This window comes from Hoeflea ulvae (genome assembly GCF_026619435.1).
In the GTDB taxonomy this organism is placed as follows: domain Bacteria; phylum Pseudomonadota; class Alphaproteobacteria; order Rhizobiales; family Rhizobiaceae; genus Hoeflea; species Hoeflea ulvae.
The window spans coordinates 800252-856572 of sequence record NZ_JAOVZQ010000001.1; the positions used below are offsets into that span (position 1 = coordinate 800252).

Here is a 56321-nt window from a genome sequence, read left to right on the forward strand (position 1 = left end):
CTTTGCGCGGTGCGAAAGCGCTGTCGCCTGGCCGGGCTTCCAGCCGTGCTTTTCCTCAGCCGGCATTTCGCCGAATGTCCTCGTATGGCCATCAGGACGGAACACCGGATCATAGCCGAAACCGAGACTGCCGCGCGGCGGCCAGACCAGAACGCCCGGCGCTTCGCCGCGATAGAAGCTGACCTCGCCCTCGGGCGTGGCCAGGCACAGCACGCTGACAAACCGACCGGTGCGTTTGGCATCGGTGTCGGCGCCGCGGGCTCTGAGCGCATCCTCGACCTTGCCCATGGCCACCGCGAAATCCCGGCTGCCGTCTTCCAGCGTCGCCCAGTCAGCGGTGTAGACCCCGGGCGCGCCGTCGAGCGCATCGACCACCAGGCCGGAATCGTCCGACAGCGCGATCAGGCCGGAGGCCCGTGCCGAGGCCAGCGCCTTGGTTGCCGCATTGGCCTCGAAGGTGTCGCCGGTTTCCTCGGGCTCGGGCAGTCCCAGCTCGGCCGCCGAGGTGACCTCGATGCCGAGCGGGCCGCACAGGTCGCGGATTTCGGAGATCTTGCCGGCATTGTGGCTGGCGACCAGGATCTTGCTGAGCTTCGGGTTCGACATCGTGCGTTACAGCGGTCCGGAGACCGTCACCTTCTGCAGGGCCACCAGATCGGCAATGCCGTTCTTGGCCAGTTCCATCAGTTCCAGAAGCTGCGCCTGCGAGAACGGCACGCCTTCCGCAGTGCCCTGGATTTCGACGATGCCGCCGGTGCCGGTCATGACGAAATTGGCATCCGTTTCGGCGGCCGAATCCTCGAGATAGTCGAGATCGATCACGGGCTGCGCGGCAAAGATGCCGCAGGACACGGCCGCGACATTGTCCTTGAGCACCCGCTCAACCTTGACCATCGAACGCTCTTCCATCCATTTCAGGCAATCATGCAGGGCGATCCAGGCGCCGGTGATCGCTGCCGTCCGGGTGCCGCCATCGGCCTGGATGACATCGCAATCGACCGTGATCTGGCGTTCGCCGAGTGCTTCGAGATCGACCACGGCGCGCAGCGACCGGCCGATCAGACGCTGGATTTCCAGTGTCCGTCCGCCCTGCTTGCCCGATGTGGCCTCGCGGCGCATGCGGCCGCCGGTCGACCGCGGCAGCATGCCGTATTCCGCCGTGACCCAGCCCTTGCCGCCATTGCGCAACCATGGCGGAACCCGCTCTTCAAGGCTCGCCGTGCACAGCACATGGGTGTCGCCGAACTTGACCAGGCAGGAACCCTCGGCATGTTTGGATACGTTGCGGTCGAGGCTGACTGCCCGCATCACATTTGTCTTCCGGCCCGATGGACGCATCGTCTTTCTCCTGATTCCAGTGTTGCCGCCTTCTATCGGCGCGCGTCCCATCATGCAAAGAAAAACCGCCCGCGGGATCCGCCGCGGCCGGACATGGCTGTGCTTTGCCCCTTCCGTGCCGGTGCGCAAGCCCCTATATTCCTCCTAAAGGCAACGCCAGAGGCGGCCTCGAGGATACGGTCATGACCATGAATACGCCATCCATCCCGACGGATCTTTCCGGTGCGCTTGATGAACGCTCGCGGGAGATTTTTCGCGCGCTCGTGGAAAGCTATATGGAATCGGGTGACCCGCTCGGCTCGCGCAGCCTGTCGCGGATGCTGCCGATGTCGCTGTCACCGGCCTCGATCCGCAATGTGATGAGCGATCTGGAGGAGCTTGGCCTGATCTATGCGCCGCATGTCAGCGCCGGACGCCTGCCGACGCAGAAGGGGCTGCGGTTTTTTGTCGATGCCTTCATGCAGGTCGGCGACCTGCAGCCGGACATGCGCGAGACCATCGAGCGCCAGGTGCGCTCGGAGGATGCCAGCCGTCCGGTGGAGAACCTGCTGACCGAAGCCAGCCAGATGCTGTCGGGCATGACCCGCGGCGCCGGCTTGGTGATTGCCGCAAAGCAGGACGCCACCATCCGCCACATCGAGTTCATCAGGCTTGATCCGAAACGGGCGCTGGTTGTGCTGGTCGGCGGCAATGACCAGGTGGAAAACCGGGTGATGGAGCTGCCCGACGGGGTCACCGCCGGGCAATTGACCGAAGCTGCCAATTTCCTCAACGCCCATCTTGTCGGCCGCACCATCGGCGAGGTGCGCAGCGAGCTGGAGCGGATCACCGACGAGGTGCGCTCCGAACTCGATGTGCTGTCGCGCGATCTGGTCGAACGCGGTCTCGCCGTATGGGCCGGAAGCCGCGAAGGCGCCGGCGCAGCCCGGCTGATCGTGCGCGGCCGCGGCAATCTGCTCGAGGGGCTTTCCGCCGGCGAGGAGCTCGACCGGCTCCGGCTGCTGTTTGACGAGCTCGAACGCAAGGAGAGCCTGATCGAGCTGATGACGCTCGCCGAGGAAGGCTCCGGCGTCCGCATCTTCATCGGCTCGGAGAACAAGCTGTTCTCGCTGTCGGGATCGTCGCTGATCGTTGCGCCCTGGCGCGATGGCGACGACAAGGTCGTCGGCGCGGTCGGCATCATCGGACCGACCCGGCTCAACTATGCCCGGATCGTCCCGATGGTCGACTACACCGCGCAACTGGTGTCACGGCTCACCCGCAAATAGCACCGGCAAAATGCGCCGAAATTACCGCGCCATTGTGGGTTTGATCGCCTGTGCGGCGGCGCAGGCCTTGATTTTTGCCGCCCGAACGTCGATATGCGGTGCAACTTCTCAATGGATAAAGAACAGTCAGGACACGCACACCATGAGCGATGAAAGCCAGGGCCACGAATACAACAAGCCACAGGCAGACGCCGCCCCCAAGGCCGAAGAGGCCGTCGATACGGCGCAGCCACAGGAGCCTGATCCGGTCGAGGTGCTCAAGGCCGAAATCCTGGAACTCCGGGACCAGCGGCTGCGCATGGCCGCCGAGATGGAAAACCTTCGCCGCCGCACCGCCCGTGACGTCAGGGATGCCAAGAGCTATGCCATTTCCGGGTTTGCCCGCGACATGCTGCAGGTTTCCGACAATCTTCAGCGCGCGCTGGAAGCCGTGCCCGAGCAGGCCGAAGGCGCTGCCGACAATGGCCTCAAGACCCTGGTCGAGGGTGTCGAGCTGACCGAGCGCGCCATGCTGGCAGCGCTTGAGCGCCACGGCGTCAGCAAGCTTGAGCCGAAGGGCCAGAAGTTCGATCCGAACTATCATCAGGCGATGTACGAGGTTCCTGATCCCAATGTGGCCAACAACACGGTCGTTGAAGTGGTGCAGCCGGGCTATGTGATCGGCGAGCGCATGCTGCGTCCGGCCATGGTCGGTGTCGCCAAGGGCGGCCCGAAAGAGCTTGCACCCGAGCCGGGCGCCCCCGCCCAGGCTGAAAAGGACGCCTGAGATCAATCCTGCCGGGCTGTTGGGCTCTGTGGCGGACCGGAGAAACGCCGATGACCCCGCTTGAAGGTCTTGATTATGCCGGTGTCGCGGTCTTCGCCGCCACCGGCGCGCTGGCCGCCTCGCGCAAGCAGCTCGACATGATCGGCTTTGTCTTTCTGGCGGCGGTGACCGGCATCGGCGGCGGCACCTTCCGCGACCTGGTGCTGGGCGCAACCCCGGTGTTCTGGGTGGATAAACCTGCCTATCTGCTGGTCTGCGCCGGGGTGGCGGTGATTGTCTATTTCACAGCCCATCTGGTCGAGTCACGCTACCGGCTGTTGCTGTGGTTCGATGCCGTCGGCATGTCGGCCTATTCGGTGATGGGTGCTGCCAAGGGGCTGGCTGTGTCCGGCTCGCCGGTGGTGGCACTTGTCACCGGCATGATGACCGCCACCATGGGCGGCATCCTGCGCGATCTGCTGGCCGGTGAACCCTCAGTGCTGATGCGTCCGGAAATCTATGTCTCGGCCGCCCTTGTCGGCGCCGGCGGCTTTGTTGTTGCCAGCCTGCTCGGCGCGCCGCTGGTTGCAGCCTCCGCGGCTGGCGTCATCATGGCCTTTGCCGTGCGTGGCGGCGCGATTCGCTACAACTGGGCATTCTCGCCCTACCGCTCGCGTGCCGGCCGTCCGCCCGAAGACGTGATGTAGCACCGGTTCCAGTGGCCGCGTTCAGATGAGCCCGGCCTTGCGTCCTGCCTCAGCCAGCGACAATTGCAGTCTCGGGCCGATCTGCTGGATCACCAGGCCTGCGGCGAGACTGCCGAGCTTGCCGCATGTTTCCAGCGGTTTGCCATTGGCATAGCCATGCAGGAAGCCTGCGGCATAGAGATCGCCGGCACCGGTGGTGTCGACCACCTCGTCAATATCAATTGCATCGATGTCCACGCGCTCGTCGCCCCGCACGATCACCGAGCCGTGCTCGGAACGGGTGATGGCCGCAAGCTTGCAATCCTTGCGCAGCTGCGAGACGGCATGCTCGAAATTGTCGGTCTCGTAGAGCGATTTGGCCTCATCGGAATTGGCAAACACGATGTCGATGGTGCCCGAGCGCATCAGCTCGAGAAACTCTTCGCGGTAGCGCCCGACGCAAAACGGATCCGACAGCGTCATCGACATTTCGCGGCCGTGCTTGTGGCCGATGTCGGCGCAGAGCCGGATGGCGTCCTTGGCGCGGGGCGGGTCCCACAGATAGCCCTCGAAATAGGTCACCTTCGCCCCGGCCACCACATCGGCTTCGATATCGTCGGGGCCAAGCTCGACGCAGGCACCGAGATAGGTGTTCATCGAGCGCTCGCCATCGGGGGTCACGAAGATCATCGAGCGTGCGGTCGGCGGGGTGCTTTCCAGCGGCCGGGTGGCGAAATGAACGCCCTGGGCGCGAATGTCATGGCTGAAGATCTTGCCGAGCTGGTCTTCGGCGACCTTGCCGAAATAGGCCGAGCGGCTGCCGAAACCGGCAATGCCCGCAGCCGTGTTGCCGGCGCTGCCGCCCGAGCTCTCGATCGCCGGACCCATCCGCGAATACAGCAGTTCGGCGCGTTCGGCGTCGATCAGGTTCATCGCGCCCTTGATGATCTCGTTGTCGGCGAGAAACGCCTCGTCGCAGCGGGCGATGATGTCGACAATGGCATTGCCGATGCAAAGAACGTCAAACTGGCTCATGAGGACTCTTGTCGGTTGGCGCTGAAAGGTTCTGGCCTTTCTTAACGTTTTTCCGACGGATTGGAAGGCTGCGGGCCGGACAAATCGCAAAGCCGCTCAGCGATGAGGCCCACCCTTTCGGCCACCGGAACGCGGGGAAGCTCGACCAGCGTGTAGCCGGCCGCCTGGTAGATCGCCACATTGGCCGCATGGTCGCGCAGCGCGAAGTCGAACCCGTGCCGTCTTTCGTCATCGGTTGTGAAGATGTCCTGCCATGGCGGGCAGACGAAGACCGGCGTGTCAAATCTCCGCGCGGCCGCAGCCGCAGCCATCGTCTGTGGCACCGGGCGCCCGATCACCGCGCCATAGGCCAGCGCTTCGTAAAAGCTGCGGTCAAAGAACACGATCTCGCCGGCAGCATCGCCGGCCTCGTCGAAGGCCTCAATCGACCGCGCAAACAGCAGATCCATGAAGGCCGCCTGGTCCAGCCAGGGCAGCGCCGTGCCGTGTGTCGCCACCTGCTCGGCAACGATCCGGCGTCCGACCTCGGGCACGGTGGCGTAGCCTTTGGCGGCAAGGGCCGAGATCAGCGTCGACTTGCCGCCGCCGGACGCGCCGGTGATGACGAATTTCGGCATCCGAATTCCCCGGTTTGAAAAGCATGCGCAATTGCCGGACCGGCTCGCAGCGTCGGGTCGCGCCCGCGCCGGTCGCTCAGCTCCGGCCGGTTTCCGACACCCGCCGCTTCAGTTCGTACAGCGCTTCCAGCGCGTCGCGCGGGGTCATCTCGTCGGGATTGAGGCCGCTCAGGAAAGCATCCGATTCCGAGGGGCCCCGGGCCGGTTTGGCGGGCTCCCGGTGCACCGGCACCGCAAACAACGGCAGGTCATCGACCAGACGCGCCGCCGGGTTTTCCCGCTCGCTGGTCTCCAGCAGCTGCAGCACCTCGCGGGCGCGCGCCACCACCGCGTCGGGCAAGCCGGCAAGCCGCGCCACCTGGATGCCGTAGGAGCGGTCGGCCGCACCCGGTCCGACCTCGTGCAGGAACACCACTTCGCCCTGCCATTCCTTGACCTTCATGGTGGCATTGGACAGCCGCGGCAGTTTCTCCGACAGCGCGGTGAGTTCGTGAAAATGGGTGGCGAACAGGCCGCGGCTGCGGTTTTCGGCATGCAGATGCTCGACCGCCGCCCAGGCGATCGACAAGCCGTCGAAGGTCGCCGTGCCGCGGCCGATCTCGTCAAGGATCACCAGCGAGCGTGGGCTGGCCTGATTGAGAATCGCCGCCGTCTCCACCATCTCGACCATGAAGGTCGAGCGGCCGCGGGCCAGGTCGTCCGAGGCGCCGACGCGGGAGAACAGCCGGTCGACAGCACCGATATGGGCGCTGCCTGCCGGCACGAAGGAGCCCATCTGCGCAAGAATCGCAATCAGCGCATTCTGCCGCAGGAATGTTGATTTACCGCCCATATTGGGGCCGGTGAGCAGCCAGATCGAGCCGCCCTCGTCGCTGTCTCCGGGGGCGAGAGGTCGCAATCATTGGCGACAAAGGGTTGCGCTGCCTGGCGCCGCAAGGCCTGCTCGACCACCGGATGCCGCCCGGCGACGATCTCGAAGGCGAGGCTGTCATCGACCCCGGGCCTTGCATAGCCCTGCTCGCTGGCAAGCTCGGCCAGCGCGGCCGCCACATCGATCACCGCCAACGCGTCGGCGGCCGCCTTGATCGCATCGGCATGGGTGACGACCAGAGCCACCAGCTCCTCGAAGGCTGCCAGCTCTATGCTCAGCGCTTCGCCCGCCGCATTGGCGATCCGGGTTTCCAGATCAGCCAGTTCCGTGGTGGTGAACCGCATCGCATTGGCCATGGTCTGGCGATGGATGAACCGCGACTTGGCTTCGGCGCTGTCGGTCAGCGGCCCGGCATTGAGCGCGGTGACCTCGATGAAATAGCCGAGCATGTTGTTGTGCTTGATCTTCAGTGAGCGCACGCCGGTGTCTTCGGCATAGGACAGTTGCAGGCCGGCAATCACCCGTCGCGACTGGTCGCGCAAGGCTCTGAGCTCATCGAGCTCCTGCGAGAACCCGGCCCGGACAAAGCCGCCATCGCGCTTGAGCAGCGGCAATTCGTCATGCAGCGTCTGCGACAGCCGCTCGCCGACCTCGCCGGGAAGCGCGCGCAGCGTGTCGAGCGCCCGGCCAAGCAGCTCCGGCGCCTCCTCGGTGGCAAACAGCGTTGCAATATCCCCTGCGGCGCGCACGCCGGTCAGGATCGCGCCGAGATCCCGCGGGCCGCCCCGGTTGAGCGCCAGCCGCGACAATGCGCGCGGCATGTCTGACACACCCTTGAGCGCGCGGCGCAGCGTGTCTGTCAGCGACTGGTTGGCAATCAGGTGGGAGACCCCGTCGAGCCGGGTGTTGATCGCGCCGGGATCGGTCAGTGGCGCCATCAGCCATTCGCCAAGCTTGCGCCCGCCGCCGCCGGTGACGGTCCGGTCTATGGATTTGATCAGGCTGCCCTGCCGGTCGCCCGACAGGGTCCGCACCAGTTCGAGATTGGCCCGCGTCGCCGGGTCGATGAACATCCGCGCGCCGTCGCGCTCGCGCTCGGGACGGCCCAGTGGCGGCCGCTCGGAAATCTGGGTCTTTTCGACATAGGCGATGACGGCGGCGGCGGCAGCAAGTTCGGAACGGCTGTAGCTGCCAAAACCGTCAAGCGAACCGACCTCGAAAAACCGGCAGATCCGGCCTTCCGCCGTGGCGCTGTCAAACAGCACTGCCGGTTGCGGCACGGCCACCCGGCCGATCTGGTCAATCAGCGGCCGGATTTCCGGATCGTGAAACACGTTTTCCGCCAGGATCAGCTCGCTGGGCTCGACCCGGGCGATATCGGCCAGAAGCCGCGCCGCCCGGCTTTCGCCGACATGGAACGCGCCGGTGGAGATGTCGATCCAGGCCAGTCCATATTGCGCCTCGGCCGATCCCTTGACCCGCGCCAGCGCCATTAAAAAATTCGATTGCGACGGATCGAGCAACCGGTCCTCGGTCAGTGTGCCGGGCGTCACCAGCCGGGTGACGTCGCGCCGGACCACCGATTTGGCGCCGCGTTTCTTGGCCTCCGCCGGGTCCTCGGTCTGCTCGCAGACAGCCACCCGGAAGCCGAGCGAAATCAGCTTCTGCAGATAGTCGTCGGCTGCATGCACCGGCACGCCGCACATCGGAATTTCCTGGCCCAGATGCTGGCCGCGCTTGGTCAGCGTGATGCCCAGCGCGCGCGAGGCATCCACCGCGTCCTCGAAAAACAGCTCGTAGAAATCGCCCATCCGGTAAAACAGCAGCGAATCCGGATTGTTCGCCTTGATCTCGATGAACTGCTCCATCATCGGCGTCGCCGTGGCGCGGCTTTCGGCGGTGGCAAGCTGGGCTGTCGTCAGCGTGGCGGGGTGGAGAGGGGTTTCGGCGTTCAAGAGGAGATGCCTGTCTTGGTTTTTCAATCGTCTGCGATGTAAGCTTGACCGGGTGCTCGGCTTTACAGGCCGTGCCAACCACCCTAACGGTGGGGGTGCACCAAAGACAACAGCTACGAGGCGCCGTACACAAGGTCGCCCACAACGGGATGGAAAAATATGCCAGGGATGGACAAATCAGATCGCTCGATTTCCGCTGTGACCGACCAGGAGGCGCTGGATTTCCACGCCCGCGGACGGCCCGGCAAGCTTGAAATCAACCCGACGAAACCGATGGCGACGCAGCGGGACCTGTCGCTGGCCTATTCGCCCGGCGTCGCCGTTCCGGTCAAGGCGATTGCCGAGGATCCCTCGCGCGCCTTCGACTACACCGCCAAGGGCAATCTGGTTGCCGTCATTTCCAATGGCACTGCCATTCTGGGACTGGGCAATCTCGGCGCACTCGCCTCCAAGCCGGTGATGGAAGGCAAGGCGGTGCTGTTCAAGCGCTTTGCCGATGTCGATTCCATCGATCTGGAAGTCGATACCGAGAATGTTGATGAATTCATCAACAGCGTGCGCTATCTCGGCCCCAGCTTCGGCGGCATCAATCTCGAGGACATCAAGGCGCCCGACTGCTTCATCATCGAGCAGCGGTTGCGCGAGCTCATGGACATTCCGGTGTTCCACGACGACCAGCACGGCACCGCCATCATCGCTGTGGCCGGCCTGATCAATGCGCTGCATCTGACGGGGCGCGATCTCAAGAGCACGAGACTGGTCTGCAACGGCGCGGGTGCGGCGGCCATTGCCTGTGTCGAACTGGTCAAGGCGATGGGGTTCTCGCCCGAAAACATCATTCTGTGCGACACTAAGGGCGTGATCTACAAGGGCCGCACCGAAGGCATGAACCAGTGGAAGTCCGGTCACGCGGTGGAGACAAAGGCGCGCTCGCTGGCCGACGCCATGGATGGCGCCGATGTCGTGTTCGGCCTGTCCGCCAAGGGCGCACTGACGCCCGAGATGGTTGCTTCGATGTCGAAGAACCCGATCATCTTCGCCATGGCCAATCCGGATCCGGAGATCACCCCGGAGGAAGTGGCCGCGATCCGCAATGACGCCATCATGGCCACCGGCCGGTCCGACTACCCCAACCAGGTCAACAATGTTCTGGGCTTTCCCTATATTTTTCGCGGTGCGCTCGATGTCCGCGCCACCACCATCAACGAGGACATGAAGATTGCCGCGGCCAATGCGCTGGCCGAGCTTGCCCGTGAGGATGTGCCCGACGATGTCGCCGCCGCCTATCAGGGCGTGCGCCCGCGCTTCGGCCCGCAATACATCATTCCGGTGCCGTTCGATCCGCGGCTGATTTCGGCCATTCCGGTTGCTGTGGCCAAGGCGGCGATGGATTCGGGCGTGGCGCAGAAACCGATCCTCAACATGGAAGCCTATGCGCAGGAACTCTCCGCCCGGCGCGATCCGATCGCCTCCACCCTGCAAAGGCTGTATGAGCGGGTCCGCCGTCACCCCAAGCGGGTGGTCTTTGCCGAGGGCGAGGAGGAACAGGTGATGCGCGCCGCCGTCTCCTATGTGAACCAGAAGCTCGGCACCGCCTGTCTTCTCGGCCGCGAGGAGCAGATGCGCGAGACCGCAAAACTCGCCGGCATCGATCTCGACCGCACCGGCATCGAACTGGTCAATGCCCGCGTCTCGCGCCGGGTCGAGGCCTATACCGACTATCTCTACGCAAGGCTGCAGCGCAAAGGCTATCTCTACCGGGACTGCCAGCGGCTGATCAACACCGACCGCAACCATTTCGGCGCCTGCATGGTCGCCCTTGGCGATGCCGACGCGATGGTCACCGGCACCACCCGCAATTACTCCACTGCGCTCGAAGACATCCGCCGCTGCGTCGACGTCAAGCCGGGTCACCGGATGATCGGCGTGTCGCTGGCGCTGTGCCGCGGCCGCACCGTCTTTGTTGCCGACACCGCCGTCATCGACATGCCCAATTCCGAGGAACTGGCCGACATTGCCGAGGAAGCCGCCGGCATGGCGCGGCGTCTGGGCTATGAGCCGCGTGTGGCGATGCTGGCCTATTCCACCTTCGGCCACCCCACCGGCGAACGCTCCGAGCGGGTCCGCGACGCGGTCAAGATCCTCAACAAGCGCCGGGTCGATTTCGAATATGATGGCGAGATGGCAGCCGATGTGGCGCTCAACGCCAAGGTGCTCGAACAATATCCGTTCTGCAAGCTCTCGGGCACGGCCAATGTGCTGGTGATGCCGGCATTCCACTCGGCCTCGATCTCGACCAAGATGCTGCAGGAACTGGGCGGCTCCACCGTCATCGGCCCGCTTCTGGTCGGCCTCGACAAGTCGATCCAGATCGTCTCGATGGGCGCCAAGGATTCCGACATCGTCAACATGGCGGCGATTGCCGCCTACAACGCGGCGAGCTGAAGCGGCAACCCGTCACTGTGAAAGCAGGACCGGGGTTCGGCTGTCCTGAACCCCGGTCAGGCGTTCAGTGTCAGGCGGCAAAGCGCGAGGCGTCGGCGCCGTAGTGGTTGAGATAGCGGCCATTGATCTGCTTGACCGGCAGCATCACCAGCACATCGGTGGTCCTGAAGGCGGTGTCGACCACCGCTTCGCGGGAAACCACTGCGCCGACCCGGAGATAGCCCTTGACCAGCGGCGGCATGGCCGCAATGGCGGCGCGCGGGTTGATGGCCTCGGCCGGCATCATGTCCATCGACAATCCGCGTCCGGCAATGGCGCGCACGTTCCATTCGTCATTGGCCGCGGCGGTCTGGTTGAGGAAGGACAGCGCCAGCGCATGCGCATAGGGCCGGGCGCCGGGAAACGAGGCGCAGCCGAACATCACGTCAATGCCGTGGCCCAGCGCATAGGCCCAGGTGCCCTGCCACAGCGCTTCCAGCGTGCGGCGGATGCGATAGGTGCTCAGCACGCAGGAGCGGCCCAGTTCCAGAAACCGCTTGTCCGGCGAGCGGCCGACCAGATCCATCACGTCGAATTCGTTCTGCGAATAAAAACCGTCATGGCGCGCCGCCACCTCCTGCCGGAGCAGCCGGTAGGTGCCGACGATCTGGTCTTCGGTGGAGCCGGTCAGCGCCGTGTCGAGCACCAGCAGGTGATCGCAATAGCGGTCGACCCGGTCGAAATCGCGTTTCTGCAGCATGGCGTCGGCCGGCAGCTGTGCGCCCATTTCCTCGACGAAGACACGGTAGCGCAACGCCTGCGCCGCCTCGATCTCGCTGTGCGTCGCGGCAAGCCGGACTTCGAGCGAGCCGATGCGACCGAGGATCCGGTCCTCGGGCTGGAACTTGGCGATCGGTGCAAGGAAGGGTCTGGTCATCGGCTGTTGTACTTGCGTGTGCATGGAAGCTCTCCCGCTGGATGATGACCGGGTTCAACCATGATTCTGCGACATCCCGGTGACATTTGCCATCCGCCATGTGCCCATTTCAAGGTATTTATGTGTCTCCACCCCGTGCAACGCAACCGCGCGGACGTGAATTCCGGCCCGCAAGTGTTTGAAAGTGGTCGGCTATCATGCCGCTCGCAGGGCCGTTTGCGGGTGGGGACGGCGTCGCGCCTATCCGGCGGCGCTCTGCCGTTTGCGGGCCGTCACCGTCGCCAGCTGCAACAGCCATTGCGGATCGACCGGCTTTTCGGCGTGTCCGTCGGCGCCGGCGGCGAGCAGGTCTTCGCTGGTCGAAGCCTGACCATCGGCCGAGAGCACGATGATCGGCAGCCGCGAGAGCTGGCTTGCGGCTTCCTCGGCGCGGATCTGCTGGATGGCGCTGCGGCCGTCGAGTTCGGGCATCGACAGATCGGTGATGACCAGATCATAGGCGGCAACGCCGGCCGGGCGTTCCATCGCCTCGTTGACCAGCTTGCGGCCATTGTCGACCACCGTGACCCGGTGTCCCTGGCGGGCGAGGATCGAGCGCACCACAAGGGCGTTGACCGGATCATCCTCGGCCAGAAGAATGTCCAGCGTCGGATTGTCCGACGCCCGTTCGAGCACCACCGGCCGCAGCTTGCAGCTCAACCGGTCGCGGTCGTCGCGGTCATCGCGCCGGGTCAGCACATTGATCAGCGATTCCCGGCGCACCGGCCGCACCAGCCAGGCGTCGGCGCCATGGCCCGAATGGCTGTCGAGATCGCGGCTGTCTTCGGGTGCGATCACCAGCGTGCGCTCGATGCTGGCGGGCAGTTCCACAGGTGCTGCGGCCAGCAGGCTGTCGGCACGGTCGGCGATGCGGCGGTCGACGACAATGTCGCTCAGCGTTGCGCCGGAGCGGTAGAGCCGGGTCAGCGCCGTCATCATGGACTCGGCGTCATCGGCGGTTTCGGCAATGCCGCCGAGATCGCGAATGGTCCACAGCAGCGCCGTCGAGACCGGACCCCGCGGCGCAATCACCAGCACGGAGCGGCCCTCGAGCGTCCCCAGCACTGGCCTGTGGGCTTCCGGCTCCGCAAGTTCCCTGACAGGCACGGTGAACTTGAACATGCTGCCCTGGCCGGGCGTGGAGGTGACGCCGATCTCGCCGCCCAGCGCCTCGACGATGCGCGCCGAAATCGACAATCCGAGCCCGGCGCCGCCCTGGGTGCGGGTCGGGCCATTGTCGGCGCGTTCGAACTCGTTGAAGATCCGCACCTTGTCCTCGTCCTTCAGGCCCGGGCCGGTGTCGGAGACGATGAAGGCGAGCTGGCTGTCTTCGCGCACCACCTCGACCAGAACGCCGCCCTTTTCGGTGAACTTGATGGCGTTGCCGACGAGATTGAACAGCACCTGCCGCAGCCGGCCGATGTCGGACGTGATCAGCAGCGGCGCTTCAGCGGCAATATGCACCGCGATCTCGATGCCTTTTTCATGGGCGCGCGAGGCCATCAACTCGCTGACGCCGTTGACCAGGTCTTCGAGATTGCCCTGCTCCTGGCGCAGATGCAGCCGGCCGGCCTCGATCGAGGTCACATCGAGAAGGTCCTCGATCAGCGACAGCAGCGAATGGCCGGATTCGCGCGCGGTCTTGAGGTAGCTTGCCTGTTCCGGTGTCGTCTCGGTCTGTTCCAGCAAATGGGTCATGCCCAATATGCCGTTGAGCGGCGTGCGGATTTCATGGCTGACAGTCGCCAGAAAGCGGGATTTGGCGTGGTTGGCGGCTTCCGCCTTTTCGCGTGCCTCCACCAGCTCGGCCTCGGCCCGGCGGGTGGCGGTGACATTGCGGCCGATGCAGTTGATGAACAGGTTGCGCGAAGACGGGTCGCGCGAGGCGGTTTCGTGCCAGGTCCAGATGGTCTGCTGGTCGCCGCTGCCCAGCACCAGCTCGCGGCCGCCGGTGTCGCTGGTCGGGGTGAGCGCGATGCCGGCCATGTCGAGCGTCAGCCCGACCGGATTGTCGCAGCCGGTCGCGGTCCGGAAGGTCTGGTTTGCATAGACGATGCGGCCGTCGAGATTGCAGGCCGTCACCATGTCGCCGAGCGCATCGAAGACCGTGGCCAGATGGCCGGAAAACTCGCCCAGTTCCCAATTGCGATCGATGTCCTGCTCGGCAAGCGCGGCCTTTTCGGCCATGGCGCGTGCCGGATGGCTGGCCCCGGCATCTGCCCGCGACCGCCGCAGCAGGGCCACGGCCGCAAAGGCGGCAATGCCTGCGAGGGTGACAAACAGCACCGCGGGCGCGCTGAAGATCATGGAAACCGCAGCCGCTGCCATCACGGCGGAGGCGGCAAACAGCGCCTGCGACGACGATCCCGCAGCTGCTTTGCGGGCGGATCCGTCCGCTTCCGGGGACTCCGTCGCCGGATAATGCACCACCGGAATGACCGGCACCGTGTCAGCCTGCCCGGCGCCAGGCCGGTTGCCGGCCTGGTCCAGGAGAGAGTGGGATCGTTTGGTTTCAGTGCTCATGGATCCGTCAATACCACGGACCCGGTGAGCAAAGCCTTCAGCCAAAGCTTCAAATTTTAGCGATCAGTGGTCCGGCTGTTTCATATTGACCACGACGCGGCCGCGGACCTTGCCGTCAATGATGGAATGCGCCGCATCGACGATGCCGTCAAAGCCGATTTCGGTCGACAGCGCCTCGAGCTTGGCCATGTCGAGATCGTGCACCAGTCGCGACCAGGCTTCCTGTCGCAGCGCCAGCGGCGCCATCACCGAATCGATGCCGAGCAGCGACACGCCGCGCAGAATGAACGGCGCCACCGATGTCGGCAGATCCATGCCCTGCGCCAGACCGCAGGCTGTCACCGCGCCGCCATAGGAGGTCATCGACAGCACATTGGCCAGCGTGTGGCTGCCCACCGCGTCGACCGCACCGGCCCAGCGTTCCTTGGCCAGCGGCTTGGCCGGGCCCGAGAGTTCATCGCGATGAATGACTTCCGAAGCGCCGAGGCTCTTGAGGAAGTCGGCCTCCTCGGTGCGTCCGGTCGAGGCGATGACCTCGTAACCGAGCTTGCCCAGCACCGCGATCGCCACGGTGCCGACGCCGCCATTGGCGCCGGTGACCACCACGGGCCCGCGTCCGGGCGTGATGCCGTGGCGCTCGAGCGCCATCACCGACAGCATCGCCGTGTAGCCGGCAGTGCCGATCGCCATCGCCGAGCGGCCATCCATGCCTTCGGGCATCGGGATCAGCCAGTCGCCCTTCAGCCGCGCATAGGCCGCATAGGCGCCGGTATGGACCTCGCCGACGCCGAAGCCGTTGAGGATCACCTTGTCGCCGGGATTGAAGCGTTCGTTTTCGGAACTCACCACCGTGCCGGCGCAGTCGATGCCCGGGATCATCGGCCAGCGCCGCACCACCGGACCCTTGCCGGTGATGGCAAGGCCGTCCTTGTAGTTGACGGTGGACCATTCGACCTCGACGATCACGTCGCCGTCCATCAGATCATCAAGACCGAGGTCAGCCACATCGACCGACAGGACCTTGTTTTCGTCGCGCGTGAGCAAAATGCCCTTGAAACGGTCTTGCATGGAAACTCCTCATCCTGTGTTGGTTCAGACTGGCCCGCCCGCCCTGTAAGATCAAGGGTGACGCGGACCCGGCAGTCGTTTCATTTGCGGGCCTTGCGGTCTCTCATCGTGGCGATCAGTTCATCGAGCACGATCAGGCCTGCGCCGATGCTGATGAAGCTGTCGGCGAGATTGAAAATGGCAAAGGACCAGGTCGCGGTGTGAAACTGGATATAGTCGACAACATGGCCGTAGATCGCCCGGTCGATCAAATTGCCCAGAGCGCCGCCGATGATCAGCGCATAGCCGAGATGGGCGATGGCCCGGGCAGGCGGGGTGTTGCGCCACAGATAGACGACAAAGACGATCACCAGTGCGGTGAGCGCGATCAGCGCGGTGTCGGGCAGTCCGCGCAGGAAGGAGAAGGCAATGCCCTCGTTCCAGGTTCGGTAGAGCGCGAACATCGGCACCACGGGAATGGATTCGTGCATCGGAAGCCGGGTTTCCACCAGCCATTTGATCACCTGGTCGAGCCCGACGGTGACAGCGACCAGCACCAGCATCGGTCCGACCCGGCTCAGCGGAGAAATCGTCACGATTTTGACTCTCCCAGATCGAGAAGATGCCGGCGCGCCTCGAACAGCATCACCCCGGTGGCGATTGCCAGATTGAGCGAGATCCGCCCGGCCGCTCTGCGGGATCCGGGCCAGTTTGCCACAGGCCCCGGCCAGCGTGTCGGGCAGGCCTTGCTGCTCATTGCCCATCAGCAGCACCACCGGCCGGTCCTGATAGCCGATGGTGCGGTAATCGACGCTGCCCTTGAGATGGCTGCCCACCACCAATGGCTTCGTCTTGGCCGACCAGGCCAGAAAGTCCTTTTCCGAAATGCGCACCAGCGGCACGGCGAAGATCGATCCCATGGTGGCGCGCACGGTCTCGGTCGAAAACGGATCGACCGTGTCGCCGATCAGCATGACGCCAGCGGCGCCTGCGGCGTCGGCGGTGCGGATGATGGTGCCGAGATTGCCGGGGTCGCGGACCCGGTCGAGCGCCACCCAGGTGTCGTCAGGCTTCATCCGGACCGCATCCAGCGCCATCGCCTTTTGCTCGAACACGGCAATGACGGCCTGCGGATTGTCGCGCCCGGTGATTGCAGTCAGCACTTTCTCGCTGACTTCGAGCACCAGCCCGCCGCGGGCAATGGTCAGCGCCGCGATCTTTTCGACCTGGTCCTTGCCGCGCTGCGCCTTGGCATAGATCAGCGTGCGGATGTTCCAGCCCAGCTCGATGGCGTCGATGACCAGCTTCAATCCCTCGGCCAGGAAGGTCCCGGTCTCGTCGCGATGCTTTTTCATCGACAGCGCGCGGATGTCCTTGATGATCGGGTTGGACAGGCTGGTGATGTCCTTGACCTGGCCGACCCGTGTCGTGTTCTTTGGTGTTTCGTGATCGCTCATTGCGGCAGCCACCTTGCAAACAGAGAAGTCGACAGCGCCCGGCAATCGTCAGGATCGGCCTTGCCGCTCTCGCGGATGATCAGCTCACCGGACTCGACCCGGCCGCCGGCGCCGCGCATGGTTTCGCGCATCAGTTCGTGAATGGCGTAGAACGAGGCGCGGATCGAATAGGCGGTCAGCACCAGGCCGACCGGTTTCGGGCTCAACAACTCGCGGCAGATGTCGAGCATCAGCGGCAGATGCTCGAACAATTGCCAGACTTCGCCATTCGGGCCGCGGCCGAATTTCGGCGGGTCGGTCAGGATGATGTCGTAATGGTTGCCGCGGCGTTCCTCGCGGGCGATGAATTTCATCGCGTCCTCGCAGATCCAGCGGATCGGTTTCTTGTCGAGCCCCGCCAGTGCCTGGTTTTCCCGAGCCCAGCCGATCGCCTTTTTCGAGGCATCGACATGTGTGACTTCCGCTCCGGCCTTGGCAGCAACCAGCGAGGCCACGCCGGTATAGCCGAACAGGTTGAGCACTTTCAGCGGCCGGTCGGCGGCCTCGATCCGCTCCGCCATCCAGCGCCAATGGGCGATCTGTTCGGGAAATACCCCGACATGGCGGAACGAGGTCAGCCGGCCGTAGAAATCGACGCCGAGCAATTGCATCGGCCAGGTTTCGCCCAGCGGCACGTTCGGGAACGCCCAGCGGCCGATGCCGTCCTCGTCGGTGTCGCCGGTAAACAGCGCATCGGCCTTGTCCCAGACCCCGTCGGGCAAGCCGCGCGCCCACAGCGCCTGGGCTTCGGGGCGGACAATGCGCAGATCGCCATATTGCTCGAGCTTCTCGCCCTGTCCTGCGGCGTTGACGCCGGTGTCAAGCAGCCGGTAGCCGTCCTCGTCGCCGGTTTCGAGGATCACCGGCGTGGTCTGCTTGGGCAGGGCGCCGCTGCGCGGGTGGAGCGGCCGGATCGGCGCCTGTGGCTGGGCCGGCTCGCGCTTGTCGAACACCGGTGCAGTGTATATCGGCTTCGCCGCGGATTGCTTGCCCGGCGCGGACCGGTGCGCGGCCGATGCGGCCTCATGCGGCGGCTTGGCGCGGCCGGGCTTTTGCCGTGACTTGGCTGACGGCTTGCCGCCGGGTGCAGCCAGCGGGCGCGCGGCATGACCCGTCTGTCCGGCTTTGCCGTCTTTCGGCCTGCCGTCCCCGGGCTTGCCGTCCCCCGGTTTAGGAGAGCCGCCGCGTCGGGACTGTAGGGAGCGCTTGTCCGCCAAAGTGGAAGAATCCTGATCGATCTGGATGAGGCCCGGCCGAAACGGGCACTGGAGCCTGCGGTTTCACTGTGATCTGGACATAGCAACCCGATATCCACTTGGCAAAGCCGTTTTCGCTTTGCAAAGATAGCCCACAGCAGGAGCGAGGAGGCTTATCCATGGAAATGAACGGCGAAGAACGCATTGCCGCGCCGCGGCAACTGGTCTGGGAGGCGCTCAATGACCCCGACGTGTTGCGGGAATGCATCCCGGGTTGCCAGGAGCTTCAGAAAAGCTCCGACACCGAGATGTCGGCCACCGTCAAGATCAAGATCGGCCCGGTTTCGGCGAAGTTCAGCGGCGCGGTGACTTTGCAAAACATCAACCCGCCGGAAAGCTACACGATCTCGGGCGAAGGCAAGGGCGGCATCGCCGGCTTCGCCAAGGGCGGCGCCGATGTGAAGCTGGTCGAGGACGGGGCAGACACCGTGCTCTCCTATGCCGTCAATGCCCAGGTCGGCGGCAAGATCGCCCAGCTCGGCTCGCGCCTGATCGATTCCACCTCGAAAAAGCTCGCCGGCCAGTTCTTTGCGAGATTCAACGAGGTTGTCAGCGCCAGGGCCGCGGGGGTGTAAGGGGCAGAGGAAAACTGCACCTTCTTGTTTTGTCGGGACGGGACAGATTGGGTTATATTGGTGATCGGTCTGGAAGTCGCGGGTGAACTGGAGCAGCATATGGATGTCTTGCTCCGGGCTGCGTTGAAGAGCCTGCCCGCTCCCTGATCCAGCTCAGCGACCGGATGAATGAAACCGGGCAGGGCGACATTGAAGCTCTGAAAAACCGCAATTAGGCACGTTGCGCTATCGGGGGAGCATCGGGACGGTGACGGCTCTGAACGTCCGCTTCAGGCAGCCCCATCCCGGGCACGCATCTGCCGGGGGCGACAAAAAATCTGTTGCTTTGACCGGCTGATGTCTCACTTCCGGGGCACGGCAATTTGCAGATGCCTTCAGGCCGCGGTGCGCTTGTCCGGTGACGGCAGGGAGGCTGCGATCTGTTGGGCCTTGGCTTTCTGGCGGTCGGCTTCGGAGTGCCATTTGACCGCTTCATTGGCATTGGCGCGCGCCGTCTGGCGATATTTGCCCTGCTTGAACCAGGTGGCCAGCGACCCGATGATAATGCCGATGATCAGGGCTGCAAACAGGAACACAAAGAACGGCAATGTCACCGACAGCACGGTGTCGGCCGGATCGAACGGATTGAGCGCCAGCGTCACCGCGGCCCGGTTTGCCACCGAGAGCATGATGAGGATGATGCCCAGGGGCACCAGGATTGCCAGTGCGATGATGCGCTTGATCATGTTTCGATCCATTCTTTCTGTTGTGACGATGCGGAACCGGCCGGTTCAGGCCTGAGCCGCAGCCACCGTGGTCCTAGTCATCGCCGTCGGGATTGTCCGGATTGAGGCGCTCGCGCAATTCCTTGCCGGTCTTGAAGAACGGCACCCATTTTTCTTCGACGAACACCGGATCGCCGGTGCGTGGATTGCGGCCGGACCGCGGCGGACGGTTCTTCACCGAAAAAGCGCCGAACCCGCGCAGCTCGACCCGGTTGCCTTCAGACAGCGCTTCGGTGATCTCGTCAAGCACGGCATTGACGATGTTCTCGACATCCCGGTGGTAGAGATGCGGGTTGCGCGCCGCAATCGCCTGAACCAGTTCCGATTTGATCATGTGACTTCCCCTCCAGTCGCGCCGCGGTTCCAAGGAACCCGTACAGGCCGCTGATATTTCTTGGTTGTTAAATGCCTGTTCTGCCCAATAAGTTCCACCTGGGCGCGCCTCGCTCAGTCACGCCGGGGTTGCCCTCCAACCTGCCAAACCGACACAAGACCGTCAAGGAACAACTTGCCGCCCGAGAGTCGGTCGATCTCGGTCGAAATCGTCTGCGGCATGCCCAGAAACTGCTGCACGAGACTGGTTGCACCGGCACCCAGCAGCAGGCCCTGCGTGTCGGTTTCGGGTTCCCAGTCAATCATTTCCAGGCTCTCGTCAATGCCCCTGGTCTTGAGATAGGCGCGGATTTCCGCGTCACCGCCCAGTGCATCGACCAGTCCGTTCTCAAGGCCCTGCCGTCCGGTGAAGATCGAGCCGTCGGCGAGCGCAAGCACCTGCGCGCGGTCCATCTCGCGCTGGGCGGCAACCAGATCGACGAACCAGTCATAGCTGTCGAGCACCATCGAGCGGATCATCGCCTTGGCCTCCTCGCTGGCATCATTGAAAGGCGAAGGCTCGGCTTTCATCGGCGAGGACTTGATCGATTCCAGCCGCACGCCGATCTTGTCGAGCAGTTCGCGCAGTTGTGGATACTGGAAGATCACCCCGATCGAGCCGACAATCGAGCTTTCGCCGGCGACGATATGGTCGGTGGACACGGCGATCATGTAGCCGGCCGAGGCCGCCAGGGTGTGAATGTCGGCAACCACCGGCTTTGCCTTGCCGGCCCGCAGCAGTGCGTTGTGCAGCCGCTCGCCGCCATAGGTGGTGCCGCCGGGCGAGGAGATGCGGATCACCATTGCCTTGGCCGCATCATTGCCGGCGGCGTCGTCTATCAGGTCGACCAGTTTCTGGTCATCGGTGATGACGCCGCTGATGTCGATCCGCGCAATGTGGTCGGCGCGCCGGCTGACGCCGTCAAAGCGCATCGCCAGGCCTGCCACCAGCGCGATCGCGACGATAACGGTGGCGATCCGCCAGAAACGCAGTTTGCGCCGGATCCGGCGGCGGTCGGCGAGTGTTTCCGGGTCGGTCACGAGGAAGTCTCCAAATGCTGGGTCGCGTGTCTGTGGCGGCGAAACCGAAGGTCATCCCGGCCGGGTCTTGCTTTGCCATTGCGGCTGAGGCATGGCAAACATAGCGTCTGCTTCGCAAAATCACCATATTGGGATGCGAAGTCGACCGCAACAGCCACCGGGCCTTGCCACACAGGCCATGCCCGGCTCGGCGTTCATCTTTGGGGCCGCAGCAGCGAATGACCACTTCGACAATGCCAGAAATGCCCGCCGAGCAAAATTATGCCGGGCGGTCGCACGCCGAATACCGGCGCGCCCGGGCCCATTCCCGGCATGTGCGGCTGCTCAAGATCCTGCTGCCTCTGTTGGCCGCACTGGTGATCGTCGCCTTTGCCGTGGTGTCCTGGATCGACTCGGTGTCGATTGAAGGTGTCGGGATCGAGTCCGTCACCTTGAGGGATGGCAAGCTGGTCATGCAGAACCCGGTGATGAGCGGCCAGGGCTCGGATGCACGGCCCTATTCGATGCGGGCCCTGCGGGCGATTCAGGATCTGACCGCCACCGATGTGATCGTGCTTGAGGAAATCGTGGCCGACCTGCCGATTTCCAATGGCGACATGGCTGTTCTCAATGCCGCCAGCGGCGTCTATAACAGGACGGCCGAGACGCTGAAATTCGATGAGGCGTTCACGGTAACCAGCGAAGACGGGCTGTCGGTCGAGATGCAGTCGGCGGATATCGATCTGGCCAATGGCGCCCTGGTCACCACCGAACCGGTTTCCATCAGCTCGTCGGAAGCCTCTGTGGTTGCGCAATCCATGGAGATGCAGGATAAGGGCCGTGTCATCATTTTCCACGACAAGGTTCGTATGACAATAAAACCGACGGCGTTGAAGCCGAAGGATGGAGCGGCGAACTGACATGGCGAAAAGCCCGATTTTCATGAGTGTTGCCTGGCTGGTGCTCGCTGCCGGCCTGTGCTTTCCGGCCTCCGGCGCGCTGGCCCAGGCCACCGAGAGCAAGATGTCCGGGCTGGCGCTGTCCAATGACGAGCCGATCCAGATCGAAAGCGACGAGCTCAAGATTGACGAGGAAACCGGCAAGGCGACCTTCACCGGCAACGTCAAGGTGGTGCAGGGCGAGATGACCCTGCAGGCAGGCGAGATGATCGTCAATTACGACAAGAATGGCGGCTCGGTGTCCTCCGGTGCTGCCGATATCCGCGAGATCGAACTTTATGAAAAGGTGCTGATCGTATCGGGCACCCAGACCGCCACGGCCGATGCCGGCAATTTCAACATGGCGAACGAGGTGCTGGTGCTGACCGGCGACAAGGTGGTGCTCACCGATGCGGACAATGTCTTCATCGGCTGCAAGCTGACGGTGCAGATGAAGGACGGCCAGGCCAAGCTCGACAGCTGTGGCGGCCGGGTGATGATCCAGCTGGATCCAAAGTCGCGACCCAAGCAGTGATCCGGTCTCCCTTTACATTCCTTGGCGGCAAGAGCGGCGGCGACGGCACCGATGTGTCGGTCTCGACCAGCGAATCCCGCTATGACGGCACCCTGATCGCCCGCAATCTGACCAAGTCCTACAAGTCACGCCGGGTGGTCGACGGCGTCTCGCTCGGCGTCCGCCGCGGCGAAGCGGTCGGGCTGCTGGGCCCCAATGGTGCGGGCAAGACCACCTGTTTCTACATGATCACCGGACTGGTGCCGGTTGATGCCGGCTCGATCGAAATCGACGGCCATGATGTGTCCGAGCTTCCGATGTACCGCCGCGCCCGGCTTGGCGTCGGCTATCTGCCGCAGGAAGCCTCGATCTTCCGTGGCCTCAGCGTCGAGGCCAATATCCGCGCCGTGCTGGAAGTCGTCGAGAAGAACCGGGCCGGGCGCGAGGAAAAGCTCGACAGCCTTCTGTCCGAGTTCCACATCTCGCATTTGCGCAAGGCGCCGTCGATCTCGCTCTCCGGCGGCGAGCGACGCCGGCTGGAAATTGCCCGGGCGCTGGCCTCCGATCCGACCTTCATGCTGCTCGACGAGCCCTTTGCCGGCGTCGACCCGATCGCGGTCGCCGATATCCAGGATCTGGTCCGGCACCTGACCCGCCGCGGCATCGGCGTGCTGATCACCGATCACAATGTGCGCGAAACGCTTGGCCTGATCGACCGCGCCTATATCATGAATGCCGGCGTGCTGCTGACCCATGGCCGCCCCTCCGAGGTGGTGGCCCATCCGGAAGTGCGCAGGCTTTATCTCGGCGAGCAGTTTTCGCTCTGAACCACCGGGCGCTCGCTCCGGTCGCGCAAGCCAAACCGGGCATTTTTACCCTGTTGCCAAAGCCTGACTTGACCAAACGTGAGAAAAAAGCAATTTTCGGGCCAGTTGGCCGACAGGGTGCCCCTTTGGGCGCTCCGATCCGGAGAGAGTGACAGGCGGGTTTACCGCTGACCAGATCCGGGCCGGCCTGCTGCATGGTTGAATGGGCCGGTGTCGGACCAGGATGAAAATCATGCTCTGGTATTAAGTTGTTATGGCAGTTCTGGCGTGTCCCTTCGGATGCGGCGCCTGTTGTAGCGGGGGAGCAGTGCGTATTCATGGCCTTGTCCGCCGGACTTCAATTGCGTCAAAGCCAGTCGCTGGTGATGACGCCGCAATTGATGCAGTCGATCCGGCTGCTGCAATTCAGTCATGTCGAATTGACCCATTTCATCGAGCAGGAGGTGGAGCGCAATCCGCTGCTCGAGCTGGTTACCGCGGAAACCGACAGGGCCGAGGCCGCCTCCGATCCGTTGCGCGAACAGCCCGCGGAGCAGGCCTCGGACGGCGAAGCTGGCGCAGGCGGGGAGGATGCGGCCTGGACTGCATCGGCCGAAAGCCAGGCCGAGCGCATGACCTCCGAGATCGATTCCCGCTACGAGAACGTGTTTCCCGACGATCATGGCGTCGAGCGGGTGGATGCGCCCGAATTCATCGACAACTGGAAGTCGATGCCCGGCAGCGATGGCGGCCATGCCAGCGAAGGCTATGATCTCGACGATTTTGCCGCCCGCGCGCCAACCCTGCGCGATCACGTCACCGAACAGATCGCGCTGACCTTCGCAGATCCCGCCGAACGGCTGATCGCCACCGAGCTCGCCGATCTGCTTGATGCCGCCGGTTACCTGGCCGGGGACCTGGCCGAGGTTGTCGACAGGCTCGGCGCCGATCCGCTTCAGGTCGAGGCGGTGCTGGCCAGGCTTCAGGACTCCGAGCCCGCCGGGCTGTTTGCCCGCACTTTGGGCGAATGCCTGGCGCTGCAACTGGCGCGCAAGAACAGGCTCGATCCGGCGATGGAGGCACTGTTGGGCAATCTTGAACTGCTGGCGCGCCGCGATTTTGCCTCGCTGACGCGGCTGTGCGGCGTCGACGAGGAAGACCTGCTCGAGATGATGGCGGAGATCCGCGCGCTCGACCCCAAGCCCGGCACACGCTTTGAGACCGGCTCGAGCGAGATGGTGGTGCCCGATGTCTCGGTGCGGCCGTCATCCGATGGTGGCTGGAATGTCGAGCTCAATCCCGAGACCCTGCCGCGGGTGCTGGTCAACCAGACCTATTTCGCCACCGTATCGGGCAAGATGGCCAAGAATGTTGCAGGGCAGGACTTTCTCAGCGAGTGCCTGCAGACGGCCAACTGGCTGGCGCGATCGCTCGATCAGCGCGCCCGGACCATCATGAAGGTGGCGAGCGAGATTGTCCGTCAGCAGGACGCTTTCCTGCTGCATGGCGTCGATCATCTGCGCCCGCTCAATCTCAAGGCTGTGGCCGAGGCCATCGGCATGCATGAATCCACGGTCAGCCGCGTCACCTCGAACAAATACATGATCACCCCGCGCGGCGTGTTCGAGCTGAAATATTTCTTCACGGTCTCCATCGCCTCGGCCGAGGCCGGCGGCGACGCCCATTCGGCCGAATCGGTGCGCCACCGCATCCGTGTTCTGGTCGAGCAGGAAGCCCCCGAAGCGGTTCTGTCCGACGATGATCTGGTCAATATGCTCAAGCAATCCGGCATCGAGATCGCCCGGCGCACCGTGGCGAAATACCGTGAGGCGATGGCAATTCCGTCCTCGGTGCACCGCCGCCGGGAAAAACGCGCCAGGGCCCGCGCCGCGGCGGTTTGAGACCTGCTCGTCAATCGCCTGAATTCATTGTCTAATTAAGCAAGAGCCGTGCCAAACTTGACAGGATGGGCGTGCAGGCGTAGAAGCCGCCCCGCATCGGGCAGGAAAGAAATGCGAGCCCGGGCAGGCGGTTCTGTCAAGCGAATTATTGCTTGGATCGGAGCGAATGACCAGCGCCAGACTCTTGGATGAGCGTGCTGCATGGCTTAGACTAAATCCCCAAGTCAAAAAAAGAAGGGACGATCCATGAGCGTTCGAGTGTCGGGAAAACATATGGAAATCGGCGAGTCTTTCCGGACCCGCATCGAGGACCATATCACAGGTGCGGTCCGCAAATATTATGATGGCGGCTTTTCAAGCCAGGTCATCGTCGAGAAGTCCGGGTCGCGATTCAAGGCAGATTGCAAGATTCACCTGGACACCGGTGTCATCCTGCATGCGACCGGGGAAGCCCAGGATCCGCAGCCAGCCTTTGATGCCTCGGCCGAACGTGTGGAAAAGCGCCTGCGCCGCTACAAGCGCCGCCTCAAGGATCACCATGCCAACAACCAGCAGGCACAGGCCGAGCTGGCTTACGCGGTGGTGGATGCGGAAGGCGACGATGCCGGCGAAGTGCCGGACGACTATTCTCCGGCGATCATTGCCGAAAGCACCAAGCAGCTGGTCACCATGAGCGTGGCCAATGCGGTGATGGCGCTGGACATGACCGATGAACGGATCCTGATGTTCCGCAACGCGGGCAATGATGCACTCAATGTCGTGTATCGCCGTGATGACGGTAACATCGGCTGGATCGATGCTGGCGGGAACAAAGCCTGACAGCGTCGAGTTGTAAACGATAAGGGCGTGCAGGCCGTTGCCGGCCGGAACGAACCGGGACCGAAACGGTCTGCAGCCTTGACGATGACGCGATTTATGAGGCCCGCAATGTGGGCCCGGAACAAGGAACGTAACATGGCGCTTGCTGATCTGATTGCGCAGAACTCTGTTCTGCCCGCGCTCAAAGCAAACTCCAAGAAACAGCTTTTGCAGGAACTGGCGGCCAAGGCCTCGGAAGTCACGGGACTTTCCGAGCGCGAGGTGTTCGACGTCATTCTCCAGCGCGAACGGCTTGGATCGACAGGCGTGGGAAATGGCATCGCCATCCCGCATGGCAAGCTCTCGACGCTCGATCATATCGTCGGCGTATTCGCACGTCTCGATCATCCGGTCGAGTTCGAAGCGCTCGACGATCAGCCTGTCGATCTGGTGTTTCTGCTGCTTGCGCCCGAAGGTGCGGGTGCCGATCACCTCAAGGCCCTGTCGCGGATTGCCCGGGTGATGCGCGACAGCGAGATGGTCGCGAAACTGCGCGCCACCGACAATGCCGCGTCGCTCTATGCGTTCCTGACACAAGAGCCCGCCTCCAACGCGGCCTGACCTGCCGGCCGGCGGTTATGTCTATGCAGGCGGCGTGACAGCGCTGAAGCCGCGCAGAAGGTCGGCTCCGGCCCGGTGCCCTCGCCAAGCGTGATGCGGTCCGGCTACCCTGCCTGCCTCCCGACAATCTCTCTCCCTTATACGGCCAAGCGGTCGCGACGCGTTGCGCCTGAGCCGTCAACAGCGGTGCGCGACATGCGCCCTGCGCCGTGCTGCGCGGCTCGCCAACATTCGATTGAGCTTGGAATAGATACTGCATACTTTCGAATGATTCCGAATTATCGCGAAATACACGTTTGGGCTGCGGCGGGTGATTTTTTCTGGCTCCGCGCGGGTTGAGCGCCGTCCGGATGGCGGTGCCGGGGGCAAGTCGCCAATCAACCGCAGAAAGTCCCAATGCCCCTGCGTCATTCTTTCCAGTGCGGCTGTGGAGATTTCCGCAACGGTTCAATCTCGCACTGTTTTCAAGGGTTTCCAGCGATCGCCTCGGTGTTGCAGCACCGTGCCGATTGCTCGCGATCAAAGCTCCGGCTGAGCGTAGAACGGCAGCGGACTGTAGAAAATTTGTGTTGTGCTCTTGTCAGATCGAAATTCTGGGGTAAAACTCAATAAACGAAAACAAACAAAAACAAAGTATAGATAATATCTAGAGTAATCGGAAGCGCTGGCGTGGATCTGTGGCATGAGTCCGGGACCGGTCGGCCGAATGCTTCTGATTTCAACCGGCCAACCTGACCGTGCCTGGTGCCGCGGACAGGTGCTGCCGACCGCATCTGAGTGAGTGCATGCGCATAGGGAGAAACTCGGCGACGCTGGACCGGAACCGTACTTTCAGATTCCGCATCTCGACCCGGCTCCTGTCATGGGGCGGGCGCGGACATGAAGGCGACAATCTACCGGCGGGCCGATGTCGCGTGCGCTCATGGCCGAAGAAGCAAGGGTCGTTTGGAGGAGACACAAGGCCGCGACCCGTCGACTGGACTTTAATGCCGGTAGACCCGGCAATCCTTGGAGGAGGAAACAATGATCCGTAGAAAATTTCTTCAGGCAACCGCGCTTGCTGCGGGCGCAATGCTGATGTCGTTCCAGGCCATGGCCGCAGATCTCAAGGGCGCCATCGTCGTCATGGACCTGACCACCAATGCATTCCAGATTGAAATGGCCGACCAGGCCGTGGCCTATGGCAAGGAAGTCGGCGTCGACATCCAGCGCTATGCGCCGGCCGGGTCGTTTGGCGACTATGAAGGCCAGATCTCGATCATCGAGAACCTGATCACCAAGAACACCGACATCATCATCCTGGTCGCCGGCCACACCACCGCGCTGGTGCCGGTGGTCAAGAAGGCGATGAAGGCCGGGGTCGCCGTGGTCAATATGGACAACCGGCTCAACACCACCGACATGGTGGCCTATGTCGGCGTCGACAACGGCCAGGGCGGCAAGATGGCGGTGGACTACATCGCCAAGCGGCTTGGCGGCATCGGCAAGATCGCGCTGATCCAGGGCGAGACCGGAAACCCGGTGCAGATCCTGCGGACCAAGGGCTTTGAGCTGGGCGCGCTGGTGCATCCCGGTCTCGAGGTTGCAGCCCAGCAGGGCGCGCACTGGACCGAGGAAGAAGGCCTGAAAGTGATGGAGGACATACTCCAGTCGCATCCGGATCTCGACGGCGTCTTCGGCGAGTCCGACAATCTGGCCGTTGGTGCGGCCCGCGCTGCGGCATCTGCCGGCAAAACCGACATCGTGATTGTCGGCTATGACGGCCAGCAAGGCGGCTACGAGGCGATCAAGAAGGGCGATGTGGCTGCCACAATCCGCATGGATGCGCGCAAGATGGTTGAGCTGAGCATCGATGCGGCGTTGAAATACATCGCCAACGGCAAGACCACCGAGGGCATTGATCCGGAGACCTATATCGCTCCGGAGCTCGTCACCGCTGCCGAGGTTGACCAGTACATCACCAACTGACCCTTCCGGGAAACGCCGGCGGGGATTCCGCCGGCTCATGTGTTGGAAGCCCTTCGACGGGATTGAAGGGCTTCCGCCTGTCTCTGTCTGGAGGGGTTGGATGGGAATTTTGCTTGAAGTCACCGGCCTGTCGAAAAGCTTTCCCGGTGTGCGTGCGCTGGACAATGTCGATTTCGATCTTGTCGAGGGCGAGGTCCATGCGCTGCTGGGGGAAAACGGCGCCGGCAAATCGACCCTGGTGAAAATCATCACTGGCGCCTATCGCAGGGACGAGGGCGCCATGCGGCTCAACGGCAAGCCGGTGGACTTTCACACCCCGTCCGAAGCCCAGCAGGCCGGCATCGGCGGCATCTATCAGGAATTCTCGCAGGTCAATGCGCTCACCGTTGCCGAAAACATCTTTCTCGGTGCCTATCCGATGCGCCGTTTTGGCATTGATTGGACCGCGATCAACCGCGAGTCGGCCAGGTTGCTCGAGCAGTTTGGCGTCGATGCGAATCCCACCGACAAGCTCTCCACCCTCGGCGTCGCCACAAGGCAGATGATCGAGATCCTCAAGGTGGTGCATCGCGAAAACCTCAAGATCCTGATCATGGACGAGCCGACCTCGGCCCTGTCGGACGCCGAGACAAGGACCCTGTTCGATTTCGTCCGCACCCTGCAATCGATGGGCGTGTCGATCATCTACATTTCCCACCGGCTCGACGAGATCAAGCAGATCTGCAGCCGGATCACGGTGTTCAAGAATGGCAGGAAGGTCTGCACCAGCCCGGCGTCGGACATGACCATCGACGACATCGTCACCCAGATGGTTGGAACCGAGCTGAAGGACCACTTTCCCGCCAAGAGCAGCCATGCCGGGGACACGACTCTGCGGGTGAGCGATTTTTGCGGCGACGGCTTCCGCAACATCTCTTTCACCTCCCGCCAGGGCGAGGTGCTCGGCATCACCGGTCTGGTCGGATCCGGCAAGACCGAACTGCTCGAATCGATCTTCGGCGCCCGGAGCGCCGCCTCCGGCCGCCTTGCGCTCGATGACCGGCCGATTTCCAACGGCTCGCCCGAGGAGGCGATCGCCAACGGCATCGGGCTGCTGCCCGAAAGCCGCAAGGAGCAGGGACTCAATCTGATCATGAGTTGCCTCGGGAATATCAGCCTGGCCTCGCTCGACAAGATTGCGCACCCGTTTCTCGATCTGGCTGAAGAAACCCGGGTGGCCGAGGAAAATTTCAACCGGCTGGAGATCCGGCCCGGCGATCCGCGCAACCGCGTCGTCAATCTGTCCGGTGGCAATCAGCAGAAGATCGTTCTCGCCAAATGGCTGATGCGCGACGCCAATATATTGATGTTCGATGAACCGACCCGGGGCATCGATGTCGGTGCCAAATTCCAGATCTATTCGCTGATCGTCGAGCTCGCCCGGGCGGGCAAGTCGGTCATTGTCGCCTCGAGCGAAATCGACGAGGTGATCGGGCTGTGCAACCGGGCGCTGGTGCTGCGCAAGGGAGAGATCGTCAAGGAACTCGCTGGCGATGAGTTGAACAGCGAGAACGTCGTCTTTTCGATGAGTGGGAGAAAACATGTCCATTAAAGTCCTAGTGGCCGACAGCAAGCAGCAGCTCATTGCCCTGGCTTGCCTGGTTGCCGTCGTCATCGTGCTCTCCTTCATGTCGGAGTATTTTTTCACCGCCAACAATCTGTTCAACATCGGCAAGCAGGCTTCGATCAATCTGATCATCGGCCTAGGCATGACCCTGGTGATCATATCCGCCGGTATCGACCTGTCCGTCGGCTCGCTGCTGGCGCTGACCATCTCGATCATGGCGGTGCTCAATGTCGTGCACGGCGTCGATATCGTGATCGCCGGCTCCCTGGCCATCGCTGCAACGGTCTTTGCCGGCATGATCAACGGTATCGTCATCCAGTATGGCAAGGTTCCGGCCTTCATCACCACGCTTGGCATGATGGGCGTGGCGCGCGGCGTCGTGCTGCTGATTTCCCGCGGCAATCCGTCAATGTCGTTTCCCGAGGAATTCCTCTGGATCGCCGACGGGCTGGTGCTGGGCATTCCCTTTCCGATCTTCCTGTCGATCGTTATCGCCATTCTGGTGTCGCTGCTTTTAAAATACACCCGTCTCGGCCGCAGCATCTATGCGATCGGCGGCAATGAGGAAGCCGCGCGCCTGTCCGGCATCAACATCGCCTATGTCCGGATCGCCACCTATACGCTGAGCGGATTGTGCTGCGCGCTCGGGGGCATCATCTATGCCGCGCGCGTCGGCGCCGCGCCGCCATCCGCCGGAATCGGCTATGAGCTCAACGCGATTGCGGCCGTCATCATTGGCGGCACGGCACTCAATGGCGGCCAGGGCAAGGTTTCGGGCACGGTGATCGGCGCGCTGCTGATGGCGGTCATCGCCAATGGTCTCAACATCATCGAGGTCGACCCCTATTGGCAGAGCATCGTCATCGGCGCGATCATCGTCATCGCGGTGATGTTTTCGAACCTGCGAAAATAACGCAGTCCGCAAACGCAAAAAGACCGCATCGGGCAGGCCTGATGCGGTCTTCATGAATTCGTGGGCGAAGCAGTGCTCTGCCGTTAATGCAGAGCTACGGTCTTCAATTCGTCCTCGGCGGCACGGTAGAATGTGCTCGACCGGTTGTCGGTCAAAAGAATCGGCGTGCCGTCGGCGCCAAACAGCGCCCAGAGTTCGAGCCCGGGATTGAGCTCGGGCGCGTCGGGGAACCGGGCAATGACGTCTTCGGAACGCATCTTGCGGATATAGCCGACCTTGCCTGCGCCCAGCAGCGCCAGGTCATTGGCGGACAATTGGTTTTTTCCAGATTTGGCAATCATGCAGATTTCCTCCGGTGAGTGGCAGGAAACATCCTGTTGGTATCAACCCTGATGTTCAGTCTCGGACGGAAATGTTAATTTTCCGCACCATGCGTTCCGGTTCGGGCCGAATGAGATCCACCGAAAGCAATCCGTTTTTCAGCTCGGCACTGGTCACCTGCATGCCGTCAGCCAGCACGAACATGCGCTGGAACTGCCGAGCGGCGATGCCGCGATGCAGATATTCCCGGCCATCGGAATCAGCCTGACGTCCACGGATCACCAGCTGGTTTTCTTCCGTGGTCACTTCAAGCTCTTCATCGCAGAAGCCGGCGACAGCCAGCGTGATCCTGAGCCGCTCGCAATTGGACCCGTCGGCCGAGGCGCGAATCCGTTCGATATTGTAGGGTGGATAGCCCTCCGACCCCTTGGCGATCCGCTCCAGGGTCTTTTCCATCGTGTCAAAGCCCAGCAATAGCGGGCTCGAAAAGGGCGTCATTCGTGACATGGCTTGTCCTCGTTCTCAAGCGACAGGCGCCAGACCCGCAATCGGCATCCGGCATGGTCCCAATATGGGAACTTCCAACCGGCTTCGCAAGAACCTTGCCCGAGGTGCGGGCAGACTCGTAGTGTCCCCGCCAACGAATCGCTTCATCAAGGACCTGCCATGTCACCGCGCAAGATCATCATCGACACCGATCCCGGCCAGGACGATGCCGCCGCCATCATGCTGGCGCTGGCCAGCCCGGAGCTCGAGGTGCTCGGCATCACCGCTGTTGCCGGCAATGTGCCGCTGGCTCTGACGGCGCGCAATGCCCGGATGATCACCGAGATCTGCGGCCGCGGCGACATTCCGGTCTATGCCGGCGCCGACAGGCCGCTGGCGCGCGAACTCGTCACCGCCGAACATGTTCATGGCAAGACCGGGCTCGATGGCGTCGACCCCTTCGAGGCCGAGCGCCCGCTGGAGCCGGAGCACGCAGTCGATTTCATCACAAGGACACTGCGCCAACAGCCGGAAGGTGAGGTCACGCTGTGCGCGCTGGGGCCGCTCACCAATATTGCCATGGTGCTCGAGCGCGCGCCCGATGTCGCAGCCCGGATCAAGGAAATCGTGCTGATGGGCGGCGGTTTCTTCGAGGGCGGCAACATCACCCCCTCGGCCGAATTCAACATCTTCGTCGATCCGGAAGCCGCCAAACAGGTTTTCGGCGCCGGTGTTGCGGTCACCATGATGCCGCTTGATGTCACCCACAAGGTGCTGACCACCCGGGTGCGGGTCGAGCGTCTGCGCGCCAACGGCAATCGCCCCTCGCTGGCCATGGCCGACATGCTGGAATTCTTCGAACGCTTTGACGAGGAGAAATACGGCACCGATGGCGGTCCGCTGCACGATCCGACCGTCATTGCCTGGTTGCTCGATCCCGAGATGTTCTCCGGACGTCAGTGCAATGTCGAGATCGAGACCGGCTCGGAACTCACCCTTGGCGCCACGGTGGTCGACTGGTGGAAGGTGACCGGACGGGCGGAGAACGCCTTTGTCGTCCGCGATGTCGATGCCGACCGGTTTTTTGACCTGTTCATCGAACGGGTCGGCCGGCTCTGATCCCTCAGAGCCGCGCGTCGACCTCCGACGCCAGCGGAATTGACGGCTGGGCGCCGGGCTTCAGACAGGCCAGCGCCCCTGCCACGGCGGCGCGGCGAACGGCTGCCGGAAACGCCATCCCGGCATCGAGGCCCTGGGCCAGGTAGCCGCAGAATGTGTCGCCGGCGCCCACGGTGTCGACGGGCCTTATCTTGAGCGCGGCCACATGTTCGACCGTGCCATCCTTGGCCCAAAGCACGCCGTCGCCGCCCAGCGTCACAATCATGCATTGGCCGGTCCTGGCGTGCAGCGCGGCGAGTTCCGCCCTTGCCGCATCAACGGTTTCCGCAGGCCTGCCCGAGAGCCGGGCGAATTCGGTCTCGTTGGCGATGACGATATCGGCCAGCGGCGCCAGCCGTTCGACCGCCTCGGTCAGCGGCGCGATGTTGAGAACGCTTCGCACGCCCTTGCTTCGCGCGGCCTTGAGCGCCGCTTCGATGCTCGCTTCCGCGATTTCCATCTGCAACAGCAGCGTGTCGCTGTCGCTCATGCTGGCAACTGCCTGTTCGGCGTCCTCCACGCTGACATGACCATTGGCGCCGGCAATGACGACGATCACGTTCTCGCCGTCGCCGCCGACCAGGATGATTGCAATGCCGGTGGGGCCCTGCACGCGGCGGACCGAGCCGAGATCCGCGCCGGCCTTCTCAAGCAGCGCCAGCGCTTCTGCGCCATAGGCATCATCGCCAACCGCGCCGCCCATGGTGACTGCCGCCCCTGCGCGCTGCGCCGCCAGCGCCTGATTGGCGCCCTTGCCGCCCTGGGCAGTGGTGAACTCAGCTCCGCTGACGGTTTCTCCGGGGGCGGGCAATCGTTCGGTGGTGGCGATCAGGTCCATGTTGACTGATCCGATGACGGTGATCATGGCGGGCTTCCTGTTGCAAATGTGTCGTCTCGAGCCTTTGTGTCAGGTTCGGGCCGTCGGGAAAAGACCGCACGATCACCATAAGCGCTGTCGCATCACCTGGGGCGGGATTTGAACGCGACACGGCTTTCCCGGGCTCGATTCACACGAGCGTCGGAGGCGGCGCAGCGGAAACCCGGTTTGGGCGAGCTGGCCGCTGCAACCAAGACCAGTCAGCCCTGAGGATCGTCCTCGTCGACAACCCTGAGCTTGAGCGTCGAGGATCGCGGTTCGAATTTCATGGTCTGTTGCGAGGGGGCGGCCTCATCCCGCGAGGCCGGGGCGGCGCCCGCTGGTCTTGCCTCCTCCGCCAATTGCGCAAATTCCAGCGCCTCGATCTTGGCGCCGCGCTTGGTCAGCTTGTCCGACGAGGTCAGGATCAGCTCGACATCCTTTTGCGCCATGGAAAAATGCGCCTGCAATTTGCGGGTCCGGTCATCAAGCCGCGAAAGGTCTTCCATCAGCCGCAGCACCTCGCCCTGGATCAGATGCGCCTGTTCGCGCATGCGCGCATCCTTGAGCAGCGCCTGGATCACCTGGGTCGACAGCATCAGCAGCGACGGCGAGACAATCACCACCCGAGAGCGCTGCGCCTTGTGCACGATAGCTTCAAATTTCTCATGGATCTCGGCGAAGATCGATTCCGACGGCACGAACAGAAAGGCTGTGTCCTGGGTTTCCCCGACAATCAGGTATTTCTCCGAAATATCGCGGATATGCACCTCGATGTCGCGGCGAAAGCGTTGCTGCGCGTTCTGCAGCGCGGCCGGGTCGCCGGGGGAGCTGGTCTCGGCCTCGCGGATGGCGTTCCAGGCTTCCAGCGGAAATTTCGCATCGATCACCAGATCCGGCGCGCCATTCGGCATGGCGATGGTGCAATCGGGCCGCATGCCGTTCGTGAGCGTCGGCTGAAAGCTGAAGGCGCCGATCGGCAGCCCGTCCTGGATGATGGTTTCCATCCGCGATTGCCCGAAGGCGCCGCGGGTCTGCTTGTTGGACAGGATCGCCTGCAACCCGACGACGTCGCGGGCCAGTGACTGGATGTTGTTCTGTGCCGTATCGATCACCGCCAGCCGTTCCTGCAGTTTTGTCAGGTTCTCGTGCGTCGCTTTGGTCTGTTCGGTGATCGATGAGCCCAGCCGCTGGGTCATGCCGTCAATGCGCTGGCCGATCGACTGATTGAGCTCGGCCTGGCGGGCGCCGAACAGCTCGGCCATCGTGCCCATGCGGCCCTGCATTTCCGATTGCGCCTTGAGAATGTCAGCCATCCGCGCCTCGGCCTGCGCGGCCCGCGCCGAAGCCTCGGCCTCAGCTTGTGCCCGGGCACGGCTGGCGCGCATCAGGCTCAGAGCCAGCCAGAGGACCAGCAGCAGCAGCGTTGCCAGCACCGCAAACAGCGTCTGGCCCAGCGTGACCGGCTGGCCATTGAGTTCAAATAAAGCGGTCGAGAACAGCGCGGCATCGGTTTGCATGGCCCTGACCTAGCTGATTCTTCACGATTTGTCAGATCAAAACAAGAACATGGTGCCCGCCTGTTCGGCGGGGCTGATTGACGCCGGGCGGATCAGTGACTATTTCAACGCCATGACCATCAAGCCGATCATCTATTTGCCCGATCCCATTCTGCGCCAGCAAAGCCAGCCGGTGGAGCGTTTCGACGCCGAGCTGGAAAGTTTTGTCGAGGACATGATCGAGACCATGTATGACGCGCCCGGCATCGGCCTGGCTGCGATCCAGGTTGGCGTGCCGCGGCGCATGCTGGTGATCGATGTCGCCGGCAAGGACGAGGATCCCGACCCGCAGGTGTTCATCAACCCGGAACTGGTCGCGAGCGGCGATGGCGTCAGCGTCTATGAAGAAGGCTGCCTGTCGATCCCGGATTATTACGCCGAGGTCGAGCGCCCCGAGACAGTGACGGTCAAGCATCTCGACCGGCACGGCAAGCAGCGCGTGACCGAGGCCGATGGCCTGCTCGCCACCTGCCTGCAGCACGAGATCGACCATCTCAACGGCGTGCTGTTCATCGACCATATTTCCAAGCTCAAACGCGATATGGTGGTGCGCAAGTTCACCAAGCTCGCCAAAACCCGCGTCACTGCCTGAGATCCGACCAGGCCTGAAGACTGGTTCACGTGCCGCAGTGTGATATCATTGATATCGAATCCGTGGAGAGTGCCATGTCAGACATGCTCATTCGCAATCTTCCAGACCAGATGCGGGCCGATATCCGCAAGGCTGCCGCAGCTTCCGGGCGCAGTCTGTCGGACGAAGCCAAACATCTGATCCGCAAGGGCCTCGTCGCGCCGCTTGAAGGCCCGGAACCCCGCAATTCGGCTTGGGATGAACTCCGCAACGCTTTGGGCGAAGCGCAACTGAGCGACAGTGATCATGCCGATCTGGTCAATGCGACAGCGACATTGCGCAAGGCCAGCGCCAGGCAGACGCCTGAATTTGAATGATCGTTCTCGACACCAACATCGTCTCCGAAGCCGCCAGGCAAAATCCCGACGAGCGCGTCAAGAACTGGATGCGGGTGCAACCGCTCGACGCGCTTTATCTGTGCGCGCCGGTGGTGGCGGAGTTGTCTTTTGGTGCACAGAGGATGCTGTTGCGAACCGGCAGCGATCGTCTGACGACAGGTTTGCGGCACATGATCGAGCGGACATTTGCGGGAAGAATTCTCGGCTTTGACGGTGTCATTGCTGAACAGGCGGGCAGGCTTCAGGCTGCGCGGGAAGCCAGCGGTCAGCCGATTGCTGTCGGCGATCTGTGGATCGCGGCAACCTGCCTGCATCACGGGGCAATACTGGCAACCCGCAACACCCGCGACTTCGACGGGCTTGACCTGACGCTGCAAAACCCGTTTGAACACGGGCGTTGATCAACGCCGGAATTTGAGACGAACGGACACCTTGGCCATGCGCATCATCTTTATGGGAACGCCGGACTATGCGGCGCCGTCGCTGGAAGCGTTGCACGCCACCGGGCACGAGATCGTTGCGGTCTATTCGCAGCCGCCGCGGCCGGCCGGGCGGCGCGGGCTTGAAGTGCTGCCGTCGCCGGTACACCGCGCTGCCGAAGCCTTGGGCATTCCGGTGTTCACGCCCAAGAGCCTGAAAAATGACGATGAACAGCAAGCATTCCGGGCGCTCGATGCCGATGCGGCGGTTGTCGTCGCCTATGGCCTGATCCTGCCAAAGGCCATTCTCGATGCGCCGCGGCTTGGCGCCTGGAACGGCCACGCCTCGCTGTTGCCGCGCTGGCGCGGTGCGGCGCCGATCCAGCGCGCGATCATGGCCGGCGACACGCAAACCGGCGTGATGATCATGAAAATGGACGAGGGGCTCGACACCGGCGCGGTGGCGCTCACCGAAACCGTCGAGATCACGCCCACTATGACCACCGGCGAACTGCATGATTGCCTCGCCGATGTGACCGCACAGCTGATGGTCGAGGCGATGGCGCGCCTGCAAACCGAAGGCCTTCCGGTCACGCCGCAATCGGAAGACGGCGTCACCTATGCGGCCAAGATCAGCAAGGCCGAAACCCGGGTCGACTTCACCCTGGCCGCGCAACAGGTGCATGACCACGTCCGCGGACTGGCGCCAGCGCCCGGCGCCTGGTTTGAGTTGAAAACGGATGATCGCGCCGAGCGCATCAAGCTGCTGGCGACGGGCGAGGTCGATGAGGCTTCGTCGGGTGCTGCTCCCGGAACAGTGCTCGATGGCAAGCTGACCATTGCCTGCGGCACCGGCACCCTGCGGCTTCTCAGCCTGCAAAAGGCCGGTGGCAAGCCGCTTCATGCCGAGGACTTTTTGCGCGGCACCCCGATTTCCGCCGGCACGGTGATCGGCTGATGCCACGCTATCGCCTCGACATCGAATATGACGGCACCGGCTATGCCGGCTGGCAGCGGCAGGACAATCACCACTCGATCCAGCAGGCGCTGGAAACCGCTTTCAAGAAATTCTGCGGTGAAACCGTCGTCGTTCGCGGCGCCGGACGAACCGATGCAGGCGTGCATGCGCTCGGGCAGGTCGGCCATGTCGATCTCGAAAAACTCTGGCCCGATGACACTGTGCGCGATGCCGTCAACGCCTATCTGCTGGCGGCCGGAGAACGGGTGGCGATCCTTGCCGCACGCAAGGTGGAGGACGGCTTCGATGCCCGCTTCTCCGCCATCAAGCGGCATTACATCTACCGCATCATCTGCCGCCGCACGCCGCTGGTGATCGAGCGCAACCGGGCGCTGTGGTCGTCCAAGAGCCTCGATGCCGCGGCCATGCATGAGGCGGCGCAATGCCTGGTCGGGCGGCATGACTTCACCACCTTCCGCTCCACCAATTGCCAGGCCAATTCGCCGGTGCGCAATCTGGACAGTCTCGACGTGGTCACCGGCGCGACCGAAGGTCTGATCGAGATCCATGCCTCGGCGCGCAGTTTCCTGCACAACCAGATCCGCTCCTTTGCCGGCACGCTGCGGCTGGTGGGAGCTGGCAAATGGTCAGCCGCCGATGTCGCGGCAGCGCTTGAGGCCAAAGACCGCAAGGCCTGCGGCCCGGTGGCGGCCCCCGAAGGGCTCTACTTTCGTGCCGTCGATTACCCCGAGACAGACACCTGATGGCAGCGCCCGGTGCCCCGGGCATTTCGCCGCAGCCTGACAACCTGAAAGCGCAGGGCGGCTGCTCCGGCCTGATGGTCGCCGGGGCTTTGGGCGTTGCAGCGCAATATTAGATCAATTTATAGTAGATTTAGCACTATTCTCGTATCCGCTTCCTAATATGATTGCCCGACCATGCCGAGGTGCCTGATCTCGCCCTGGCTGGAGAAGGCTGTGTTGGCGGCGCGCCGGGGCAGGTTGAATTCGAGGACGGTAATATTGGCGGATACACTGCAACTGAGCGATACCACGGAACCGGCCCGGGCGGAGATATCCCGCGACGAGGCCAGCCGGCTCAAGGCGCTCCGCGATCTTCGCGTTCTCGACACCGCGCCTGAGGTCGAGTTCGATGCCCTGGTCAGCGCGGCGGCGCTGGTCTGCGGAACACCGATTTCGCTGATCACCCTGGTCGATCAGGACAGGCAGTGGTTCAAGGCGAATTTCGGCCTGCCCGGCGTTGTCGAAACCCACAGAGACATATCGCTTTGCTCCCACGCCATCTGCGGCGACGAACTGATGGAGGTCGAGGACGCCAGTCTCGATCCCCGCTTCGCCGACAACCCGATGGTGACCGGCGGTCCCGAATTCCGCTTCTATGCCGGGGTGCCGCTGTCGCTGTCCAATGGCCAGAACGTCGGCACGCTCTGCGTCGTCGACCACAAGCCGCAGACCCTGACCCCGCACCAGCGCGAAATCCTGAAGCATCTTGCCTGTGCGGCAACACGTGCGCTCGAGGCCCGGCTTACGCTCGACTATGAGCGCGAGCTGCTCATGGTCCAGTCCCGGGCGGCGTCGATCGTGAGCAACAGCGTTGATGCAATCGTCACCGTCGGGCTGGATGGCATCATCCAGCTCTGGAATGCCTCGGCGGAGGAAATGTTCGGCTTCAGCACCGAAGAGGCGGTCGGCCAGCCGATCAGCCTGATCATGGTGCCTGAGATGGGCGCGGAGCCCGGCGCGGATTACCAGATCGGCGACACCGGCCAGGGCACCACCCGCGAGACCGTCCGGCAGACCCGCGACGGAACCATCCTCCCGGTTTCCGTGTCATCCGGTCCGGTGTTTTCCGACACCGGAGAGATCGTCGGCAAGACCGAGATCATGCGTGACATCAGCGACAGCGTCTCGGTCACGCGCGAACTGATCGAAGAGCGGCAGCGTTTCGAATACATCATCGAGGCGACGGAGGCCGGGACCTGGGAGTGGAACCACCAGACGGGCGAAGCGCGGTTCAACGAACGCTGGGCCGAAATGATCGGCTGCACGCTGGATGAACTGGCGCCGGTCTCGATGCAGATCTGGAAGGATGCGATCCATCCCGATGATCTGGAGATGACCGAACTGCAGCTCCAACAGCATTTTGACGGCCAGACTCCGGCCTATATGAGCGAGGTCCGGATACGTCACAAGGACGGTCACTGGGTATGGGTGCTCAATCGCGGCAAGGTGCTCACCCGCACCGAGGATGGCGCGCCCGAATGGATGTTCGGCACCCAGCAGGACATCACCGAGCAGAAGCTGCAGGAAGAGATGCTGCGCGAGAGCGAGACCTTCCTCGACCGGACCGGGCGGGCAGCCGGTGTCGGTGGCTGGCAGATTGATCTCGCCAGCGGCAGGATCGTCTGGTCTGCCGAAACCTGTCGCATTCACGGCGTCGAGCCCGGCTATGTTCCGCATCTCGACGAAGCCATCAATTTCTATGCGCCAGAAGCCCGGCCAGCCGTGCAGGCCGCGGTTCAACGGAGCATGGAGGGCGGCGAAGGCTGGGATCTCGAATTGCCGTTCATCAAGGCGGGCGGGCAGCGCATCTGGGTGCGCGCGGTGGGAACCGCAGAGTTCGAGGGCGGCAGGCCGGTTCGTCTCACCGGCGCGTTCCAGGATATTTCCGACCAGGTCGAGCAGCGCATGGCGCTCGAGAAGCTCCGGGACCGGCAACTCGCTGCGACCGAAAACGGCCAGATCGGCATCTGGGACGCCGATCTGACGGCAGGCAAAACCCATTATTCGGAGATGTGGTGCGACCTCATTGGCTACACCCGGGAGGAGGTCGGGGATTCACCCGACATCTGGCTTCAATTTGTCCATCCGACCGACAAGGAACGGCTGAAAACCTCCGATCTCGATCACATTGCCGGCAAGACGCCCTATTTCGAGGAGCAGTTCCGGATGCTCCACAAGAACGGAAGCTGGGTCTGGATCCTTGATCGCGGCCGGGTGTTCGCCCGTGACGAAAACGGCACGCCGACGCGCATGATCGGCACCCATATCGACATCACCAGTCAGAAAGAAGCTGAACGGCAGCAGTTTCTGCTGGCCGAGCGGGTCAAGATCGCAACCGACAGCGGCGGCATCGGTATCTGGGATTTCGATCTCGTCGACAATCTCTTCACCTGGGATTCGTGGATGTATCACCTTTACGGTCTTCCCCAGCGGGAAGGCGAGAGGGTGCCGGAGAACTGGCAGAAATATTTCCATCCCGACGATATCGACCGGATCGAGAGCGCGGTGCGCAAGACCATCGAAGAAGGTGTGCCTCTGGAAGAGGAGCACCGGATCATCCGTCCCGACCGTTCGATCCGTTACATCCGCCTGTCGGCCAAGGCGGTGTCCGATCCCGCCGGCAACGCCATGCGCCTGATCGGCGCCGCCTGGGATGTCACCGAGACCCGCCAGCTGGCGCTGGAACTGCAGGAACAGCACGAGATGCTGCGGGTGACGCTGCATTCGATCGGCGACGCGGTGATGACGACGGACGCCGATGGCGCTGTGGCATGGCTCAACCCGGTGGCCGAAAGAATGACCGGCTGGTCCAGCGATGAGGCCATGGGGCAGCCGAGCCACGTGGTCTTCAATATCGTCCACGAGGAAACCGGGCAATGCGCCCAGGACCCGATCAGGGCCTGTCTGGAAATGACCAATGTCGTGGGTCTCGATCGCGACACCATGCTGATCGCCCGCGACGGACGCGAGTTCAGCATCGAGGATTCCGCGGCGCCGATCCGCAATTCCGATGGCGACATCCTTGGCGTGGTCCTGGTTTTCCATGATGTCAGCGAGCAACGCCGCATGTCGCGCGAGATGCGCCATCGCGCCACCCATGATCCGCTGACCGGCCTGATCAACCGGGCCGAGTTCGACCGCCGGCTGACGGCCGTCTTCGAGAAATCGCAGATTGACGAGGCGCGCAATGTGCTTCTCTACATCGATCTCGACCAGTTCAAGATCGTCAATGATTCCTGCGGCCATGCCGTCGGCGATATCCTGCTCAAGCAGGTCAGCAAGCTGCTTGCCGAAACCATCCGCTCCGGCGACACCCTTGCCCGGCTCGGGGGCGATGAATTCGCGGTTCTGCTCGAACAGTGCTCGATCGAGAACGCCACCCGGATCGCCCAGAAGATGTGCGACCGGATGAGCGATTTCCGCTTTGTCCATGACGGCAAGCGCTTCCGCGTGGGCACCAGCATCGGCCTGGTTCCGGTGGATGGAACGATGCCGAGTGTCGCCTCCATTCTCCAGGCCGCCGACAGTGCCTGCTATGCCGCCAAGGAGGGCGGCCGCAACCGTGTGCAGATCTGGGCCGGCAGCGACAAGACCATGGCCGCCTGGTCCGGCGAGATGCGGTGGGCATCGCGCATCGAGCATGCCCTGGACGAGGATGGCTTCGTTCTCTTCGTGCAGGATATCCGGCCGGTGTGCGGCGAGGCTGCCGGGCGTCATGCCGAACTGCTTGTCCGGATGAAGCACGAGGACGGCAGCCTGATCCAGCCCGCCGCCTTCCTGCCTTCTGCCGAGCGCTTCAATCTCGCCTCCCGCATTGACCGGTGGGTCCTGTCCCATGCGATCGACTGGGTCAGCAACACGGCAAGAACACAGGATCTCGGAACGATCTGCATCAATCTTTCCGGCCAGTCGGTCGGCGACCGCTCGTTTCACCAGCATGCGATCTCCATGCTGGAAGAGGCGGGGGAGGACGTGTGCGGCCGGTTGTGTTTCGAAATCACCGAAACAGCCGCAATCACCAATCTGGCCGATGCGCGGACTTTCATCGACCAGGTCCGGGAGCGCAAGGTCCGCGTCGCGCTTGATGATTTCGGCGCCGGTGTCTCGTCCTTCGGCTATCTCAAGCGATTCCCGGTCGATTACCTGAAAATCGACGGCCAGTTCATCCGGGATCTCATTGACGATCCGCTCAATGATGCGACGGTCCGTTGCTTTGTCGAGGTCGCGCATATTCTGAACATCAAGACCGTGGCTGAATATGTCGGCGATGACGCTGTCATGTCGAAGCTGGCGGAAATCGGTGTCGACTACGCGCAAGGCTTTCACCTGCACAAGCCGCAACCGCTGCTGGATTAAGGCGCGCGGGATCCCGTCTGCCGACCAGCGTCTATCCGGGCCTGAAAGCCATCATCTGCCCAGTCGACCGAGGCGCTGCAATGCCGGGCGGATCTCCCGTCTTGCTGGTCTGCATGCATCAGATCGGGGCCAAGAACTGGTCGCCCGGTTTTAACCCGACGGTAACCCAAACAGCCGAGTTCTCATAAGGCCGGAAGCCGTGTTCTGCCTTGGCATGCACGACCCCGGTCGGTGGGGGTCAGTGTGTCTGGCGACCATGATGATGCAATTGCTTCGAGTTCGGGACCCGTCATGCCGCATTCCAGAAAACCATCCATCGCTGTACCATTGCTGACCATCATCTGCATTGGCGTGATCCTGATGGCCGGCTTTCGGTTCGGTGGCGAAGCCGGCGCCGGCTCAATGGTGCTCGCCAATCTTCTTTTTGCCCTGGCCGCGGCGCTGCTGGCAGGTCTTGCCATGGCGGCCTGGTTTACCCGTTCGGTGAGCCGGCCGATGGCAGTGCTCACCGACAATTTGCGCCGGTTGGCTGCAGGCGACACGGGGTTCGACATCGCGGGTGAGACTCGCAACGACCGGATCGGCGATCTGGCGCGTTCGGTTGCAGCCTGCCGTGATGCTGCCATCGAGACCGATCGCGCGCAGCATCATGCCGAGGAGACGCGGGCGCAGACCGCGCGCGAGTTGGAACAGCAGGAAACCGAAGAGGCGGCGGAACACCGCCGCAGGAGAGTAGCCGGCGACGAGCTGGCCGCCGGTTTGCGCCGCCTGGCAGAGGGTGATTTTTCCTGCCGGATCGAAACCGTCTTTCCGCCGGTGGTCGAGAGCCTGCGGGCGGATTTCAACGCATTGGTGGATCAATTCAACCAGACGCTGTCCGAGGTGAGCGCCAATGTGGTGACCATCAACGGCGATACCACCGCATTGCGCGCGGCAACCGACGATCTGTCGAGCCGCACCAGCGCCCAGGCTGCTTCTCTGGAGCAGGCGGCGGCCGCGCTGGAAGAAATCACGGCCACCGTCAAGAACACGTCCGAGCGCGCCGATGAGGCCAGAAACAGGGCCAGCGAGGCCAAGCTGTCGACCGACAGGTCGGGCCAGGTGGTGACCGAGGCAATCGACGCCATGGTCCGGATCGAAGACGCTTCCGGCGAGATCTCCAAGATCATCAATGTGATCGACGAAATCTCGTTCCAGACCAATCTGCTGGCGCTCAATGCCGGCGTCGAGGCGGCCCGCGCCGGGGATGCGGGCCGCGGCTTTGCGGTTGTCGCCCATGAGGTGCGGGAACTGGCCAGGCGTGCGGCCGGGTCGGCCAAGGAAATCAAGGTTCTGATCCGCAAATCCAGCGAAGAGGTCAAGTCCGGCGTTTCGCTCGTCCGTCAGGCCGGCGATGCGCTGGGCCAGATCGCCGGCGATGTCGGCGACATCAATCACCAGATCAAGGCCATTGCCATTGCCGCCCACGAACAGGCGAGCGGATTGACGGAGGTCAATTCCGCTTTCAATCAGATGGATTACATGACCCAGCAGAACGCTGCCATGGTGGAGCAGACGACCCGGGTCACGCTCCGCCTGTCCAGCGGCGCCACCTCGCTTGACGAGCTGGTGCACCGGTTCATGCAGCCCGGGGCGGGCAAAACGTCCCGGTTGGCGCAGGAAGTCCGGGACAAAGGGCATGGGCCGGTCAATCTGGCCGCCGCACCGGGGGCCGGGCAATCCGCCTCGAAGCTCCGGCCAGGTCCCGCGGAATCGCCTGCCCGCCATTTGGTCAGGACAGTCGGCCGCGCCTATGGCGCCGGCAATGCCGCCCAGACGCAGATGCAGGACGACTGGGAGGAGTTCTGATGCAGGAGGGCGATACCAGCGCGGCGGCTCGGATGCGCCTCGAGATCGTTTCGTTTCATCTTGGCGATCAGGTCTTTTGCGTCAACATCATGTCGGTTCGTGAAATCCGTGGCTGGGCGCCCGCGACGATGCTGCCGCATGCGCCGGCGCATGTTCTCGGCGTGATCAATCTGCGCGGTTCGGTCATCCCGGTCATCGACATGGCCATCCGGCTTGGTCTGCCGCCGATCACACCCGACGGCCGCTCGGCGATCATCGTCGTCTGCATCGCCGGCAAGATGGTCGGGTTGCTGGTCGAGGATGTCTCCGACATGTTCACCGTCGGCATCGACCAGCTGCAGGCGGTCCCCACAGTCACCGCCGCCGCGCAATCGACCATGATCGCGGCGATCATTTCGGTCGAAGACCAGATGATCTGCTATCTCGATCTCGATACCCTGCTGCCGGACGAGATCGTGCAGGCTGCCTGACCGGAGTCGGCCTGCACGTGTGGCGGGCGGTTCGGGGTGAGCGCATGTTGATCAGTTTGCCAGTGCGGAAAAGGCCAGTTCGGAAATGGTCAGTCCGGTCATCACCATCATCAAGGTGACGAAGATCGAGATCATCAGGTCGCCGCCAAGGCAGATCCGGATCACCCGGAAATAGAGCCAGATCACCGCGGCATAGACCGCCAGCGAGATGAAGGCGTTGGCGGTGTCGGGCAGCGGCGTCAGATAGCGCAATGCCGCCGGGAAAAACCCGATATAGGCTGCCATCATCCCGAACCAGTTGTTGACCACCACCAGCCTGGCGAATTTGTCCGACAGCCCGAAGACCTGGCAGACCGCCAGCAGCAGAACCGCGGGCAGCACCCAGGCGGTCACGTCGAAACTGGTCGAGACGAAAAAGAACCTGAAGGTTTCGCCCGCGCCCTCCGGTCGGGTTTCGGGCACCGCGCGCCACATCCCCGTCCACAGGAAACACTGCGCCGGCCAGGACCAGAAAAAGGCGCCGAACGACCGCCAGAACCCGTTCGCCGACACATCGAACAGCCGCAAACCTTCCGGCCGGCCGAGGATCAGGTAGAACAGGCCGGCAAGTGAGCGGCCAGCCTGCTGCCGCGACGGGATCAGGCCGCCTGGCAAGCTCAGCGCTCCCCGGCGCTGGCGAACCAGCGTTCGAGGAACAGTTCGTAAATCCCTGTCAGGCTCTCCAGATCGCTCAGCGCGACCCGTTCATCGACCATGTGCATGGTCTTGCCGACAAGTCCGAACTCGACGACGGGGCAGTAATTCTTGATGAAGCGGGCATCCGAGGTGCCGCCGGTGGTCGACAGCGCCGGTGTCCGGCCGGTTGCTTCGGCAATGGCCGCCGACAAGGTCTCGATCAGCGCTTCGTCCCGGGTCAGAAACGAAGGTGAAGTTCTTTCGTCGAACTCAATTGTATAGCGCACCGGATCGCGGCCCGGCCGCAATCTGGTCTTTTTGGCGGCCTGTTCAAGCCGTCCGCGCAGTTCGTCGGTCAGGCTTTCGGCAGTCCAGATATCGTTGAAACGGACATTGAACCGGGCCGTGGCCCGCGCCGGAATCACATTGGTGGCCGGATTGCCGGTGTCGATGCTGGTGACTTCCAGATTGGTCGGGGGAAACCGGTCATTGCCGGCGTCGATGGGCGGATGCATCAACCCGTCGACCAGCGTCAGCATCCCGCGCAGCGGATTGTCGGCCAGATGCGGATAGGCCACATGGCCCTGCACGCCCTCGGCCGTCAGCGTGCCCGACAGCGAACCGCGCCGTCCGATCTTGATCATGTCACCCATCTGGTCCGGATTGGTCGGTTCGCCGACAATCGCCGCGTCCCAGCGCTCGCCGCGGGCAGCGGCATGGGCAACCAGTTTTTCCGTTCCGTTGATCGAGGGGCCTTCCTCGTCGCCGGTGATCAGCAGCGACACCGAGCCCTCGGGAACACCCTTGCGCTCGATCAGCCGCGCCAAGGCGGAGACGAAACAGGCGATGCCGCCCTTCATGTCCACCGCGCCGCGGCCATAGATTTCGCCATCGACCACCTGCGCGTCGAAGGGGCCATGGCTCCAGGCACCACTGTCGCCCACCGGAACCACATCCGTGTGCCCGGCAAACATCAGATGCGGACCGCCGGACCCGAGGCGGGAATAGAGATTGTCGACATCCGGGGTTCCGGTGTCGGAGAAAATCACCCGCTCATTGGAAAAGCCGAGTTCGCTCAGCATGGAGCCAAGCGTCGACAGCGCGCCGCCGTCTTGGGGGGTGACGGAAGGACACCGGATCAGCGCCGCAAGGGTTTGTGTCGGATCAGTGAGTTTCATGCTTCGTGATTAGACGATTGCTCGAGACCTGTCGACCGGTCGCTGCGGCTCAGGACGCCTGGTTCAATAGCCGGGATGATCGGGCGCCGGACCGTGCCGGTTGGGACCCTTGTTCGATGGCCACAGCAGGAGCACCAGCAACATCAGAAACGATGCCGCGGGGATCACCAGCACCGCCACCAGAATGGCTGGAAGCCCGGCATCGTGCAGCCGCTTGATGCTCATCACCGCCACCGACCAGGACGCCGGCAGGAAGGCGGCGATGATTTCGAATCCGGCCAGGGTCATGGCGGCGCTGTCGGGGACCGCGCGCACCGCGGCGGTCACCGGAATGGCCAGCACGCAGGCCCAGAACAGCATGGCCAGCGCGTAGGTGCGGCGCGACAACCGCCCGGACACGCCGAACAGAAGCCAGCGCATGCCTGTCCCGGGCCGCCGCGCCATGGGATTTCTAGTCCCGGAGCAATTCGTTGATGCCGGTCTTCGACCTCGTCTGCGCGTCGACCGTCTTGACGATCACGGCGCAATAGAGGTTCGGCGCGGCCGCACCATTGCCCATGGTGCCCGATGTCGGCATCGAGCCGGCCACGACCACGGAGTAGGGCGGTACTTCGCCATAGCTGATCTCGCCGGTCATGCGGTTGACGATGCGGGTCGACTTGCCGATATAGACGCCCATCCCGAGCACCGAGCCTTCGCGGATGATGCAGCCTTCGACCACTTCCGAGCGCGCGCCGATGAAGCAGTTGTCCTCGATGATGGTCGGGCCGGCCTGCAGCGGCTCGAGCACGCCGCCGATGCCGACGCCGCCCGACAGATGCACATTCTTGCCGATCTGGGCGCAGGAGCCGACCGTGGCCCAGCCATCGACCATCGTGCCTTCATCGACATAGGCGCCGAGATTGACGAAGGAGGGCATCAGAACGACGTTCTTGCCGATGAAGGCGCCGCGCCGCACGATCGAGCCGGGCACTGCGCGGAAACCGAAGCGTTCGAATTCATTTGCGGTCCAGCCGTCGAATTTCGACGGAACCTTGTCCCACCAGACCGCATCTCCAGGACCGCCCTTGATGACTTCCATCGGGTTGAGCCGGAACGACAGCAGTACGGCCTTCTTGAGCCACTGGTTGACAGTCCAGGCGCCGTCGGCGCCGCGTTCCGCCACCCGGGCCTCGCCGCGGTCGAGCAGGTTGAGCGATGTTTCAACCGCATCGCGAACTTCACCGCGGGTGGCTGTGGAGACGCCGTCACGCGCCTCGAAAGCGGTTTCGATCGTGCTGGCGAGAGCTGCCAAGTCATGGGTCATCGTGGCGATTCCTTAAGGTTCAAAGTCTAGTGTGGGCGGACATCAGCATGATGAGCCGGACCGCCAGCGCCGTGGCACATCTCCTAAGCGAGGCGGAGCGCGGGGTCAATTCCGCGCACGGCTGCCAACATCAGAACGGGACTTCGAAACATGAATGCGAAACGTACCAACCAGGTCTGGGATCCGCTGGCCGACAGCCGCCAGGACAAGGCGCGCGCCGACCGCCAGCCCAAGACCCCGCAAAGCGCTTCGCCGGCCTACAGGCTCGCCTATGCCGACGAGGATTTCCTCTGCCGCGAGGAGCTTCGCCCGATCCGGCTGCAACTGGAATTGCTCAAGCCCGAAATGCTGCTGATGGAGGCGGGCATCCGCTCGACCGTGGTGATGTTCGGCGGCGCCCGCATTCCCGAGCCGGGCAAGGAGCCCTGGGCCGCAAAGAACGAGGTGCAGGCGAAGAACCTGACCGCAGCTGCGCGCTATTACGAGGAAGCACGTGCCTTCGCGCGGCTGTGCTCAACCCATTCGCTGGCCACCAACGGGCAGGAATATGTCGTCTGCACCGGCGGCGGTCCCGGCGTGATGGAAGCGGGTAACCGCGGCGCCCATGATGTCGGCGCCGCCTCGATCGGTCTCAATGTGGTGCTGCCGCACGAGCAGGCGCCGAACGAATTCGTGACGCCGGAACTGAGCCTGAATTTTCACTATTTCGCCATCCGCAAGATGCATTTCCTGATGCGCGCCAAGGCCATCGCGATTTTTCCGGGCGGCTTCGGCACCATGGACGAACTGTTTGAATCGCTGACCCTGATCCAGACCGGTCGCATGGAGCATGTGCCGCTGATCCTGTTCGGATCGCAATTCTGGAATTCCATCGTCGATTTTCAGGCCCTGGCCGATTTCGGCACGATCTCGCCGGGCGATCTCGACCTCCTCAATTTCGTCGACACGGCCGAGGAAGCCTGGTCGATCATCGCCAGCCACTACGACATCACCCCTTCGACATGAAAAACCAGGCCGGGGGATGCCCCGGCCTGGCTCGGTAGTCACGTGATCCTGAAGGATCAGTTGTTGTCGGCAGCGCCGCGATAGAAGTCGGTCACGTCGATCTTCTTGTCGCCATTGCGGTCGAAGCGTTCGAACATCTTGTTGCTGACGGAGGCGAATTCCTCGAGGCTGATCTCGCCGTTCTTGTCGGCGTCGAGGCGCTCGAGCTGCATGCCGCCACGCTGGCCGCGCTTGCCTTCGCCATGGCGCTTGCCGTCCTTCTTGCCGTGGCCCTTGCCGTCATGCTTGCCGGCCATGCGGCCGTCACGGTCGCCCTGCTTGGCCTGTTTGCCGTCCTTCATCTCCTTGCGGTCGGCGCGGCGCTCTTCGCGGTTCTGGTCACGCATTTCCTTGCGCATGTCGCCGAATGCCTTGAGCTCGTCCTGGCTCAGCGACCCGGAGTTTTCGGTGTCCGCGCTTTCGAACATCGACTGGCGGTGGGCGGAAACCTCGTCGAGGTCGACGGCGCCGTCCTTGTTGGTGTCAAACCGTTCCATCAGGCGCTCGATGCGCGGACCGCGTTCATGGTCGCCGCGCTGCGAGGCAGCCAGGGCGGGAGCGGCGACGGAGGCGATCAGGGCGGCTGCGAGTGTGGCGAGAATTGTCTTTTTCATGGCTGAGGTCCTTTGTGGGGGGTGTTCTTGTTTGCCTCCTCAATGTGGCTGTCCGGCCTCGCAATAACCACTTAAAGCCCTGTAATGTAGATTAATTATCGGAAAGGTGAGCGGCCCCCTCCCGGTCGGGGGCGGCGCTGCTCAGGCCATCGCGCTTTTGAGAAAGCCCGCCAGGTCATCGGTGACATACTCGACATGGTCGCCGTCCTTGCCTTCATGCTCCCAGACTTCGTCCAGCACCTCGTCAAGATTGTTCGGCACGATCAGCACGGTGCGCATTCCCAGCGCATGGGGTGCCAGCAGATTGCGCGGCAGGTCCTCGAACATCGCCGCCTTGTGCTTGTGCACGCCGTGACGGGCCAGGAACCGGTCATAGGTCTCCGGCGCCGGCTTGGGTTTGAGATCGGCGGCGACAATGTCGAAAATATCGTCGAAATGGTCGAGAATGCCCAGGGCACGCGCGGTGCGTTCGGCATGGGGCGTGTCGCCATTGGTGAAGATGAACTTGCGCCCTGGCAGCGCCTTGATCGCCTCGCCGAGCGCCAGGTCGGGCTTCACCCAGGAATAGTCGATGTCATGGACTTTCTCGAGAAAGTCATTCGGCTCGATGCCGTGATGCAGCATCAGGCCCTGCAGCGTGGTGCCGTGTTCGCGGTAGTATTTTTTCTGGATTCCGCGCGCCGCCTCGTGATCCAGGTCCAGCAGGGTGCGGACATAGTCGGTCATCTTCTTGTCGATCTGCGAAAACAGGTCGGTGTGACGCGGGTAGAGCGTGTTGTCGAGGTCAAACACCCATTCGGTGACATGGGCGAAATCGGCGGAGTCGGGCAATCTGGTTTTGTCTGTCATGACACCGTTATGGCACGCGCGCGCCGGAAAAAAAGGGCGCCGGCATGCAAGCCCTGAAAAATCTGTGGCTTGTTCGTGTTGACGCATGCTACCCGGCCCGCATGGAAACCTGGATTCTCATCACCATCGCCGCTGCGTTTTTGCAGAACATCCGCTCGGTTCTGCAAAAGCATCTCAAGGGGGTGATGGGCACCACCGGCGCCACATTCGTGCGCTTCGGCTTCGGCTTTCCCTTCGCCGCGATCTTTGTCGGCCTGCTCGCTTTCGGCATGGATTATCCGGTTCCGCAGCTCAACATGCAGTTTTCCGGTTGGGTCACCCTTGCGGCGCTGGCGCAGATTGCCGGCCAGGCGCTGCTGATCCAGATGTTCGGCCATCGCAATTTCACCGTCGGCACCGCCTATTCGCGCACCGAGCCGGCTCAGGCGGCGTTGTTCGGTCTGATCTTCCTGGGAGACCGGCTCAGCAGCGGCACGCTGGTGGCCATCGCCATCAGCCTTATAGGCGTGGTGCTGATCTCCATCGCCCGATCGGCCGCCGGCACCACGGCGTTGTTGCGCTCGGTGTTTTCCCGCACTTCCGCACTCGGTCTGGCCTCGGGCGCGGCCTTCGGGCTTGCAGCTGTGGGCTATCGCGCCGCGTCGCTGTCGCTGGGCGGCCCGAATTTCATGATGCAGGCGGCTGTCACGCTGCTTGCGGCGATCCTGCTGCAAACCGTTATCATGCTGATCTGGATGTGGTTCAGGGCTCCGGGTGAACTGGCGCGCATCCGCGCGGCCTGGAAAATCGCCGCGTTGGTCGGCCTGGTCGGCGCCACTGCATCGTTTGGCTGGTTCATGGCAATGACCCTGCAAACCGCAGCGGCAGTCAAGGCCCTGGCGCAGGTGGAGATGATTTTCACCTTTGCCTCGTCGGTGCTGATTTTCCGCGAACACGTCAACAAACTTGAAATTTTCGGCTGTATCTTCATTGTAGCAGGTATATTGGTGCTGTTGCTGGTCTGACCGGCAGGGGAAAAGGACAGGCGCAAGATTGCGCTGATGCAAATTTCGACCGGATCGGATCGCCCATGCCCGCCTCACATGCATCCCGGATGCCACCCCTTGATGTGCCGTTCAGACGCAGGCTGCTGGGCGGAGTCCTTGCGCTGGCAGCCGTTCTGTCGGGTTGCGCCGGACCCCTGGAAGGTGTGCTGATCCCGATCGAACAGACCGATGCGGATGCGACGGAGGTTTCGATACTCGTCGCCACAACCCGGGCGCCGTCGGAAAACGAGGGCCTGCTCTACAGCGGCGAGCGTGGCGCGCATATCGATTTCAACGAGATCGTCGTGTCGATCCCGCCGGAGAGCAACCGCAAGATCGGCGAGGTGCAATGGCCAAAGAAGCGGCCGCCGAACCCGACGACGGATTTTGCCACGCTGTCCGCCAAACAGTTCGATTCCGTCGCCGAAGTGCAGGCCTGGTACGATCACGAAAGATCGCCCACCGGACGCCTGCTTGTCTTCGTGCACGGCTTCAACACCCGCTATGAAAGCGCGGTCTACCGCTTTGCCCAGATCGCCCATGACAGCAAGACCGACGCCACCCCGGTGATGTTCACCTGGCCGTCGCGCGGCAGCGTGTTCGATTATGGCTATGACAAGGAAAGCACCAACTATTCGCGCACGGCGCTCGAAACCCTGCTGATGGGTGCCGTCGCTGTCCCCGAGGTCAAGGAAATCACCATCCTGGCCCACTCGATGGGCACCTGGCTGACGGTGGAATCACTCAGGCAAATGGCCATTCGCCATGGCGCGATCCCGTCAAAGATCACCGATGTGATCCTGGCGTCGCCCGATCTCGATGTCGATGTTTTCCACCAGCAGATCGTCGATATGGGCCCCGAACGACCCAAATTCACGGTCTTTGTTTCGCGCGACGACAGGGCCCTGACCTTGTCCCGCCGGTTCTCCGGCAATATCGACCGGCTCGGCCAGATCGACATCAACAACCCGGTCTATCGCGAAGGGCTGGAGCAGGGCGGCATCACGGTGCTCGATCTTTCGGCGCTGCAGGTCGGCGACCGGCTCAATCATTCGAAATTCGCCGAAAGCCCGGAGGTGGTCAAACTGCTTGGCCAGCGCCTGATTGCCGGCCAGACGGTCACCAACCAGGATGTCGGCCTCGGCACCGAACTCGGCGCCACGGCGCTGACACTGTCCAACACGGTGGGCTCGGTTGCGGGCATCGCCATCACGGCGCCGATCGCCATTCTCGATCCGAATTCCCGCGACTCCTTCACCGCCCAGACCAGACGTTTTGGCCAGGGTCTCGGCGCCACGGGTCTGACCCCGAACCTCTCCGGCAATGTTCCGGGGACGCCGAAAATCCAGGACCGCTGACTTGGGATCTCATTCGTCAGGGTCCGGATTGATCTGTCCGGCTTTTTCCAATGGCGCAATTGATCGACGTCTGGACCAGACAATGCGGGCCGGATTGAGCGTCGGAGCGTATCGCGGTAACATCCGGGCCGGATCAAAGATTTTGCCGAGAACTGCCTGATGATGACTGCAGATTCCCAAATGCTGTCGGTGCTGTGGCTCGAGACGCCGATTGGTCCGCTTCGGGCCGTAGCGGATGACACCCATCTGCATCGCCTTGAGTTCCACGACGACAAAAATCTGGCCGATGCCACGGCAGCGGAAACAGCCACGGTGCGCACCGCGCCTCTTGACCAGATCGAGGCGGAGCTCGCGGCCTATTTCTCCGGCACATGTGCAGAGTTCAAGACCCCGCTGAAGATCACCGGCAACGCCCTGGAGCGCAAGGTATGGGATTGTCTCCTGCGGGTGCCGCTCGGAGAAACATGCTCCTATGGCGACATCGCCCGCGAGGTCGACAGCATCGATTCCGTCCGCGTGATCGCCAGATATTGCGGCACCAACCACATCCCCGTGGTCATTCCCTGTCACCGCTGCATCGGCTCGGACGGGTCGCTCACCGGTTTCGGCGGCGGGCTGTGGCGGAAGAAATGGCTGTTGCGCCACGAGGGCCTGATGCGCCCCGTCGGCTTGTTCGCTCTGGCAGGGCAATGATCCGGCAGGCATAAGCCAGGCCGTAGAGAGGCTCGGCAGCCGCGGCGATCCGAGCCTCTCTACGGAACCAGCAAGGTTCCCGCGCCATGCGCCGTGAACAGCTCCAGCAGCACCGCATGCGGTGTCTTGCCGTTGAGGATAACCACGCCCTTCACGCCGCGATCGATCGCCTCGATGCAGGTCTCGACTTTCGGGATCATGCCGCCCGAGATCGTGCCATCGGCAATCAGCGCGCGCGCCTCGCTGACGGTGAGCTCGTCAATCAGCTTGTTGTCCTTGTCGAGCACGCCCGGCACATCGGTCAGGAACAACAGCCGCGAGGCTTCCACCGCACCGGCGATCGCCCCGGCAAAGGTATCGGCATTGATATTGTAGGTGTGGCCGTCGCGCCCCGGGGCGACCGGCGCCAGCACCGGGATCATCTCGGATTTGGCCAGCAGGTCAAGCAATGTCCGGTCGACTTCCACCGGCTCGCCGACAAAGCCCAGATCCAGCACCCGCTCGATATTGGAATCGGGGTCGATGAAGGTCTTCTGCGCCTTTTCGGCATAGACCATGTTGCCATCCTTGCCGCACAAGCCGATGGCCCATTCGCCCTCGGCATTGATCAGCGCGACGATTTCCTTGTTGATCGATCCGGCCAGCACCATCTCGACGATCTCGACGGTTTGTTCGTCGGTCACGCGCAATCCGCCTTCGAACCTGGATTCGATCCCCATCTTGGCCAGCATGGCGCCGATCTGCGGGCCGCCGCCATGCACCACGATCGGGTTGACGCCCGATTGCTTGAGCAGGGCGATGTCCTGCGCGAAGGCCTTGCCCAGCGCCGCATTGCCCATGGCATGGCCGCCATATTTGACCACCACGGTCTTGTTCTCGTAGCGCTGCATATAGGGCAGCGCCTCGGCGAGCAGACGAGCCTGGGTTGCGGCGTCGTTATGTGTGGTGTCAGACATTGGCGTGGCGTCCCGGTTTGGCGTGAGCGCTGAAAGCAAAAGGTCCGGCGCTGTTTAGCGGCAATCGGTCCCGGCATCAATGATGCCGACATCCAATTGGAAGATTTTGCCGTACAGGGTTCAACCACCTCGAAACAGTGATACTGAACCCGGATGAGCACAGAAGCCGCTGCCCCCATGACCCAGGACGACCTGTCCGGATTGATCGCCCGCACTGCGCTTGGCGACCGCGCCGCGTTCTCGTCGCTCTATTCGCAGACGAGTGCGAAACTTTTTGGCGTTTCGTTGCGTATTCTCAAGGACAGGGCCCAGGCCGAGGACGCGCTTCAGGAGGTCTATATCCGCATCTGGCGCCGTGCCGGCAGCTTCCGGGTGGGCCAGGCGTCTGCCATGGCGTGGCTTTGCACGATTGCCCGCAACCAGGCGATCGACATGATCCGTGCCCGCCAGCCCGCGACGCTGGACTATGACGAGGCGCCCGAGGTGGCCGACCCGGCAATGGACCCGGAGGCCCGCGCGGTTCTGGGCGGCGAAAGCCAGCGGATCGAGGCCTGCCTTGGCCAATTGGAGGCAGTCAAGGCTGCAGCAGTTGTTGCCGCCTATGTCGAAGGCTTGAGTTATCAGGAGCTGGCGGAGCACAATGCCGTCCCGCTCAACACAATGCGAACCTGGCTGCGGCGCAGCCTGTTGAAACTGAGAGAGTGCCTGAACCGATGACCACTGGTCCTCACCATTCCGACGATGCCGCCCTGGCCGGCGAATACGTGCTTGGCGTGCTGCCACTGGCCGAGCGGCGTGCGGTCGAAGAGCGGATGGCCCGCGACAGCGATTTCGCCGGTCTGGTGGCCTCCTGGCAGGCCGATCTGTCCCATCTCGACGACACCTATCAGCCCGAATCTCCGCCCCGGGAGTCAAGGCCCGCATTAATGCCCGCCTGTTCGCCGAAGCGGCCAGACCCTCTGGCGGGCTCTGGGGCTCGCTGGTGTTCTGGCGCGGCCTGGCCCTTGCCGCGGTGGCCGTGGCAGCGGCACTGGGGATCTTTGGCGTGGAGCTTCCCGGCGGCACCGGCCCGGCGCCGGCGCCAGCGCTGGTCGCCGAACTCGGGGCGCCGGGCAGTGCGGTCGGTCTGATTGCCGCGCTTGATCCGGTGGACGGCGCTTTCACCATCACTCCGGCGGCGTTTTCGCCCGATGACGGCAAGTCGCTCGAATTGTGGCTGGTGCCGGGCGAGGGCGCCGCGGTGTCACTCGGACTGGTTCCTGCCGATGGCGGACGGCTGGTGCTCGACCAGGACCTGGTCCGGCAGATCTCCGACGGGGCTCTGCTCGCAGTCAGTGTCGAGCCGCTGGGCGGCTCGCCCACCGGCACGGCAACCGGCCCCGTGGTG

Annotated in this window: 52 protein-coding genes and 2 pseudogenes (2 of these 54 running past the window's edge); 29 read left to right on the plus strand and 25 right to left on the minus strand. The window is 63.2% G+C overall.

All coding sequences use genetic code 11. The features are described from left to right. Both OEG82_RS03915 and rph read right to left on the minus strand, forming a co-directional pair. Positions 1-606, minus strand: partial view of a non-canonical purine NTP pyrophosphatase gene (locus OEG82_RS03915; RefSeq protein WP_267611166.1) — the 5' portion only. 48 nt of this gene lie to the left of the window's left edge; the window shows 606 of its 654 coding nt (coding positions 1-606); its start codon is at positions 604-606; its stop codon lies beyond the left edge, outside the window. A 6-nt stretch (positions 607-612) separates the two neighbouring features. Beyond that, positions 613-1338 (minus strand): ribonuclease PH, encoded by a 726-nt coding sequence (gene rph, locus OEG82_RS03920; RefSeq protein ID WP_267611167.1) that lies wholly within the window; start codon positions 1336-1338, stop codon positions 613-615. Positions 1339-1526: 188 nt separating this feature from the next. Between rph and hrcA the strand changes: the two genes are divergently transcribed. The 3 genes from hrcA to OEG82_RS03935 all read left to right on the plus strand — a co-directional run bounded on the left by hrcA (position 1527) and on the right by OEG82_RS03935 (position 4058). Beyond that, positions 1527-2606 carry a heat-inducible transcriptional repressor HrcA gene (gene hrcA / locus OEG82_RS03925; RefSeq protein WP_267614850.1) on the plus strand — a complete coding sequence of 360 codons (1080 nt, stop codon included), beginning with the start codon at positions 1527-1529 and terminating at the stop codon, positions 2604-2606. Positions 2607-2697: 91 nt separating this feature from the next. Next, positions 2698-3372 carry a nucleotide exchange factor GrpE gene (grpE, locus tag OEG82_RS03930; RefSeq protein ID WP_425497625.1) on the plus strand — a complete coding sequence of 225 codons (675 nt, stop codon included), beginning with the start codon at positions 2698-2700 and terminating at the stop codon, positions 3370-3372. Between the two features lie 50 nt (positions 3373-3422). Next, on the plus strand, positions 3423-4058 hold the full coding sequence (locus tag OEG82_RS03935; protein WP_267611168.1) for a trimeric intracellular cation channel family protein: 636 nt from the start codon (positions 3423-3425) through the stop codon (positions 4056-4058). Positions 4059-4079: 21 nt separating this feature from the next. Here the strand turns inward: OEG82_RS03935 and OEG82_RS03940 are convergent, their stop codons facing one another. The 3 genes and pseudogenes from OEG82_RS03940 to mutS all read right to left on the minus strand — a co-directional run bounded on the left by OEG82_RS03940 (position 4080) and on the right by mutS (position 8515). Continuing rightward, a complete protein-coding gene (locus OEG82_RS03940; protein WP_267611169.1) occupies positions 4080-5072 on the minus strand; it encodes an adenosine kinase in 993 nt (330 codons plus the stop codon). A 41-nt stretch (positions 5073-5113) separates the two neighbouring features. Beyond that, on the minus strand, positions 5114-5689 hold the full coding sequence (locus tag OEG82_RS03945; protein ID WP_267611170.1) for an AAA family ATPase: 576 nt from the start codon (positions 5687-5689) through the stop codon (positions 5114-5116). A 76-nt stretch (positions 5690-5765) separates the two neighbouring features. Next, a pseudogene (mutS, locus tag OEG82_RS03950) lies at positions 5766-8515 on the minus strand (DNA mismatch repair protein MutS). Positions 8516-8674: 159 nt separating this feature from the next. Between mutS and OEG82_RS03955 the strand changes: the two are divergent. After that, positions 8675-10960, plus strand: a complete 2286-nt coding sequence (locus tag OEG82_RS03955; RefSeq protein WP_267611171.1) for an NADP-dependent malic enzyme — start codon at positions 8675-8677, stop codon at positions 10958-10960. A gap of 70 nt (positions 10961-11030) precedes the next feature. On the opposite strand, the gene olsB is transcribed toward OEG82_RS03955, so the two are convergent. The 6 genes and pseudogenes from olsB to OEG82_RS03985 all read right to left on the minus strand — a co-directional run bounded on the left by olsB (position 11031) and on the right by OEG82_RS03985 (position 18075). Beyond that, positions 11031-11876 carry a l-ornithine N(alpha)-acyltransferase gene (olsB, locus tag OEG82_RS03960; RefSeq protein ID WP_267614852.1) on the minus strand — a complete coding sequence of 282 codons (846 nt, stop codon included), beginning with the start codon at positions 11874-11876 and terminating at the stop codon, positions 11031-11033. A gap of 240 nt (positions 11877-12116) precedes the next feature. Beyond that, on the minus strand, positions 12117-14438 hold the full coding sequence (locus OEG82_RS03965) for an ATP-binding protein (protein ID WP_267611172.1): 2322 nt from the start codon (positions 14436-14438) through the stop codon (positions 12117-12119). A 63-nt stretch (positions 14439-14501) separates the two neighbouring features. Further along, positions 14502-15506 (minus strand): acrylyl-CoA reductase (NADPH), encoded by a 1005-nt coding sequence (acuI, locus tag OEG82_RS03970; protein ID WP_267611173.1) that lies wholly within the window; start codon positions 15504-15506, stop codon positions 14502-14504. 80 nt (positions 15507-15586) lie between these two features. Beyond that, a complete protein-coding gene (lspA, locus tag OEG82_RS03975) occupies positions 15587-16048 on the minus strand; it encodes a signal peptidase II (RefSeq protein WP_267614853.1) in 462 nt (153 codons plus the stop codon). A gap of 29 nt (positions 16049-16077) precedes the next feature. Then, positions 16078-16942 (minus strand): annotated as a pseudogene (locus tag OEG82_RS03980) (TrmH family RNA methyltransferase). Beyond that, positions 16939-18075 (minus strand): class I SAM-dependent methyltransferase, encoded by a 1137-nt coding sequence (locus OEG82_RS03985; RefSeq protein ID WP_425497626.1) that lies wholly within the window; start codon positions 18073-18075, stop codon positions 16939-16941. Before OEG82_RS03985 ends, OEG82_RS03980 begins: the two are co-directional and overlap by 4 nt. A 281-nt stretch (positions 18076-18356) precedes the next feature. On the opposite strand from OEG82_RS03985, the gene OEG82_RS03990 reads away from it, so the two are divergent. Further along, the gene (locus OEG82_RS03990) at positions 18357-18812 is read left to right on the plus strand and encodes an SRPBCC family protein (RefSeq protein WP_267611175.1); all 456 of its coding nucleotides are present in this window, start codon (positions 18357-18359) and stop codon (positions 18810-18812) included. A 374-nt stretch (positions 18813-19186) separates the two neighbouring features. On the opposite strand, the gene OEG82_RS03995 is transcribed toward OEG82_RS03990, so the two are convergent. The 3 genes from OEG82_RS03995 to sppA form a co-directional block, all read right to left on the minus strand. Then, positions 19187-19537 carry a DUF1049 domain-containing protein gene (locus tag OEG82_RS03995; protein ID WP_267611176.1) on the minus strand — a complete coding sequence of 117 codons (351 nt, stop codon included), beginning with the start codon at positions 19535-19537 and terminating at the stop codon, positions 19187-19189. 73 nt (positions 19538-19610) lie between these two features. After that, complete coding sequence (locus OEG82_RS04000; protein ID WP_267611177.1) at positions 19611-19910, minus strand: integration host factor subunit beta; 300 nt, start codon at positions 19908-19910, stop codon at positions 19611-19613. Between the two features lie 113 nt (positions 19911-20023). Continuing rightward, positions 20024-20989 carry a signal peptide peptidase SppA gene (gene sppA / locus OEG82_RS04005; protein WP_267611178.1) on the minus strand — a complete coding sequence of 322 codons (966 nt, stop codon included), beginning with the start codon at positions 20987-20989 and terminating at the stop codon, positions 20024-20026. Positions 20990-21207: 218 nt separating this feature from the next. Between sppA and lptC the strand changes: the two genes are divergently transcribed. From lptC to OEG82_RS04050, 9 genes are all read left to right on the plus strand, one after another. Next, a complete protein-coding gene (lptC, locus tag OEG82_RS04010; protein ID WP_267611179.1) occupies positions 21208-21888 on the plus strand; it encodes an LPS export ABC transporter periplasmic protein LptC in 681 nt (226 codons plus the stop codon). A gap of 1 nt (position 21889) precedes the next feature. Continuing rightward, the gene (locus tag OEG82_RS04015) at positions 21890-22441 is read left to right on the plus strand and encodes an LptA/OstA family protein (protein WP_267611180.1); all 552 of its coding nucleotides are present in this window, start codon (positions 21890-21892) and stop codon (positions 22439-22441) included. Between the two features lie 53 nt (positions 22442-22494). Then, entirely contained in the window at positions 22495-23247 is a 753-nt protein-coding gene (gene lptB, locus OEG82_RS04020) for an LPS export ABC transporter ATP-binding protein (RefSeq protein WP_267614854.1), read from the plus strand. Between the two features lie 317 nt (positions 23248-23564). Further along, on the plus strand, positions 23565-25127 hold the full coding sequence (gene rpoN, locus OEG82_RS04025) for an RNA polymerase factor sigma-54 (RefSeq protein WP_267611181.1): 1563 nt from the start codon (positions 23565-23567) through the stop codon (positions 25125-25127). Positions 25128-25373: 246 nt separating this feature from the next. Then, entirely contained in the window at positions 25374-25946 is a 573-nt protein-coding gene (gene hpf, locus OEG82_RS04030; RefSeq protein ID WP_267611182.1) for a ribosome hibernation-promoting factor, HPF/YfiA family, read from the plus strand. Positions 25947-26081: 135 nt separating this feature from the next. Continuing rightward, positions 26082-26546: a PTS IIA-like nitrogen regulatory protein PtsN gene (ptsN, locus tag OEG82_RS04035; protein ID WP_267611183.1), complete on the plus strand. Its 465-nt coding sequence runs from the start codon at positions 26082-26084 to the stop codon at positions 26544-26546. 1023 nt (positions 26547-27569) lie between these two features. After that, positions 27570-28514 carry a sugar ABC transporter substrate-binding protein gene (locus OEG82_RS04040; RefSeq protein ID WP_267611184.1) on the plus strand — a complete coding sequence of 315 codons (945 nt, stop codon included), beginning with the start codon at positions 27570-27572 and terminating at the stop codon, positions 28512-28514. A gap of 100 nt (positions 28515-28614) precedes the next feature. After that, positions 28615-30105: a sugar ABC transporter ATP-binding protein gene (locus OEG82_RS04045; protein ID WP_267611185.1), complete on the plus strand. Its 1491-nt coding sequence runs from the start codon at positions 28615-28617 to the stop codon at positions 30103-30105. After that, positions 30095-31033 carry an ABC transporter permease gene (locus OEG82_RS04050; RefSeq protein WP_267611186.1) on the plus strand — a complete coding sequence of 313 codons (939 nt, stop codon included), beginning with the start codon at positions 30095-30097 and terminating at the stop codon, positions 31031-31033. The genes OEG82_RS04045 and OEG82_RS04050 overlap by 11 nt, the downstream gene beginning before the upstream one ends. An 83-nt stretch (positions 31034-31116) precedes the next feature. On the opposite strand, the gene OEG82_RS04055 is transcribed toward OEG82_RS04050, so the two are convergent. Together OEG82_RS04055 and OEG82_RS04060 are read right to left on the minus strand one after the other, a co-directional pair. Continuing rightward, a complete protein-coding gene (locus OEG82_RS04055; RefSeq protein WP_047031440.1) occupies positions 31117-31374 on the minus strand; it encodes a BQ00720 family protein in 258 nt (85 codons plus the stop codon). Between the two features lie 55 nt (positions 31375-31429). Continuing rightward, positions 31430-31861, minus strand: a complete 432-nt coding sequence (locus OEG82_RS04060) for an Hsp20 family protein (RefSeq protein ID WP_267611187.1) — start codon at positions 31859-31861, stop codon at positions 31430-31432. 159 nt (positions 31862-32020) lie between these two features. On the opposite strand from OEG82_RS04060, the gene OEG82_RS04065 reads away from it, so the two are divergent. Then, positions 32021-32959 carry a nucleoside hydrolase gene (locus tag OEG82_RS04065; protein WP_267611188.1) on the plus strand — a complete coding sequence of 313 codons (939 nt, stop codon included), beginning with the start codon at positions 32021-32023 and terminating at the stop codon, positions 32957-32959. 4 nt (positions 32960-32963) lie between these two features. Here the strand turns inward: OEG82_RS04065 and OEG82_RS04070 are convergent, their stop codons facing one another. Next, positions 32964-33863, minus strand: coding sequence for a ribokinase (locus tag OEG82_RS04070; protein WP_267611189.1), 900 nt, complete (start codon positions 33861-33863; stop codon positions 32964-32966). A gap of 212 nt (positions 33864-34075) precedes the next feature. Next, complete coding sequence (locus OEG82_RS04075) at positions 34076-35374, minus strand: DNA recombination protein RmuC (RefSeq protein WP_267611190.1); 1299 nt, start codon at positions 35372-35374, stop codon at positions 34076-34078. Positions 35375-35486: 112 nt separating this feature from the next. On the opposite strand from OEG82_RS04075, the gene def reads away from it, so the two are divergent. The 8 genes from def (at position 35487) to OEG82_RS04115 (ending at position 45236) form a co-directional block, all read left to right on the plus strand. After that, positions 35487-36005 (plus strand): peptide deformylase, encoded by a 519-nt coding sequence (def, locus tag OEG82_RS04080; RefSeq protein ID WP_267614855.1) that lies wholly within the window; start codon positions 35487-35489, stop codon positions 36003-36005. A gap of 74 nt (positions 36006-36079) precedes the next feature. Beyond that, the gene (locus OEG82_RS04085) at positions 36080-36361 is read left to right on the plus strand and encodes a FitA-like ribbon-helix-helix domain-containing protein (RefSeq protein ID WP_267611191.1); all 282 of its coding nucleotides are present in this window, start codon (positions 36080-36082) and stop codon (positions 36359-36361) included. Further along, positions 36358-36783, plus strand: coding sequence for a type II toxin-antitoxin system VapC family toxin (locus OEG82_RS04090; protein WP_267611192.1), 426 nt, complete (start codon positions 36358-36360; stop codon positions 36781-36783). Before OEG82_RS04085 ends, OEG82_RS04090 begins: the two co-directional genes overlap by 4 nt. A 31-nt stretch (positions 36784-36814) precedes the next feature. After that, a complete protein-coding gene (gene fmt, locus OEG82_RS04095) occupies positions 36815-37759 on the plus strand; it encodes a methionyl-tRNA formyltransferase (RefSeq protein WP_267611193.1) in 945 nt (314 codons plus the stop codon). Continuing rightward, positions 37759-38523: a tRNA pseudouridine(38-40) synthase TruA gene (truA, locus tag OEG82_RS04100; protein WP_267611194.1), complete on the plus strand. Its 765-nt coding sequence runs from the start codon at positions 37759-37761 to the stop codon at positions 38521-38523. Before fmt ends, truA begins: the two co-directional genes overlap by 1 nt. Positions 38524-38781: 258 nt before the next feature. After that, on the plus strand, positions 38782-42918 hold the full coding sequence (locus OEG82_RS04105) for a PAS domain-containing protein (protein WP_267611195.1): 4137 nt from the start codon (positions 38782-38784) through the stop codon (positions 42916-42918). A 291-nt stretch (positions 42919-43209) separates the two neighbouring features. Next, positions 43210-44766 (plus strand): methyl-accepting chemotaxis protein, encoded by a 1557-nt coding sequence (locus tag OEG82_RS04110; protein WP_267611196.1) that lies wholly within the window; start codon positions 43210-43212, stop codon positions 44764-44766. Beyond that, positions 44766-45236, plus strand: coding sequence for a chemotaxis protein CheW (locus OEG82_RS04115; RefSeq protein ID WP_267611197.1), 471 nt, complete (start codon positions 44766-44768; stop codon positions 45234-45236). Before OEG82_RS04110 ends, OEG82_RS04115 begins: the two co-directional genes overlap by 1 nt. 51 nt (positions 45237-45287) lie before the next feature. On the opposite strand, the gene OEG82_RS04120 is transcribed toward OEG82_RS04115, so the two are convergent. The 4 genes from OEG82_RS04120 to dapD form a co-directional block, all read right to left on the minus strand. Next, the gene (locus tag OEG82_RS04120) at positions 45288-45890 is read right to left on the minus strand and encodes a hypothetical protein (RefSeq protein WP_267611198.1); all 603 of its coding nucleotides are present in this window, start codon (positions 45888-45890) and stop codon (positions 45288-45290) included. Between the two features lie 2 nt (positions 45891-45892). Next, positions 45893-47089, minus strand: coding sequence for a succinyl-diaminopimelate desuccinylase (dapE, locus tag OEG82_RS04125; protein ID WP_267611199.1), 1197 nt, complete (start codon positions 47087-47089; stop codon positions 45893-45895). 63 nt (positions 47090-47152) lie between these two features. Then, positions 47153-47509, minus strand: a complete 357-nt coding sequence (locus OEG82_RS04130; protein WP_267611200.1) for a DUF805 domain-containing protein — start codon at positions 47507-47509, stop codon at positions 47153-47155. 31 nt (positions 47510-47540) lie between these two features. Further along, positions 47541-48395 (minus strand): 2,3,4,5-tetrahydropyridine-2,6-dicarboxylate N-succinyltransferase, encoded by an 855-nt coding sequence (gene dapD / locus OEG82_RS04135; RefSeq protein ID WP_267611201.1) that lies wholly within the window; start codon positions 48393-48395, stop codon positions 47541-47543. 150 nt (positions 48396-48545) lie between these two features. On the opposite strand from dapD, the gene OEG82_RS04140 reads away from it, so the two are divergent. Then, positions 48546-49400 (plus strand): LOG family protein, encoded by an 855-nt coding sequence (locus tag OEG82_RS04140; RefSeq protein ID WP_267611202.1) that lies wholly within the window; start codon positions 48546-48548, stop codon positions 49398-49400. A gap of 56 nt (positions 49401-49456) precedes the next feature. Here the strand turns inward: OEG82_RS04140 and OEG82_RS04145 are convergent, their stop codons facing one another. Beyond that, positions 49457-50053, minus strand: a complete 597-nt coding sequence (locus OEG82_RS04145; protein ID WP_267611203.1) for an EF-hand domain-containing protein — start codon at positions 50051-50053, stop codon at positions 49457-49459. Between the two features lie 141 nt (positions 50054-50194). Next, positions 50195-50902, minus strand: coding sequence for a pyrimidine 5'-nucleotidase (locus tag OEG82_RS04150; RefSeq protein WP_267611204.1), 708 nt, complete (start codon positions 50900-50902; stop codon positions 50195-50197). A 101-nt stretch (positions 50903-51003) separates the two neighbouring features. On the opposite strand from OEG82_RS04150, the gene OEG82_RS04155 reads away from it, so the two are divergent. The 3 genes from OEG82_RS04155 (at position 51004) to OEG82_RS04165 (ending at position 53978) form a co-directional block, all read left to right on the plus strand. After that, the gene (locus tag OEG82_RS04155; protein WP_267614856.1) at positions 51004-51906 is read left to right on the plus strand and encodes a DMT family transporter; all 903 of its coding nucleotides are present in this window, start codon (positions 51004-51006) and stop codon (positions 51904-51906) included. 89 nt (positions 51907-51995) lie between these two features. Further along, positions 51996-53285, plus strand: a complete 1290-nt coding sequence (locus tag OEG82_RS04160) for an alpha/beta hydrolase (RefSeq protein ID WP_267611205.1) — start codon at positions 51996-51998, stop codon at positions 53283-53285. A gap of 180 nt (positions 53286-53465) precedes the next feature. Next, complete coding sequence (locus OEG82_RS04165) at positions 53466-53978, plus strand: methylated-DNA--[protein]-cysteine S-methyltransferase (protein WP_267611206.1); 513 nt, start codon at positions 53466-53468, stop codon at positions 53976-53978. Between the two features lie 59 nt (positions 53979-54037). On the opposite strand, the gene argB is transcribed toward OEG82_RS04165, so the two are convergent. Further along, positions 54038-54934, minus strand: a complete 897-nt coding sequence (argB, locus tag OEG82_RS04170; protein ID WP_267611207.1) for an acetylglutamate kinase — start codon at positions 54932-54934, stop codon at positions 54038-54040. 177 nt (positions 54935-55111) lie between these two features. Here argB and OEG82_RS04175 point away from each other — a divergent pair, with 177 nt between their 5' ends. Together OEG82_RS04175 and OEG82_RS04180 are read left to right on the plus strand one after the other, a co-directional pair. After that, positions 55112-55651, plus strand: coding sequence for a sigma-70 family RNA polymerase sigma factor (locus OEG82_RS04175; protein ID WP_267614857.1), 540 nt, complete (start codon positions 55112-55114; stop codon positions 55649-55651). Between the two features lie 265 nt (positions 55652-55916). Then, a protein-coding gene (locus OEG82_RS04180; RefSeq protein WP_425497534.1) for an anti-sigma factor crosses the window boundary here: on the plus strand, positions 55917-56321 show its 5' portion. Its footprint extends 27 nt past the window's final position; only the first 405 of its 432 coding nucleotides appear in the window; its start codon is at positions 55917-55919; its stop codon lies off the right edge, out of view.

Bases quoted from the DNA above. Each gene is read 5' to 3' on its own strand.
- rph (WP_267611167.1), bottom strand. From the start codon at position 1,338: ATGCGTCCATCGGGCCGGAAGACAAATGTGATGCGGGCAGTCAGCCTC.
- hrcA (WP_267614850.1), top strand. From the start codon at position 1,527: ATGAATACGCCATCCATCCCGACGGATCTTTCCGGTGCGCTTGATGAA.
- OEG82_RS03935 (WP_267611168.1), top strand. From the start codon at position 3,423: ATGACCCCGCTTGAAGGTCTTGATTATGCCGGTGTCGCGGTCTTCGCC.
- OEG82_RS03940 (WP_267611169.1), bottom strand. From the start codon at position 5,072: ATGAGCCAGTTTGACGTTCTTTGCATCGGCAATGCCATTGTCGACATC.
- OEG82_RS03945 (WP_267611170.1), bottom strand. From the start codon at position 5,689: ATGCCGAAATTCGTCATCACCGGCGCGTCCGGCGGCGGCAAGTCGACG.
- OEG82_RS03955 (WP_267611171.1), top strand. From the start codon at position 8,675: ATGCCAGGGATGGACAAATCAGATCGCTCGATTTCCGCTGTGACCGAC.
- olsB (WP_267614852.1), bottom strand. From the start codon at position 11,876: ATGACCAGACCCTTCCTTGCACCGATCGCCAAGTTCCAGCCCGAGGAC.
- OEG82_RS03965 (WP_267611172.1), bottom strand. From the start codon at position 14,438: ATGAGCACTGAAACCAAACGATCCCACTCTCTCCTGGACCAGGCCGGC.
- acuI (WP_267611173.1), bottom strand. From the start codon at position 15,506: ATGCAAGACCGTTTCAAGGGCATTTTGCTCACGCGCGACGAAAACAAG.
- lspA (WP_267614853.1), bottom strand. From the start codon at position 16,048: ATGCTGGTGCTGGTCGCTGTCACCGTCGGGCTCGACCAGGTGATCAAA.
- OEG82_RS03990 (WP_267611175.1), top strand. From the start codon at position 18,357: ATGGAAATGAACGGCGAAGAACGCATTGCCGCGCCGCGGCAACTGGTC.
- OEG82_RS03995 (WP_267611176.1), bottom strand. From the start codon at position 19,537: ATGATCAAGCGCATCATCGCACTGGCAATCCTGGTGCCCCTGGGCATC.
- OEG82_RS04000 (WP_267611177.1), bottom strand. From the start codon at position 19,910: ATGATCAAATCGGAACTGGTTCAGGCGATTGCGGCGCGCAACCCGCAT.
- lptC (WP_267611179.1), top strand. From the start codon at position 21,208: ATGACCACTTCGACAATGCCAGAAATGCCCGCCGAGCAAAATTATGCC.
- OEG82_RS04015 (WP_267611180.1), top strand. From the start codon at position 21,890: ATGGCGAAAAGCCCGATTTTCATGAGTGTTGCCTGGCTGGTGCTCGCT.
- rpoN (WP_267611181.1), top strand. From the start codon at position 23,565: ATGGCCTTGTCCGCCGGACTTCAATTGCGTCAAAGCCAGTCGCTGGTG.
- hpf (WP_267611182.1), top strand. From the start codon at position 25,374: ATGAGCGTTCGAGTGTCGGGAAAACATATGGAAATCGGCGAGTCTTTC.
- ptsN (WP_267611183.1), top strand. From the start codon at position 26,082: ATGGCGCTTGCTGATCTGATTGCGCAGAACTCTGTTCTGCCCGCGCTC.
- OEG82_RS04040 (WP_267611184.1), top strand. From the start codon at position 27,570: ATGATCCGTAGAAAATTTCTTCAGGCAACCGCGCTTGCTGCGGGCGCA.
- OEG82_RS04045 (WP_267611185.1), top strand. From the start codon at position 28,615: ATGGGAATTTTGCTTGAAGTCACCGGCCTGTCGAAAAGCTTTCCCGGT.
- OEG82_RS04050 (WP_267611186.1), top strand. From the start codon at position 30,095: ATGTCCATTAAAGTCCTAGTGGCCGACAGCAAGCAGCAGCTCATTGCC.
- OEG82_RS04055 (WP_047031440.1), bottom strand. From the start codon at position 31,374: ATGATTGCCAAATCTGGAAAAAACCAATTGTCCGCCAATGACCTGGCG.
- OEG82_RS04060 (WP_267611187.1), bottom strand. From the start codon at position 31,861: ATGTCACGAATGACGCCCTTTTCGAGCCCGCTATTGCTGGGCTTTGAC.
- OEG82_RS04065 (WP_267611188.1), top strand. From the start codon at position 32,021: ATGTCACCGCGCAAGATCATCATCGACACCGATCCCGGCCAGGACGAT.
- OEG82_RS04070 (WP_267611189.1), bottom strand. From the start codon at position 33,863: ATGATCACCGTCATCGGATCAGTCAACATGGACCTGATCGCCACCACC.
- OEG82_RS04075 (WP_267611190.1), bottom strand. From the start codon at position 35,374: ATGCAAACCGATGCCGCGCTGTTCTCGACCGCTTTATTTGAACTCAAT.
- def (WP_267614855.1), top strand. From the start codon at position 35,487: ATGACCATCAAGCCGATCATCTATTTGCCCGATCCCATTCTGCGCCAG.
- OEG82_RS04085 (WP_267611191.1), top strand. From the start codon at position 36,080: ATGTCAGACATGCTCATTCGCAATCTTCCAGACCAGATGCGGGCCGAT.
- OEG82_RS04090 (WP_267611192.1), top strand. From the start codon at position 36,358: ATGATCGTTCTCGACACCAACATCGTCTCCGAAGCCGCCAGGCAAAAT.
- truA (WP_267611194.1), top strand. From the start codon at position 37,759: ATGCCACGCTATCGCCTCGACATCGAATATGACGGCACCGGCTATGCC.
- OEG82_RS04110 (WP_267611196.1), top strand. From the start codon at position 43,210: ATGCCGCATTCCAGAAAACCATCCATCGCTGTACCATTGCTGACCATC.
- OEG82_RS04115 (WP_267611197.1), top strand. From the start codon at position 44,766: ATGCAGGAGGGCGATACCAGCGCGGCGGCTCGGATGCGCCTCGAGATC.
- dapE (WP_267611199.1), bottom strand. From the start codon at position 47,089: ATGAAACTCACTGATCCGACACAAACCCTTGCGGCGCTGATCCGGTGT.
- OEG82_RS04130 (WP_267611200.1), bottom strand. From the start codon at position 47,509: ATGCGCTGGCTTCTGTTCGGCGTGTCCGGGCGGTTGTCGCGCCGCACC.
- dapD (WP_267611201.1), bottom strand. From the start codon at position 48,395: ATGACCCATGACTTGGCAGCTCTCGCCAGCACGATCGAAACCGCTTTC.
- OEG82_RS04140 (WP_267611202.1), top strand. From the start codon at position 48,546: ATGAATGCGAAACGTACCAACCAGGTCTGGGATCCGCTGGCCGACAGC.
- OEG82_RS04145 (WP_267611203.1), bottom strand. From the start codon at position 50,053: ATGAAAAAGACAATTCTCGCCACACTCGCAGCCGCCCTGATCGCCTCC.
- OEG82_RS04150 (WP_267611204.1), bottom strand. From the start codon at position 50,902: ATGACAGACAAAACCAGATTGCCCGACTCCGCCGATTTCGCCCATGTC.
- OEG82_RS04155 (WP_267614856.1), top strand. From the start codon at position 51,004: ATGGAAACCTGGATTCTCATCACCATCGCCGCTGCGTTTTTGCAGAAC.
- OEG82_RS04160 (WP_267611205.1), top strand. From the start codon at position 51,996: ATGCCACCCCTTGATGTGCCGTTCAGACGCAGGCTGCTGGGCGGAGTC.
- OEG82_RS04165 (WP_267611206.1), top strand. From the start codon at position 53,466: ATGCTGTCGGTGCTGTGGCTCGAGACGCCGATTGGTCCGCTTCGGGCC.
- argB (WP_267611207.1), bottom strand. From the start codon at position 54,934: ATGTCTGACACCACACATAACGACGCCGCAACCCAGGCTCGTCTGCTC.
- OEG82_RS04175 (WP_267614857.1), top strand. From the start codon at position 55,112: ATGACCCAGGACGACCTGTCCGGATTGATCGCCCGCACTGCGCTTGGC.